Genomic DNA, 57,671 nt, shown 5'->3' on the forward strand with positions numbered 1-57,671 from the left:
CCTGGTTCTTTATTCCGAAGTTTACGAAGCGCCTCTTTTTTAAAGGCTTCAAAATCGAATTTTTCTGCTTTCATATTGGTCAATTTAAATCTTTTAATTTAATTGACACACTTTATTTTACACCCTCGTTGAAGAGTCAGTTTCCAGACCCGAAGAGTCGTCCCAACAATTATGGTAGAGAGCACAAATAAAAAGGTCTCAAAAAATTAATTTTCTGAGACCCTAAAATGAAATGATAAACGTGAAATTATAACTTCGGTTTTATTTCTACTTCTTCATAGCCTTCAATCATATCGCCTGCTTTAATATCATTAAAGTTGGCAATATTTAAACCGCATTCGTAACCGGTAGTAACTTCTTTCACATCGTCTTTGAGGCGTTTTAAAGAAGCCAATGTTCCGGCATGAACTACAATTCCATCGCGGATGATGCGTACTTTTGTTTGACGCGTAACTTTTCCGTCAAGCACCATACAACCTGCGATGGTACCCACTTTCGTGATTTTAAATACTTCGCGGATTTCGATATTACAAACAATTTTCTCTTCAAATTCCGGCGCCAACATTCCTTCCATCGCTGCTTTAATTTCGTTGATGGCATCGTAAATAATGGAATACAAGCGAATATCAATTTGCTCTTGTTCCGCCAATTTGCGAGCGTTTGCAGATGGGCGAACTTGAAATCCAATAATAATTGCATTGGATGCAGAAGCCAACAATACGTCTGATTCGGTGATTTGTCCAACCGATTTATGAATGATATTTACCTTAATTTTATCAGTAGATAATTTGAGCAAGGAATCAGCAAGCGCTTCAATAGAACCGTCCACGTCACCTTTCACAATCACGTTTAATTCTTTGAAATCACCAATTGCCAATCTGCGTCCAATCTCATCCAAGGTAATGTGTTTTTGTGTACGAATACCTTGTTCACGTTGCAATTGCAAGCGTTTTGTGGCAATTTCGCGCGCTTCGCGTTCGTCGTTCATTACGTGAAACTTATCTCCCGCTTGCGGCGCTCCGTTTAATCCGAGTAATAATACCGGCATAGACGGACCCGCTTCTTTCGTAGAAGTTCCTCTTTCGTTGTGTAAAGCTTTTACTTTTCCGCTGTAACATCCAGCAAGTACAATATCGCCAACGTTCATGGTTCCTGCTTCTACAAGGATAGTGGTAACGTATCCGCGTCCTTTATCGAGAGAAGATTCAATAACAGTTCCCAACGCATTTTTATTCGGATTTGCTTTTAGATCCAACATTTCCGCTTCGAGCAATACTTTTTCGAGTAGCGTATCAATGTTTTTTCCTTGTTTAGCAGATATTTCCTGACATTGGTATTTTCCTCCCCATTCTTCTACTAAAATATTCATATTCGCCAAAGCAGTTCTGATTTTATCCGGTTCTGCACCTGGTTTATCAATTTTATTAATGGCAAATACAAGTGGCACTCCAGCTGCTTGCGCGTGATTGATGGCTTCGATGGTTTGAGGCATCACGCTGTCGTCCGCTGCAATTACAATAATAGCGATGTCTGTTACTTGAGCACCTCTGGCACGCATCGCGGTAAACGCTTCGTGTCCGGGAGTATCCAAAAATGTTATCTTTTTACCGTTTTCGAGCGTTACATTGTAAGCACCGATGTGTTGGGTGATTCCACCCGCTTCTCCGGCAATTACGTTGGCTTTACGGATGTAATCGAGTAAAGATGTTTTTCCGTGATCGACGTGTCCCATAACGGTAACAATCGGCGAACGCGGCAATAAAGATTCGGCTGTATCTTCTTCTTCTTTGATGGCTTCTTGCACTTCCACACTCACAAACTCCACTTGATAACCAAATTCTTCTGCAACAATAGCAAGTGTTTCCGCATCTAAACGTTGATTGATGGAAACGAAAATACCCAAACTCATACAAGACGAGATAATCTCGTTGACTTGCACATTCATCATTTGCGCTAATTGATTGGCGGAAACGAATTCGGTCACTTTAATAATCTTTTTATCCGCTTCTTGTTGGTCTGCTACTTCTTGACTTTTTTCGCGTGCAGCATCGCGTTTTTCTCTATTGTATTTTGACTTAGTTGATTTCCCGTGTCCGCTGAGACGTGCAAGTGTTTCCTTAATTTGCGCTTGAATCTCGTCTGGCGTTAATTCTGCTTTTGGTTCACGTCCTTTTTTACCTTTGTAATTCGGATTAATACCGGGTCTAAATTCTCTTGGTTTGTCGCCTGGACTTCCCGCTGTTTGAGTTCCTGCTGTTACAGTTTTTGGATCAACTGAAGGCTTACGTATTCGCTTTCTTTTCTTTTTGTTTTTATCTTTTTCAGCGTCGTATGTTCCTGAAGAGGCAACTGGTTTTTTACGTTCTTCGCGTACCGGAAGCTCAATTCTGCCCACGATTGTAGGACCGCCTAATTTTTGAACTTTTGTTTCTAAGAAATCAATTTCTTTTTTAGGAGCAACAACAGGTTCTTCGGTAGTTTTTTCTTTTATTTCCGGTTTTTGTACTTCCGCAATTTTTTCTACTCCTTTTCCTTTTTCAATTGCTGTTGGCTCTTCCGCTTTTTCTACTTTCTCTTTTTTCGCAGCTTTGCTTGCTTTTACTTTTTCCTTTTCTTCTTCTTCTGCTTGTTTTTTAGTTTTCTTAGCTGGCTTTGTTTTTGAGTTCAAAGATGCTAAATCCACTTTGCCGACCACTTTTGGTCCGCTTTTTTTCTTCTCCGGTTTTTCTTCAACAATTTCTTCTTTTTCAGCAACAACAGCAGCAATTGGCTTTGCAACAGGTTCTTCTGGCTCAGTAACTTTTTTTAGTTCTGTTTTTACAACTTCTTTTTCTTGAAGAGCTGTTTCCTTTTTCGCTTTTTGGGCAGATGTAACACGTTTCGACTCTTCTTTTTCTTCCTTATCGGATTCAAATTCCTTCAATAAAAGCGCGCGCATATCCTCCGAAATTTTCTGGTTCGGATTGCTATCCATGACGAAGCCTTTTTCCGTAAGGAAACTAATCATCCTGTCTGGTGGGACATTCTGAAGTTCCTTACGAACATTACTTAATCGTATTGTTTTTTCTGTTTCTGACATACTTTAGTTTAATCAACAATCATTTATTCAAATTCTGATTTCAAAATGTTTTTCACATCTGTAATCGTTTCTTCTTCTAAATCGGTGCGTTTCACCAATTCTTCCGTCGTAATTTCTAATACACTTTTTGCCGTATCGCAGCCAATGCCTTTCAAAGCATCCAATACCCAACCGTCTATTTCGTCTGCAAATTCTTCCAAATCCACATCTTCTTGATCCACGTCTGTATCGCGATACACATCAATTTCGTATCCTGTAAGTTTACTTGCTAATTTGATATTATGCCCGCCTTTTCCAATTGCCATTGATACTTGATCAGGTTTCAAAAACACTTCGGCACGTTTGCTCACATCGTCAATTTTCACGGAAGTAATTTTTGCCGGACTCAATGAACGAGTGATGAACAAAGTTGGATTGCTTGTATAATTGATAACGTCAATATTCTCGTTCTTCAATTCGCGTACAATTCCGTGAATACGAGATCCTTTCATTCCCACGCAAGCACCTACCGGATCAATTCTATCGTCGTAAGATTCTACTGCCACTTTAGCTCTTTCTCCTGGTTCGCGAACAATTTTTTTAATGGTGATTAATCCGTCAAAAACTTCTGGAACTTCCAATTCAAATAAACGCTCTAAAAACAATCCTGAAGTTCTGGAAAGTACAATCACTGGATTGTTATTTTTCATTTCTACGCGCTCTACAACAGCACGAAGCGTATCTCCTTTTTTGAAAAAATCAGAAGGGATTTGTTCCGATTTAGGAAGAATTAATTCGTTTCCTTCGTCGTCCAAAATTAAAATTTCGCGTTTCCAAATTTGATACACTTCACCAGTAATAATATCTCCCACACGCTCTTTGTATTTTTTGAAAATGCCGTCTTTTTCCAATTCCATTACTTTCGCCACTAAATTTTGACGAATTGCAAGTACGGCTCTACGTCCGAAATCGTTTAATCGCAAAGGTTCCGAAACATCTTCTCCAATTTCAAAATCGGGTTCTATTTTGCGTGCTAAAGTTAAAGCGATGTGTTTATTTTCATCATAATCAAAACTATCTTCAGCAAATTCATCGTCCACAATTTGACGATTTCTCCACACTTCTAAATCACCTTTATCAGGATTTACGATGATGTCAAAATTTTCGTCTGAACCGTATTTTTTAATCAGTAAATTCCGGAACACATCTTCCAAAATGCTCATCAATGTTACCCTGTCGATGTTTTTTACGTCTTTGAATTCAGAGAATGACTCAATTAAATTTATGTTTTCCATTGTTCTGTTGATTTTGTTTTTATTTATTGAACGATATCATTCGTTTGGTTTCTTTTAAGGTTTCAAAAGGAATTTTTATGTTTTCTACGATTGTTTTTTTACCTTTTTTATTTTCGAGGCGTATTGTTTTTGTTTCTTCTATTTCAATACCAGCTTCGTCTGCAAAAATTAATTTTCCAGACACTGTAATTCCTTCTTTTGTAACTGATTGCACTTGTTTTCCAATACTTTTTGTGTATTGACGCATCACTTTTAAAGGAGAATCAATGCCGGGCGAAGAAACGGTCAATTCAAAATCTTCTTTTTCACGATCTAAATTTCCCTCAATCTGTCTGCTTACGCCCACGCAATCTTTTACTGTAAGTGCTTCGTCGCTATCAATCAAAACGGTAATTTTATTTGACGTCGAAACGCTTACATCTACAATAAAACAAGCCGTTCCGTTTATCTTTTCGGATATTAAAGAACGTATTTTTTTTTCTGAAATCATGGTTAAGTTTTGTAAATGCAAGAGGGGACTATTCTGTCCCCTCTGATGGCATTGTCGTAAAACTGAGGCGCAAATGTACAACCTATTTCCGAAATATCAAAATAGGACTTAAAATAGTTTTAGAGACATAACATTTTAATTTTTAAAACGTTTCATACAAGAGAGAGAGAAAAAATTGGCGGATTTTAGTTTAGATGCTTGAAAATTATTTTTTTAACCCCAAAACCATTTATTATGAACCCATTTTCTTTATTTTTTGAGTTTCAGCAAAGAAACTCATCTCTACAAAAAGCAGCACTTTTTATTTTGATGTTTTCTGTTATTTCTCTCAGCGCAGAAGCTGGCGCAACAAGCACGGCAGGTGATGATGGAAGTCAATCACAAGTACTTGTTTATGCTATTTCTGCAGTTGGGCTGATTGCGGTTATTGCTTTGGCTTGGTTTTTAACAACGCATGATTTTTCGGAAAAACCAGCAGAGCACAAACGACCAAAAATGCAGCATAAACCGCGTCGTTAAAAACGACGCTCGAAAAATTATTTTTTGAAATGTTTTTTTGGTTTGAAAAATTATTTTTTGAAACTGTTTTTTTTACTGAAAAAAATCTCAGGTAACATTTTGAACACTACCAATTCTCAACTTCTTTTTCCCAGCCCGCCCCGTACAATGACATCGTATTATTAAGCCATTCTCTGTATTCCTTATTGTTCGGTTGATTTGACACCAATATTCGTAATGCAACTATCTTTATCCAAAAAGGTGTTTCAAAAGATTTATTAAAATCCTTTTCTATTTCTCTTATTAATGCTTCTATTTCTTCTACACTACCAAATGCGAGTGCTTCCGCTAAGGCTGTTTGATTGTTTGCGAGTGCTTGCAATTGTTCCGCAGGGTCTTTTGATGGAATTCCTTCCATTAATTTATTTAATCGTTCTATTGAGTAATTCATATTTAAGTGTTTTACAATTTATATTATTAATTTCCCGTTGCCGGTGTTGTTGTATTAGTTGGTTCGGATGGTGGTGCTGGATAATAATCAGAAATGTGTATAATATTATCTGGAGTAATTATAGCTCTATATTGTATTTTCTGATTATTAATTTCAATGTTGCCTCTATAATTGCCCTCGTAGGCGCGAAGCTGAAGCAATGGCTTTGTGCGATTGCGCTTCGTGACCAATTAAGGTTGTAAGCTGGTATCAGCATCTTTAAAATACTTTTTCACCTTTTTTGTATTTTACTTTTAAAGTAACGTTGCCGTTTTTATCATAATAGATCCAGTCACCGTCTGGTTTACTGTTTTTCCGTCCGCTTTCTGTTACAATGGTATAATTAGAAATACTTTGTAGTTTAGAATCGGGATACCACATGGTACTTTTTCCGTCCAATTTTCCATCACTAAAGTGTTGTTCTAAAAATTTAACGCCAGTTTCGTAAAAATAGGTCCAAACGCCATTTGGCAATTCGTTTTTATAATCGCCTTCACTGTCTTCGTTTCCGGCTTTAAACCAATATTTCCAATGACCTTCTTTTTTTCCTTCTTTGTAATCACCTTCTTCGGTTGGTTTGCCATTTTCATAAAATGTTTTCCAATGTCCGTCCTTGATATTATCCAAGTAATCTCCGCTGTAACTCATGATTCCGCTATCGTACCAACTTTTCCACGCGCCATTCATCATTCCGTTTTTAAAAGATCCTTCGTCTTTTTCTTGTCCAGATTCATACCACGATTTCCAAAAACCTTGCTCTTGACCAGCAACGTAACTGCCTTGTTGCAATTGTTTTCCGTTTTCATACCAAACGTTCCATTCTCCTTCTTTTAAATCATTTTTATAATTGCCTTCGCGCCATTTAGCACCACCTTTGTACCAATACGTCCACACACTATCTTGTCTATCGTTTTTATAAAAACCTTCCGATTCTTTTTCTCCAGTTGCGTACCAATAATCCCATTTTCCTTCCCGATTATCATCTTTCAAAGTCCCTTCCATGTCTTTTTTTCCATCATCATTATACCAAATCCAATCTCCATCTTTTTTATCGTTTTGATACGGACCTTCGCTTTTAATTTGCCCATTTTCAAACCAAATCGTACACGCTCCATTTTTCTTTCCGTTTTGATACGTTATTTCGTAATCTTTTTTTCCGTTAGGATGCCAAAAAGTCCAAGTTCCGTTTTGTTTTCCATCTTGATAATTTCCTTCGCCCACTTTGTTTCCGTGCCCATCTACAATCGTAAATTTTCCGTTTCCGTTTTTAATAATTTGATTCCCAGTTTCATCAAAATAATTCATCAAATAAATTCCGTCTGCACGATAATCGAGTTCTTGTTTTAAATTTCCTGTCGCGTACCATTCTTTCCACGTTCCTGTTTCTGCGCCATTGTTGTAGGTTCCTTCTTTGTATTTTTTTCCGTCTCTAAACCAAGCTTTAAAACTTCCGTCGGTACTGTCTTTTTTGAAAAATCCTTCCGATTGAGGTTCGCCGTTATCGTACCAATATTGCCATTTTCCTTCTTTTTTTCCATTTTTAAAATGCTCGATGGCGCGTGTTTTTCCGTTTTCGAAACCTATTTTCCAGGTGCTATCTTCTTGATCGTTTTTGTAAAAAGATTTTTGCAGCGTATCTCCATTGATAAATAAATACGTCCATTGCCCTTCTTTTTTTCCGTTCGAATAATTTTCTTGTGATTTTAATTTTCCGTTATCGTAAAAACTTTTCCAAGCGCCGTTTTCTTTTCCCCTTTTGAAAAAAAATTCTTTCGCGAGTTGTCCGTTTTTATACCACAAGGCGAAGCGTCCGTCTTGCATTCCATTTTTATAATTGGATTCACTTTTTTTAGTGGAATCAGTATCTTCCCAGTATGTGATTTCGGATTGTGCGTACAAATAAACGCTCGAAAAAATCAAGAAAAAGAGGAAAATAAATTGTTTTTTTATCATACAAAAAGACGCTTTTGTTTTGCTTCGGCTCAAAGCTACTAAAAAAATAATTTTCGAGAAGGTGTTTTCATCGCATCGCAAAAATTATTAAAAATGACACGGAAACATCAAAATATGAAATTACGTATTAACTTTGCACGAAAATGAAAACAATCAATGGCTAAAAACTTTGTCTCCAATAAAGACGAATCGGTAAAAATGTTTGAGAATCGCTTTTTAGAAGCGTGTTCAAAAGTGCATCCGATTGTTCCGCTGTTTATTTTTGTACCCGTTATTTTGTGGTTCGGCTACACTTCGGTGGCAGCGTACCATTTCTCGATTATTACGATTGTTGAATTTATTATTTTCGGAATTATTATTTGGACGATTACCGAATATGTATTGCACCGTTTTGTGTTTCACTTTACGCCGAAAACACCATTTATGGAAAAGATACATTTTCTTTTTCATGGCGTTCACCACGATTATCCGAGCGATTCGAGACGTTTGGTTATGCCGCCATCCGTGAGCATTCCATTGGCAGCACTTTTTTATTTTTTATTTTATCTAATATTGGGACGTGCTTATGTAGCGCCTTTTTTTGTGGGTTTTATTGCAGGATATCTTTTTTACGACATCACACATTATGCCATTCATCATTTTAATATGCACAGTAAATTTTGGTTGGCGATAAAAAATCACCACATGAAACACCATTATCAACAAGCCGATAAAGGCTACGGTGTTAGTTCTGCCATTTGGGATTATGTTTTTAAAACAGATTTTCCGCCTGCCGAGAAAAAATAATTTTTCAAACGCTAAAATTTGAATGTATTTTTTGTGCTTCAAAAAAATAATTTTTCAACCCTCTTTTTCAGACTCTTTTTTATCCTTCGAAAAAATAATTTTTCGAAACGGAAACCTCGTACTTAAAAAAATAATTTTCAGAGAATAAAATTTGTATCTTCGCAGCGCGCAAGTAAATGCGGATGTGGCGTAATTGGCAGCCGCGCCAGACTTAGGATCTGGTGCCGCAAGGCGTGGGGGTTCGAGTCCCTTCATCCGCACAAAACTAAACCACCGATACTTTTTATAAGTATTGGTGGTTTTTTTGTGTCGCTGTGCGATTGTCTTTCAGGAAAATAGCCGAATACAAAATCGCTTCGAAAAAATAATTTTTGTTCGTCTTCTTATTTTTCCTTTTTTATGGACTCCTTTTTATTGCCAAAAGCATAGGAATATCCAAGCATCGTGATTGGTTCTAAAAACTCAAAATGTTGGCTTGCTTTTCCACCTTCAATTGTTGTATTTATATCAGGCAAATTGATATATCCTCCTTTTAAACGAGCTTGTAAAAAGAAATTTTTACAGAAACTAAAATCGAAGCAAAAAGTTGCGGAGCCGCTATATCCTGCCAAATGATATGCTTTTTTTCCGTTAGCATAATTATGTGTAGATGGATATCCTAAGATTTCTGCTTGCGTATCCACTATTTCCAATCCTCCTCCAAGCATACCCATAATCGCTATTGCGTACTTGCCATTGTTGGCAACCCAAAGATTCATTACCCGCCCAATTTCTGCCGTAACATCATTTAATCCATCGCAATTCTCAAAATTGGAAACAAAACCATCTTTCAAAAAATTGGAATTGGAGAAATCAAGTGAGGTATTCGTATTATCATTTTCGCCCACAATTACTTCTGTATTATTATAATTTCCTACATTTTTACTTCCATTATTATCTGTATTGATGTATCCTGTAAGAGAAGTAGTTTGCTTATATATTCTGTATTTCATGTGGTCTTGTCCAATAGAAATAAAGAGATTATCATTTAAAAAATATTCTAATCGATAATTATATTGGGGAACCGAAAATGAAGTTGGTTGAATGTATGTAGTTGAAAAAGGCGCTGGCTCATCGTGGGCTGCAAGATTCGTAATTTTAAAATTATATCCAGCACCAGTAATATGGATGTCGCTTTTGGAGTATATCGCACGATTATAACCCCAACAAAAGGAAAGTCGCCCTTTTCTTCCGAAATGATTTTTAACCGTATTTTGTGTAGGTGATGCTGCGTCTATTTGGACTTGTGCTATGCCATTTAGGAAACAGAAGGATATGATTAAAAAGAGTGTTGCCGTCTTTTTCATTATTGTGGAAGAAGAAAAGAATTAATTGGATATAAGCAATATGCTTGCAAATATACGCATTGCTGTTGTGTTGCCAAACCGATGTTTGCAGATACTACTAGTGAATTTTCTCTGCATTTAAGAACCTTGAGGGTAGAATTCGCAGCAGGCATGTCAATTTTATTCTATTTCAATTTATCCGTCAATAATTTTATCTCGAGTGCGGGTGAAATTTTTTCGTATAAAATATTGTAAACAGCATTGCTAATAGGCATTTCTACTTGATACGTTTTATTTATTTCGTAGATACATTTTGCGGCATAATAACCTTCCGCCACCATATTCATCTCAAATTGTGCATATTTAACGGAGTATCCTTTTCCCACCATGCTGCCAAACGTGCGGTTACGACTGAATTGCGAATACGCCGTTACCAATAAATCACCCAAATAAGCAGAAGAATTTATATCGCGCGAAATCGGATGAACAGTATCTACAAAACGTTTTATTTCTTGAATCGCATTCGAAATCAACACCGCCTGAAAATTGTCACCATAGCCTAAACCATGACAAATCCCGCTGGCAATCGCAAAAATATTTTTTAAAACAGAGGAATATTCCGTTCCGTGAATGTCGTCCGAAATAGATGTTTTTATATACCGACAATTTAATTTTGATGCGATAAACGTAGCGTTTTCAGTATTTTTAGATGCAACGGTGAGATACGATAATTTTTCCATCGCCACTTCTTCTGCATGACAAGGACCTGTAATTACGCCAATAGAATCAAGTGGAGCACCGTATTGTTGATGAAAAAATTCGCCAACAATTAAATTATTTTCTGGTACAATTCCTTTGATTGCCGAAAAAATTATTTTGCTTTTTAAATCTTCTGGCTGAATACTTTTAAGCGCTTCTTTCAAAAAAGCAGAAGGCACTGCCATGATTAAAATATCCGCGGCAGCAATGGCTTTCCGTAAATCACTTTCTAAAAATAATTTTTCTACCTCCAATTCTACCGAACTTAAATAATTCGGATTGTGTTTAAATTTTGCAATAAAATCAATGGTTTCTGTATTTCGAATCCACCAAATTATTTTTCCGGAAAGGTTACTTGATATTATTTTGACAATCGCTGTCGCCCAACTTCCTCCACCGATAACCGCTATTTTAGGTTCTTTACTCATTTATTTTATTTTTATAAAAGGGGAAATTACGCATTTTTTCACTGTTCATTTTTGTTCTGAAAATGTTATTCCTTCTGCCGCAACACGACGCCTAAAGGTTGTTGCGCTTCATTTTCATAAATAATGGGATTTTTAGTTTTAGGTAATATGTTTAACGACAAAGAAATATCAATGGCAGTAAGTGCTTCCAAAACAATTATTTTTTTCATACATTGATTATCTCCTTTACAAGGCGGCGTTACAAACTCGTGCACACATGGACTGCAATACACGTTTTTGTACAATGCAATGCAATTTTCTGAATTCCCATAATGTATCGGAGAGCAAGGACCAAAAAGCGCCACCGTCTTTTTTTTGAGCGCAAAAGCAAGGTGCATCGGACCTGTATCATTGGTAAAAAGCAAAGCAGATTTCTGTATCAAAACGATTAATTCTAAAAGTGTTAACCTGCCGGAAGTATCAATAAAATTATTATTTCCAGAAAAACTTTCTGAAATCGTTTTCACATATTCTTGCTCTTTTTTATTTCCAATAAGTACAATTTTAAATTCTTTTTTTTCTGATAAAAGATATTGGATTACGGCGATAAAATTTTCTTTTGCCCAACGTCTTTCCAAACGTAATTCCGATGCATTTGGGTTAATAACGATATATGAATTTTCTTTTAAATCAAATGCTGTCAGCGTTTTTTCAGCACTATCTTTTTCATCATCCGAAAGTAGAGGCGCCAATAAATCGTGCGTCAAATCGGAGCAACCAAGCAATCGCGCAAACTGTAAATACACTTCCGAAACGGGCGCTTGCAAATTAAAATACATCATGTGAGTGTACATTCCCATGCGGTAATTTTTATCGCTTTTAAAAAAACCAAAACGATTGGTAGCAAGGCTACAAGTAGTGATAATACTACTAAAGTTGGAATAAATTTCTAAATCAATGTATAATTCTACTTTTCGTTTCCACAGTTTTCGAAGCACTGAAAAGGTAGAAAAAATAAGTGAAGAGATTTTTTTTTCCGACAATACAATTACTTCGTCCACTACAGGAAAATGTTGCAATAAGAAAAGATTTTCCTCGCTCGTTACAAAAATCATTTTGCTGTTCGGGAAATTTTTTTTCAAGGTCTGCAAAAGTGGAGTGGCTTGTAAAATGCTTCCTAATCCTAAAAACTTTGCAACCGCAATCGTTTTGTAATCGCGTGCTACGCGATGATTTATGCGTAAAATAAATCCTAAAATGCGTGCCGAAAAATTTAAAAAATAAGCAATCGGCAAACCCAATAAACGATCAATTCGTATTTTTCGATTTACATTCATACCTATTAATCTCCTTTTAAAAGACTTATTCTTTCAATTTTAATTTGGCTCGAATCTAAATCCAAAGCTCCAATTTTTATCCAATTATTTTTTATTGAATACCAATTGTATTGTGTGCTCACTCGTATCGCAAATTTATTGTTTCTATTCGTTCCAGAAGGAATCTCAAATAAAAATGCGCCAGAGGTACTATTGTTTTTTCCATACGTTAACCGCATTGTAATTGTTTTTTTGAGATCCGAATTCATTTTGATAAAAATATAATTTCCTTCTGAACGATTTACCTTTTCAGGAAGATTACATTCTATCATGTTGTTTTTTACAATTATTTTTTCTTGTGAAAGCAAATCAATAATTTTATTTTTTGATTCGAGCGAAGGATCCGAATTTGCCCAAATAGATGGTAATTGCTGCAAATTATACGTTTGCATTTGTTGCGAATAAAAATCTGGAATGTTCGGTGCAGAAAGAACAGAAGCTGAAAAAATATTTTTTGCAGGAAAAAATAGTTTCGAGTAAGATACCGAATCTAATATGAAAAAGCGCGTTTTATTGAGCGAATCCACGTACACACATTTTATTCTTTCTTTGAAATTTTTATTTTCATTGGAATAAGAATAGCGCAAACAAGAATCTTCTGCAAAAAGAGTATCGTATTTTATTTTGAATAAATATTTAGTGTTTGAAAAATTATTTTTTTGAACAGTAAAATAGATACTATCCGATTTCATTAAAGATTCAATACCTCTAAAGAACAAAGTATCCGTCAGGTTTTTCAAATCAGTATCCGAAATTTTTTTCCAAACGCAATGATTTTGAATGATAATATATGGGGCGTAATGTTGGAAAAAATATTCTGCCATTCTGTAATGCCTCACCGCATTTGGTACGTCATCCACGTGATCCCAAAAGGATTCTGAAAAATTAGAATAAACTAAAAGAGGTGTATCATATTTTTTTAAATTGCTCAAAAAATTATTTTGCAAATAATCATTTTGAAGCGAAAGCGTGTTTTGATTAAAAACTCCGGGAGTTTCTTTTTCAGTATAGAAATACAACATCGGCGAATTAGAGAAATCAATAAATGTTTGATTTTTTTTCAAATTTTTATCGATGTAATTTTTGAAGTCTGCGAAAATTATTTTTTTGAAATCGTTGCTCATCGGACAACGATCAATGGTTTTCGCAACAGGTTTTAATTCCTGAATCGTGTCGTATTTTTGAATCATTTCCGAAAAGGGAGAATCGAAATTTTTCGCTGGCAGCGTAGGAAAATTGTAATTTAAAATAAGGAAACACGCAGTTCCCGTAAAAAGTAAAAATTTAAATATAGAAGATCTCTTTTGAAAAAAAAGAAACGTAGTTCCACTAAAAATATAAAATATAAAAGAAGAAAGTAGATAGTCTTTTCCTTCTATAAAGCTGTGCCGTACCAAGCCGCGTTGAAAATTTACGAAATATAAAATCGTTAAAAAAATCAATGCGTAAACAATAATTTTTGTATGTTTTTCGGAACAATAATGTTGGAACTTTAGGATTAAATATCCCAGCAAAATCAAACCTAAAAACGGGAATATAAAATACTGCATTTTATACGAAGAAAGCGATACATCTCCCATACTAATTGTTCCGTAAGACTGAGAAGAAGAAAAATAATTTAAAATAGTAGATATGCTTTCTCCTAAATTTATTTTCCGAAAAAGCAGTAAAAACACGATTAATAAAACTCCGCCGATAGCGATTAAAAAGCTCTTCCAAAAAATTATTTTTTCGAACGCTGATTTTTTTTCTACAAAAATGTGAAGCAAAAAAACACCTCCAATTGTCCACAAAGCAGCGTATCCTAAGTCTATTTGCCAAATTAAAAGAAACGCAATAATTGTAAGTAAGCCAAGATATTTTTGAATCGTAGCGGGAGTATCTATTGCCTTTATGAAAACGAAAAAGGCAAGCAAACACAATATAAAATGTCCAGGAAAAAGCTGCGAAGAAAGCGGAAAAAATAAGGCGAAAAAGAGCGCTACAAAAGCATTCCCTGTAAAATACAATACAAAATAATAGATAATTAAAATGCTTGCACTTAATAAAATAAAATCGTAAATAATAAATGCTTGTCCGCTATAACCGTTGATAAACGTATACAACAAGCCTGAAAAAATTTCGGAAAACATGTGTGAATTAAATTTTTGAATAACTGGAATAGTACCAAAACGCACCATTTCCATAATTGGAAGCGTACGATTGGCAAGCTCAAACATTTCCGAGGATGGCTTCGCAAAAGGCTGATAAACAAGGAACGTTGCCAAAGAAAGAATACTGAACGGAAAATAAATTTTCGAAAGTAATTGTTTAAAATCAAGCGTACTTAATTTTATTTTTCGTGGAAATAAATAGCTTCTAAAAAGGATCCAAATCGTTAAAAAAAAGAGTGCTAAAAAATAAATTTTCTTCGACGTGAAATAGAAAATATCTTTGTTATTGAGAATTAAATAAATTTCATTTTTCAAAACTGAAAAAAGCGGAATGATGGCTATTGGAGCGAATACCCAAAGCACTTTAAAAATTATTTTTTCGGAACGATTTCTAAATAAAAGACTCCAAAATAGTGTTGTAAAAAACCCACAAACACAAAATAATTGTAGGAAGTTTAATTTGATTCCAAGCGTTAATAAAAGATTTATCTCTTTGAAAAAAAAGATTTCCGAAATGGAAATACACATCAATGCCGCAAAAATAGATATCGAAAAAAGCTTGTCTGAAAAATTATTTTTCAGCACAATGAAAAATATCCAAAAGGCTTGGATAAAGATGATAATCGCGATTAAAGAATCGGTATTTTCTCCGTATAATTTAAAGAATAAAAAAAACAATCCAACCAAAGAAGTTGCGTTAAATACTTGCATTTCATTGTGCAAATACGCCATTCGTCTTCTGTATAAAACGTACAAAAACAAACTAATTCCCGCTGATATGGCAACAATTAAAAAAAGACTTTGGTAAAAAACGAGGATGCGTTGGTGAATGTCAAAGCCTTGCAGTGTGGCAATTCCAATCATTCTCCCGGAGAAGGATGTAAGTGAAAAATTTGTTTTTGTAATAAACTGAAAAATAAATTTCGTCGCGTAAAACAAGCAAACGAAAACGAAAGAACGATAATGAGCTGAAATAAATTGAAAATATTTTTTTATAGAAGCCATTTCATTTCCGAGTAAAAACAGGTGTCCGAAAAATTATTTTTTTAATCGATTATTTGATAAATCGGTCCTTCTCTTTTTACTAACTTTTTTTCTTCTAATGCATTCATCATTTTTTGTAATTGATTTTTGGAAATACCGGTACTTTCGCTCATACTGGCGAGCGTTGCCGAACTTTGTTTTTTTAATTCTTCCAAAATTTTCTCCTCTTCTGGCTTTAATTCTATTGTTACTTTTTTTATAGTTTCCGGACGCATTTGCGGAAAAAATAATACATCTTGAATGGATGGAGAATTAGTCATAATCATCGCCAAACGATCGATTCCCATTCCCATTCCAGATGTAGGTGGCATGCCGTATTCCAAGGCGCGTAAAAAATCTTGGTCGATAAACATTGCTTCGTCGTCGCCTTTTGCTGCGAGTTTCATTTGTTCTTCAAAACGCGCGCGCTGATCAATTGGATCGTTTAATTCGGAATACGCATTACACAATTCTTTTCCGTTTACCATTAACTCGAAACGCTCTACCAGTCCAGGTTTACTACGGTGTTTTTTAGTAAGCGGCGACATTTCTTCTGGATAATCTGTAATAAAAGTAGGCTGTATATAATGGTGTTCGCATTTTGCTCCAAAAATTTCATCAATTAATTTTCCTTTGCCCATCGATGGTTCCGTGTGGATGTCGAGTTTCGTACACGCTTCGCGCAATTGCGTTTCGTCCATCGCAGAAATATCAATTCCGGTATATTCTTTAATCGAATCGTACATGGTGATGCGTTTAAACGGACGCTGAAAATCAATTTCTTTTTCGCCCACTTTAACTTTTGTTTTTCCGTGTAAATCGAGCGCCACTTTCTCAATCATTTCTTCCGTAAAATCCATCATCCAGAAATAATCTTTGTAAGCCACGTAAATTTCCATCACCGTAAATTCGGGATTGTGCGTGCGATCCATTCCTTCGTTACGGAAATCTTTTGCAAATTCATACACGCCATCAAATCCGCCAACAATCAGTCTTTTGAGATACAATTCATTCGCGATACGCAAATACAGCGGCATATCTAAGGCATTGTGATGCGTTTTAAAAGGGCGAGCAGCTGCACCGCCCGGAATGGCTTGCAAAATGGGCGTTTCCACTTCTAAATATCCTTTTGCATTAAATGTGTCGCGCAACGATTGTGTGATTTTCGTACGCTTGATAAACGTTTCTTTTACATCTTGGTTCACGATTAGATCCACGTAACGCTGACGGTAGCGCATTTCCGGATCAGTAAACGCATCATGCACATTTCCTTCGCTGTCTGTTTTTACGATGGGAAGTGGGCGCAGCGATTTACTCAATACTTTAAGCGACGTAACATGAATGGAAATTTCGCCCACTTGCGTCGTAAATACATATCCCGAAACACCAATGATATCGCCAATATCCAAGAGTTTCTTAAATACAGTATTATACAAAGTCGTGTCTTCTCCGCTACAAATTTCGTCGCGTTTCACGTAAATCTGAATACGTCCTGTGGCATCTTGCAATTCTGCGAAAGCGGCGTTGCCCATAATACGGCGCGACATCAAGCGTCCTGCCAACGAAATATTTTTATAATTCAGTTTATCGCGTTCATAATTTTGATGAATATCTTGCGCGGAAGCATTGATTTCAAAGAGTTCTGCGGGATACGGATTGATTCCGAGTGTAATTAATTCTTGTAAAGATTGTCTTCTAAGGACTTCTTGTTCCGATAATTCCATAAATAAAATTTTAGCAAATATATAAAATCAAGCAGAACAACTGTTTCTGCTTCAGTTTCTGTTTTCTGTCTTGTCGCTTTTCTTGAAATCAATCAATTCTCCTCCTGCATCTTTTATCAAGCGCAGCGACCATCGCGTAATAATAAATGCGCTGATAATTCCACTCATTGCATCAAAAAAGAAAAGATGATATAGCAAACCCAATGTTAACGCAATGATGGCGCCTAAGCCAGAAACAGCATCTGCTAAAATATGGATGTATGCCGCGCGAATATTGTGATCGCTTTGCGATTTATCGTGATGTAAAAAAAACGTACAAATAACATTTACAATCAATCCAATACTCTCGACGAATAAAGCTTCGCTAAAATTAATTGGCAATGGATTTAGTAAACGACTTGCCGATTCAATTGCCATAATAATGGCAACCGCCAACAAAGCGATAGCACTGGTAAATCCAGAAAGTGCAAGCAGCTTTTCTTGTTTGAAAAAATATTTTTTTGAAGCTGTATTTCTTCTCGAAACGACATAAACTATCCACGTTAAGCCCATCGCAAAAACGTGCGAAGCCATGTGCCAGCCGTCTGCCAGCAAAGCCATCGAACGACTGTGATGCCCGTACCAAATTTCGGCAACCATCGTAATTGCTGTAATGACCACGACCACGCGCATTCTGCGCTCATTGGTGTAATGCGGAAAGTGCCACTGATTTTTAAAAGCCTTTTTTTGAAGCGATTCCGACATGATTGTAAATCCTTTTTTTAAATCTGAACACAAAATTAAATTCTTATTTGGAAATAGGCGGAATTAAAAATAAGTCTTCAAAAAACAGGTATAGCAATACTCTTTTTGATTTTCATTTTTGGTAAAACTTCTGCACACAAAACAAGTGCAGGAGAAAGTGCTGCTTATTAAATGTAATTGGCGCTCTCTACTCAATAACCGTATCTGCATTGAAATAATTGACTCTACAAGTCTATCGGACGACTCTTTGGGTCTGGAAATTGACTCTCACACTCCAGGGGACGACTCTTTGGGTCTGGAATTTAACTCTCACACTCCTGCGGAGGGTCTATTCATGGAACTGTGGGGTCTGTTCAGAGAACTGTGTCAAATTAGATTTTCTGAAATGATTCCGAAAGATGTTTGCTTTCCATTTCCGATTGGATTACATTTACCAAGCTAAATTCATACTCGTGAAAAAAATAATTTTTCAAGCCTCATTAATTGCTTTCCTTTTTCCGAGCATACATTCCATTCAAGCGCAAAACAAAACAGGTTCTAAAAATTGGACAAAAAATCCGTTTGAAGAAAAAGTTTTTGTTGAAAATAAAACTCAATTTGACGGACAAGATAAATTACCAAACAGTGCTATTTTATTTGGCGTTCGCAACGATGGCGTTCAAATTTATTTTATCCAGAAAGGTTTAACTTATCGCCACGATGAATTTGTGCCGATGAGCGAAGCTGAAAAGGATAAAGCCGAAAAGGAGGCTGCAAAATCAGGTAGAAAAATGGATGCGGATATGATGCGCAAAAGAAAAACAGATTGCATCAGTATGCAATGGGAAAACGCGAATCCGAATGTTCAAATTTTTAGCGAGGATGAAGTAAGCAATTATTTTACCTATCCCGACTTGCGCGATAAATCAGGCAAAACAACTATTAAAGCATTTGCTTACAAAAAAATAATTTACAAAAATTTATATCCGAATATTGATGTGGAATATTCCTTTCCCGAAAATAAAATAGGAATAAAATACACGATTATTTTGCATCCTGGAGCGGATGTTTCTCAAGTAAAAATGAAATATTCCGAAAACGGAAAAATAAATTTGGATGCAAGTGGAAACGCAGACATAAATTCAAACTTTGGAAATATAATTGACCACGCGCCTAAAACATACTACGAAAACGGAAATGTTATTTCTTCCAAATTTACTACCACACAAAATACCGTTTCATTTGCTTTGCAAAATTACGATCATGCACAAACTGTTATTATTGATCCTTGGGTAACAGTGCCAGGTTACACAACAGGAAGTCCTTATGATGTAGATGCTGATTTGGCGGGCAATGTATATATTTACGGAGATGGCTACCCTCATATAGAAGTAAAACTAAACAATCTCGGGACTATTTTATGGACTTATACCGCATTAGCTATTGATTCTTTTGGTTTTTATGGGGGTTTTGCAGTGGACGAACACAGCCAAAATTCTTATTTAGTTGAAGGTTTTGGCAGTTTTTATGGTGCAAAAATTATAAAAATAAATCCCTTTGGATTTCAATTGGCAATTTCTGTAGGAAATATTAATTTAGAAGAAATGTGGCGTATTGTTTTTAATAATACCACTCGAACTGGTGTTATTGGGACTGGATTTGGTTACGAAGCTTGTGTTTTAGATACAACGCTTTCTAATGTTACACCTATAAATGTTTTAGAAGGCACTAATACTGCTGATGATATTTGCCTATTAGCACAAGATAATAACAATAATTGCTACATGGCAGATGCGTATAATACAGTAGATTCGGCATCAAACAATTTCTTATTTAAAAGTAAAATTCCAACTATACTTCCAATTTCATACGAAGTTTCAGATGGATATAAATTTAAGGAAATTCAATCTATTTCCTATACAGAAAGAAATGGTTTAGGTATGTTTTTTAATGCCAACGGATTTAACGGTATGGCAGTAAACAACAATTATCTCTACACGTACGATGGAGCCATTTTAAAAAAATGGAATGCACCTACTGGAGTTTTACTGGGAAGTGTTGCTGTTGAGGATAGTTCTTTTAAATGGGGAGGTTTACAAGTAGATAGTTGTAACGATATTTTTGTAGGAGCAATGAACAGTGTTAAACAATACGATGTTAATTTGAATCTTATAAATACCATTGCTACTACCGATACTGTTTATGATTTAAAATTAGGAACAAATAATTTACTTTATGCTTGCGGAAAAGGTTTTGTGCAATCTATCCAATTAGATTCGTTATGCGGTTCTGAGCCGACTTCGCCTCCGATTGTGCCTACTCTGCAATCTTCTCTAATAATTCCCAATGTTTTTTCGCCAAACGGAGATGGAAAAAATGATGTGTTTAAAGTGCAATCGATCGGCATCAGTACCTTCGATGCAAAAATATTTGACCGTTGGGGAATTCAATTATTCGAATGGACAAACCCAAACATTGGCTGGAACGGTGAAACAAAAACAGGCAATGCTCCTGACGGAACGTATTATTACCTCATAAACGCCACCGGAATTGACGGAAAAAAATATCTGGAAAAAGGATTTGTAACATTAATAAGGTGATCTACAATCCTTAATTTGGATAGAAAAAAGTAAGAAGCGAAGCAAAATACAATGTCGAAAAATTATTTTTTTGAACGTGTTTTTTTCCTTCCTTTTAAAAATCGCGAAAAGCCTATCTTTACAGAAAAATAATGTGTTGAGAAAAAAAATAACAGACGGAATTAACTTTCTAAGCAAACTTACCTTTTCGAAATCGTTAAATGCAGTTCAGATTTTGGGAAGTTTTTATTTTTCTAAAATCACCAAACAAGTTCGTCATCGCGGAATGCCGATTAGTATTTCCATCGAACCTACAACTTCTTGCAATTTGCGTTGTCCAGAATGCCCGAGTGGAAAACGTGAATTTACGCGACCTACAGGAATGCTCGAAAAGAATTTTTTTAAAAAAGTGTTGGATGAATTGGAAAATAATTTATTGTATCTCATTTTTTATTTTCAAGGCGAACCGTATCTGAATCCACAATTTTTGGATATGGTAAAGTATGCTTCCGAAAAAAAGATTTACACGGCAACTTCTACCAACGCGCATTATTTGAATTCTGAAAATGCAAAAAAAACAATTGAATCTGGCTTAGATCGATTGATTATTTCCATTGATGGAACAACGCAGGAAACCTACGAGCAGTATCGTATCGGAGGTAATTTAGAAAAAGTAATTGAAGGCACAAAAAATATTGTTGCGTGGAAGAAAAAGTTGCATTCAAAAACACCCTTTATCATTTTTCAATTTTTAGTGGTAAAACCAAATGAACATCAAATAGAAGACGTAAAAAAATTAGCAAAAAATTTAGGTGTGGACGATGTGCGTTTTAAAACAGCGCAAATTTACAACTATGAAAACGGGCATGATTTAATTCCGGAAACAGAAAAATATTCGCGATACAAAAAGCAAAAAAACAATACGTATATTCTGAAAAATAAAATGCGTGATGAGTGCTGGAAGCTTTGGCATTCCAGCGTTATAACCTGGGACGGAAAAGTGGCGCCGTGTTGTTTCGACAAAGATGTAAAGCACGCGATGGGAACTGTTTCCGAAAAAACATTTTCGGAAGTATGGAAAAACGAAGCGTATCAAAATTTTCGCGAATCCGTTTTTCGTTCGCGCAGCGAAATTGATATTTGTAAAAATTGCACCGAAGGCACGAAAGTGTGGGCATAATTTTCGGCAAAGAAAAGGGGTTTGAAAAATTAATTTTTCAAACCCCTTTTCTGGAAAAAAATTTCACTCGGAAAATTTAATTTATACGGTCATAATTTCTTTTTCTTTTTGCTCTAAATGTTTGTCACATTTAATGGCAAAACCGTCGGTAAGCACTTGTATCTTGGCTTCTGCGTCTTTCATTTCGTCTTCCGGCAATCCATTTTTTTGTAATTTTTTGATGGATTCATTTGCATCTCTGCGAAGAGTGCGAAGTGTTACTTTGCAATTTTCTGCTTCTGCTTTCGCTGTTTTTACAAGTGCTTTTCGGCGCTCTTCCGTTAATGGCGGCACAAGGATGCGAATTAATATCCCGTCGTTTTGCGGATTAAATCCTAAGTTGGCAGCCTGAATCGCTTTCTCTATCGGCGTTAGCATTGTTTTTTCCCAAGGCTGCACAATTAAAGAACGCGCATCTTGCGTATTGATACTTGCCACCTGATTTAGCGGCGTACGTGTTCCATAATAATCTATGAAAATACCTTCCAACATCGCAGGATTTGCTTTGCCGGCGCGGACTTTTATAAGTTCTGCTTCCAAATGAATAACGGCTTTTTCCATTAATTCTTTGGCACTTTCTATGAAAAATTTAATTTCTTCGTTCATCTTTTTTTATCTATGGAAACAAATGTATACAAAATTTAAACCTCTACAAGTGTTCCGATACTTACGTCTTCCAACACTCTTTTAAGATTTCCAGATTTGTTCATATCAAAAACAATAATGGGTAATTTATTTTCTTTACACAGCGTGAAGGCTGTTAAATCCATCACTTGCAAGTTTTTTTCGTACACTTCGCTGAAAGAAATTTTGGTGTATTTTACCGCATTTTTGTCTTTTTCCGGATCGGCAGAATAAATTCCATCCACGCGAGTTCCTTTTAAAATAACATCTGCTTCAATTTCGATAGCTCGTAAAGTTGCGGCTGTATCTGTTGTAAAATAAGGGTTTCCAGTACCTCCTCCAAAAATTACTACGCGTCCTTTTTCTAAATGTCTGATGGCTCTGCGGCGAATATAGGGTTCGCAAATTTGTTCCATTTTAATGGCAGATAAAAGTCGCGTTTGTACTTCTATTTTTTCGAGCGCTGCTTGCAAAGCCATACTGTTTATAACGGTTGCAAGCATTCCCATATAATCTCCTTGCACACGATCCATACCGCCTTCTACGGCTTGTATTCCGCGAAAAATATTTCCTCCTCCAATTACAATCGCCACTTCAATTCCTGCGTCCACTGCCACTTTCACTTCCTTGGCATATTGCATCAACCGACTGTGATCAATACCAAATTGTTTTTCGCCCATAAGGGCTTCTCCACTCAGTTTCAGAAGGATACGTTTATAAGCCATTTGAAAATTTATTTTTTTGAAGGTGTAAAAATTGTTCTTGATTCAACAAATTTCAGGAACAAAAGTAAATAAATAAGCGCAAAAAAAATCCCGATTTTTAAAAATCGGGATTTTAAATTAACTCAATGCTATTCGCTTAAAGCCGGTAATTTTTAAATCTTTATCGGTTTCGCTTAAATATTGTCTGATGGTTTTTTTATTGTCTTTGATAAACTCTTGGTTAAGTAACGTAAATTCTTTGTAGAATTTATTCAATTTTCCGAGTGCAATTTTTTCCAACATCTCTTCTGCTTTTCCTTCTTGACGCGCTTGTTCTTTACCAATTTCAATTTCGCGTTCCAAAGTTTTGCTGTCTACATCTTCTTTATCTAATGCAACTGGAGCCATTGCTGCAGCTTGCATTGCAATGTCTTTTGCAATTGTTTCAGAAACTTCTTTATTGAAACCTACAATCGTTGCCAATCTATTTCCTGGATGATTGTAAGCAATCACTTTCGGAGCTTCGATGGCTTCGTAATTTGCCAATTCCAATTTCTCACCAATTTTTCCAACTTGTTCAATTATTTTATCAGCAATAGTTACAGAACCGTCAAAAGGCAATTGCACTAATGCTTCTAAAGAAGCTGGTTTTTTATCCAATGCAATTTTTGCGATAGTAGTAGCGAAGTTTACGAAATCATCATTTTTTGCTACGAAATCTGTTTCGCAACTCAATCGAATAATAATCGCTCTTTTGTGATCCGCACTTAATTGTGCAATAACCAATCCTTCTTTCGCATCTCTGTCACCACGATTAGCAGCCACTTTCTGACCTTTTTTTCTTAAATAATCAACCGCTTGTTCAAAATCTCCGTTGGCTTCTGTAAGCGCTTTTTTGCAGTCCATCATTCCTGCACCTGTTTGTTGGCGCAGTTTGTTAACATCACTTGCTGAAATTGTCATCGTACTCATTTCAAAAAATATTTTTTAATGTGATTTTTTTGTGTGATTTGAATGTCCACCTGCAGAATGGCCGCCACCTGAGTGTCCGTGTCCTCCGCCAGAATGACCACTACCAGTGTGTCCTCCACCTTGGCTATTTTTTGCTCCCACTGTTTTACGTGGACCAGCAGCTGTTCTTCTTGCTCTTCTTTCTGTAGAACCATCGCCATCAGCGTCGTCCGACATTCTCGGTCTTGTTTCTTTTGTTATTTTTCCTTCTTTTTCTTCTAAAGCTGCTGCTTCTTTATCTACTTTACGTTCAGAAAGTCCTTCTTCAATCGCTTTTGTAATCGTGCTGATAATTAATGAAATCGAAGTCGTAGCGTCATCATTAGCAGGAATTGCGTAATCCACTAAATTCGGATCTGAGTTCGTATCTACAATTCCGAAAGTTGGAATGTTTAATCTTTTTGCTTCCGCAACAGCGATGTGTTCTTTTGAAATATCAACGATGAACAATGCAGCTGGAAGTCTTGTTAAATCTGTAATACTTCCTAATTGAATCTCCATTTTAGCACGTTGGCGAGAAATCTGTAATTTTTCTTTTTTAGAAATATTTTCAAATGTTCCGTCAGTAGCCATTTTATCAATGGTTGCCATTTTTCTTACCGCTTTACGGATAGTTGCAAAGTTAGTAAGCATTCCGCCTGGCCATCTTTCCGTTACATAAGGCATGTTGATGTTTTTCACTTTTTCCGCCACCACATCTTTTGCTTGTTTTTTTGTTGCCACAAACAATATTTTTTTGCCCGAACGCGCAATTTGTTTCAATGCTGCCGATGCCTCATCAATTTTCACAACAGTTTTGTTGAGATCAATGATGTGGATGCCATTTTTTTCGGTAAAAATATATGGAGCCATTGCTGGATTCCATTTTCTTTTCAAATGTCCGAAGTGTGCTCCGGCTTCTAATAATTCGTTGAAATTTGTTTTTGACATTTTTGGTTTTTAATGTTATTGTAAATAAATCGTTTCAAAAAAATAATTTTTCGGACACCCAAAAAAATAATTTTTGAAAGTGTTTTTTAACGTTTACTAAATTGAAATCTTTTACGCGCTTTTTTCTGACCTGGTTTTTTACGCTCCACCATTCTTGGATCTCTTGTCATCAAACTTGCTGCTTTTAAAACAGGTTTATTTTCTGGATTGATTTCCACCAATGCTCTTGCAATTCCAAGTCTTACAGCTTCCGCTTGTCCTGAAATTCCGCCGCCATTAACTGTTGCTTTCACGTCGTATTCGCCAAGTGTTTTGGTTAACATCAAAGCCTGATTAACGATGTATTGCAAAGTTCCTGTTGGGAAATACGCTGCATAATCTTTATCGTTAACAACAATTTTTCCTTTTCCTTTTTGGAGATAAACGCGTGCAACCGCATTTTTTCTTCTTCCAAGTGTGTTTGTAATTTCCATATTATTCTTACTTATTTAAGATCTTTTAAATTCATTTTTTTAGGGCTTTGCGCTTCATGGGGATGTTGTTCTCCAGCATAAATGAAAACATTTTTTTGCAACGCAGCTCCTAATTTTGTTTTAGGCAACATTCCTTTAACTGCTTTTTCGATAATCGCAGCAGGGCGTTTTTCCAAAAACTCACGAGGCGTTGTAAAACGCTGTCCACCAGGGTATCCAGTATGGCGAACGTATTCTTTCTCGTCCATTTTTTTGCCGGTCAATTTTACTTTTTCGGCATTTATAATGATTACATTATCACCACAATCTACATGAGGCGTGTAATTTGTTTTGTTTTTTCCGCGTACTACCATGGCAACTTTTGAAGCCAAGCGACCTAAAATTTCGTTTTCGGCATCCACCAAAAACCATTCTTTCGTAACGGTTGCTTTGTTGGCAGATACTGTTTTGTAACTCAATGCGTCCACTGTTATATCTTTAAAAAATGAATACTAAAATCCTTTTTGGTTTCTTCAAAATGGGCTGCGAAGATAAATACTATTTTTCTCACACACAAATTTATTGACAAATTATTGTTAATAAGCCCATTTTAATCTCTATGAGATGAAGAATTCTTCATCTGTTTGCAAATATCGTAAAAAAGTGGGTTGAAAAATTATTTTTTTGAAGACGAAATTTTGGTGCATAAAAAAGCCCCGAAATCGGGGCTTTTTATTTTAAATCGGCAGTAATTATTTGTTTACTTTACCTGCTAATTCTGCACCAGCTTTAAATTTAGCTACTTTTTTAGCAGCAATTTTAATTTCTTTTCCAGTTTGTGGATTTCTTCCAATTCTGGCTGCTCTTTTAGCAACAGAGAAAGATCCAAAACCTACTAATGCTACTCTGTCACCTTTTTTAAGTGCTTTTGTAGTTGCACTAACAAATGCGTCAAGTGCTCTTTGTGAATCTGCTTTTGTAAGTTTTGATTCAGATGCGATTGCATCAACTAATTCTGATTTGTTCATGTTGTTTTTGTTTTAATTTAGTTAAACATTTATTTATTTGAGTTGTAAATGTACAATATATTCCTTTTAAAACGCAAGTCTTGAAGCAAAAAAACGCTAAAATTGTTGATAAGTAAGCTTTTTGTTAATAAATAAGCGCTGATTCGTCCTAAAATAAGGCTTATTGGAGATAATAAAACGCCGAGCTATACTTTTCATTTGCATTTTTTTATTTTCAATACCTTCTCCTTTTCAACACCTTTATCTACAAGGCATTCAGAAAAAGTTATTTTTTTTCGTTCAAAAAAATAATTTTTTAACATTTTTTCACTTGACGGCGCATACTAAATGAAGTAATTTAGTGTTCGCATAGTAAGTAAATGTTTTTTATTTTGTTGTGTTATTTATCCTTGACCCCCTATGTACGAATTAAGTAAACAAATTTTGCAGAAAGTAAGTTTTGATAAAAAACTTTTCGGCAAAGAATTGGGAAAAGCCATCAGATGGCTTAAACCCAATGAGAAAATGATGCTTCGGATGTGGTGTCTTTCCACTTTTGGACACACGTATAAAGATGTAATTATCGAAACTTTTAAGAAGGTAACGAAGATTCAATAAATTGGATATTCCTTTTAATGCCTTTGTATTTAGGTCGTTTGAGCGGAGAATTTTTGAATACTTTTGCGAAGACATCTTCTGTTATTTCTTGCCAATCAGCTTTTGTCATTTTTAATAAATCAGGATTGGCTGTAAACAGTGGCTCTTGGTGCGGTTCTGAAAAACGATTCCAAGGACATACATCTTGACAAATATCGCAACCGAACATCCAATCGGCTGTTTTTCCTTTCATTTCAGCCGGAATATTTTCTTTCAATTCAATTGTAAAATACGAAATACATTTACTGCCGTCCACCACGTAAGGCTCTAAAATCGCATCCGTTGGGCAAGCGTCTATACAACGCGTGCACGATCCGCAAAAATCTTTTATTGCACCATCGTATTCCAATTCCAAATCGCAAATTATTTCGGCAATGAAAAAAAAGGAACCATTTTTTTTTGTGATGAGATTACTGTTTTTTCCAATCCAACCTAAACCGCTTTTTTTTGCCCACGCTTTATCTAAAACTGGCGCAGAATCAGTAAAAGCGCGACAATTTACTTCGCCAATATTTTCCTGAATAAACTGAATCAGGTTTTTTAATTTATCTTTTATGACGGAATGATAATCGTTTCCGTACGCATATTTAGAAATTTTTGGCGCGTCCGAATTTTGTTTTTCCGAAGGATAATAATTCAGCAAAAGTGAAATCACAGATTTCGCTCCGTCCACCAGCAAGCGCGGATCCAAGCGTTTGTCGAAATAATTTTCCATGTACGTCATTTTTCCATGACGATTATTTTGCAACCAATTTTCGAGGCGAGGCGCCTCTTCTTCCAGAAAATCAGCTTTTGAAATGCCGCAAAAATCAAAACCCAAACGTTTGCTTTCAGATTTTATAAGTGCCGTATTTTTAGTTTGAAGATTTAGCACGTTGAAAAATTATTTTTTTGAAGCAGAGTTTAATATTTACTGAAATTGCCAAACTATTTTATCTCTTGAAGTCTGATAGTATTCTTCTTTTCTCCTTTGAATGACAACTCTAAGAAAAGTCCGCATTCATCAGGGTGGTCGTCTTCACACATTTCCACATCGTCAACGATATACGTCCAATCTCCATTCTTAAATGTCGAAGTCCATCCCCACTCTCCTCCGTCCTCAACTCCATTATTTAGAATAATATCTGGTGCGTCTTTCATTGTTTTTGCTTTACTCCAACAAACATATCTTACTCCTTTGTCTGTTTGGTCTATTCTAATTAATAATTTTTCTGATTTTGCAACTAGAACATTTTCATTCCATTTATTGACTGTCGGGTACATCTCTTTTTTTATTTTCTCAATCAAAAGTTGTTTTGCTTTTTGCTCTGCTTTTGAACTGTAGTTAATTGTTACAATATTTCCGTCTTCATCAAGCCAAATTGCGCCTGAAAATTTTCCTTCAATAAATCCATAATAACCATTGTGTTCGAAAATATCACTGTCATTGTATTGATTTAGTAATTTTTTGAATAAACTGTCAATTAATATAGGATAATCCGAAATAAAATCGGCTGCGTTTTTAATGTCAGGTAAAGGATTTTCTCGTTTCAAAGGATAGTCAACAAACTTTGATAATTCTTGCACATTATTAGATTCAATTAATTTAGTTATTTGCCTAAAATGTGTAATCATAACTGAATCAACAGCAGCATGACAAGGATTGCTCCAAAAAAGAAGCGTCATCAGAGATAGTGTAATAATTTTCATTAAAATTTATTTTTCAGAAGAAATTATTCTTCGCTAAAAAGCGTGTTTTTACTTGCCGGCGGAATTTTCCCCAAATGTTTGTAAGCGCGTTCTGTTGCTTCTCTACCGCGTGGAGTGCGCACCAAATAGCCTTCTTGAATTAAAAAAGGTTCGTACACTTCTTCAATTGTTCCGGCTTCTTCGGCAACAGCCGTTGAAATAGTTGTAATTCCAACCGGTCCGCCTTTAAATTTTTCAATTAATGTGGAAAGTATGCGAATGTCCATTTCGTCCAATCCGTTTTTATCCACGTTCAGTGCATTGAGTGCGTAATCTGTAATTTTTAAATCGATGGTTCCGTCGCCTTTTATTTGCGCGAAATCACGAATACGTCTCAACAAAGCATTTGCAATACGTGGTGTTCCGCGACTTCTACGCGCAATTTCTTGCGCAGCTTCGGAATTGATTTGTGTATTTAAAATTTCCGCAGAGCGAATAATAATTTTTTTCAGTAAAACAGCATCGTAATAATTTAAGCGCGAATTAATTCCGAAACGTGCTCTGAGTGGCGATGTCAATAATCCCGAACGAGTTGTTGCGCCAACTAAAGTAAACGGATTTAATTTTATTTGTACGCTGCGTGCGTTTGGTCCAGTGTCAATCATTATATCAATGCGATAATCTTCCATCGCGGAATACAAATATTCTTCTACAATCGGACTGAGGCGATGAATTTCATCAATAAATAAAACATCAAATTCGCCCAAATTGGTGAGCAATCCCGCTAAATCTCCGGGTTTATCTAAAACAGGACCAGAAGTAATTTTAATTCCCACACCCAATTCAGTTGCGATAATATTGGCAAGTGTTGTTTTTCCTAAACCTGGAGGACCGTGTAATAGCACGTGATCCAAAGCTTCGCCGCGTTGCTTCGCTGCTTGAACAAATATTTTCAAATTCTCGACAACCTCGTGTTGCCCAGTAAAATCAGTAAACTCGCGCGGACGCAATACTTTTTCTACTTCCTTTTCGGCAGCATTTAAATTATCGGGATCAGGATTTATATTCGGATTCATTTTGGATTCGCGCTAAAACGCGTTTTACAAAAATAGAAAAACTAATCGGAATTACTGTTGAGCTTTTTGGTAATCTTACAATGTGGAAAAATGGATTTAAAAATTTCGATATAATAAATTTGAATACCAAAATCATACGTGGGAGAATTAAAATTTTGTTTGATAGCAGCGTTGTTTACCAGCATAAAACGATAGCCGATATTCGTGCCAAAGCCCAGCCATTTATTAAATTGATAGGTAATGGAAAAAACGGGTTCTATCGGAATAATCATATTTTGGTTATCGGTATACGTTACACCGCGATACACGTATTGATAATCAGAATTGCCAATGCCGATTTGAAAAGGAATACTGAACTGCCAATGTTTGGTGCTGTAAAAAATATATTCTACATAATAAGACCAATAAAAAAACGACAGCGTTTCTTTCACCGTCGAATCGTTTCCAACCATTGTTCGAAGTTGTTTGTTCTTAAAAAAAGTCGTATTTAAGGTATTGAAGCCGCCGCCAATATTTATTTTATCATTAAAGTTTACGCCCAACACAAATCCCCAAATATCGGCTTCGTTATTGGTGATAAAAGAACTGCGACTATTAAATGAAAAAAAGAATTTCGGACGTTTATGAATGCTGCTGCGTAAGCTATCCATAAATTGTGCTTGCGCAGAAAAATGAATTCCTATCAACACAAAAAAAAGAAAAAACGTACGCGAAATTTTCATGTCGAAAAATTATTTTTTGGAAAGCTTTTTTTCTGATACAAAAGAACGAAAAAATAAAGTAAAAAAGATGTCGAAAAATTGGCACAAAAAAAGGGCTTCGAAAAATTATTTTTTCAACCGTGTTTTTTTGAGAATAAAAAAAGCCGAAAAAAATTCGGCTTCTAAAAATTATTTTTTGGAATTGTTTTTATACTGCTGTTAAAATCATTTTAAACGGCACGTTGATAATGGCTTGGTAATCTTCGCCAGCTTCCAACATATCTTCATCGTCTTCTTCGTAATACCAATTAATGATAATTTCATTTCCAGATTTGTGTATGCCTTCTAATTTTTTAAAGACATCCAAAATACATTTGGATGAACTGGTATTAAAATATTCCAATTGAATATTGACGCTAGTTTTCGACTTTGGTTTGGCGGCGTACTTTTCCAAATTATCTACCAAAGGTTTGTAAAATTCAATAGAATTTTCTGGAATAGATCTTCCTTTTATTTCTAAAAATCCTTTATCAATATCAAAATGAATAGCAGGAGTTTTTGGCGTTCCTTCGATTGTAATTGTTTCCATAATGTGCCTTTTTAATTAGAAATTTTAATATTTAAACTGAAAAATGAATACTTCTGATCGACTTCCATGAAATTATAATTTAATTTTTGTCCGGTTTTGCGGGCGATGTCAATCATTCCCAAGCCGCCGCCGCCTTTTTGCGACATTTCTCCGTTGCTCAACACTTCTTTGTAATAATCTTTCAATTGTTCCTTTGATAAAAGATTAATCTCGTCCAACCGTTTTTTAAGCGATTCTACATTTCCCGAACGAATGTAATTTCCGGTAATGATATTGTATGAATTTTCCAATTTCCCAATCATAAAAATGGCGGAACGAACGGGTTCTTGCGGTTCAAAATCCACCAATTCCAAATCATCCATGTGATGGTATAAGTTTTGCAAACATTCCACCAATACGTTATATACTTTTTTCTTGATTTTCGGTTCTTCCTGCATGTTGTCCAATTTGGATTCCATGATTTGTAAAATGGAAGTTAATAAATCCGCAGTAATATCGCCTTTAAACGAAAGCATAACATTGTTACGCTCCATTTTATCGTAAAAATCATATATATCTAACATCCTAAAATATCAAAATTTGCGGTTTTATTCCGTGTTCTTTTTTCAAAGGAAGAACAAATATAACCATTTGTTAAACATATAAGAGTTACCGAAAATTTATTTTTCAAATGCTTGTTTTCTTTGTCTTATTTCATTGTGAAAGGAAATACTGTTCCATTAATCGAAACAGAAGCTTGATCGGAGCAATTTCCAGTTCCATCACCAAAAGTAAGTATCCGAGTAGCTAAGCCTGTTGGAGTTAAATCCAATTTCCCAGAGCTAATCCATGGACAATTTGCTTTTTTAACAAGTGGATAATTTTGTTCAATCGAAACTGTATAAGCTTGTCCGTTGCGGTTCACCCCATTTTCGCTTCCTGTAATTTGATATACGCGGTGAGCTGCTGTAGTGTCTGTAATCGTTACTTGCCGATTCATTGCCCAAGTAATTACCCAATTACTTGCAGTACATTTTCCGTTTGAGATATTAGAACTATAAGACGTTCCGCTGTTATGCGTAAGCGTAAGTGTGCCCTGAAAATTAGTACCGTTTACGTAATAATTACTTAAAGAAACGGTAACCACCGCGCCGTTATGATGCCAACGATCTGAAAAAACAATTGTGATTAACCCAGAACGTGTTCTTCCATCTGTGGTGTCAAGAACTCCTGGCAAAGGACCATAATCAATAGTAACTGTTCTTGGAAAACCGTGAGTGGTGTCGGCAGGTGTAATGTGTGGATAAGCAGATTCCGTTTGTAGGTTGCCTCCATGTCCTCCATATTTTATAATCTGAACTCCATTTCCTCCAGCATGATCTACCGCGATACTATTAACTGTTGGTAACATGCGCGAGTATTCCGCCTCACACATACTATTGTCAATAGGCGATTGAATATCGGTATCTGCTACTGCTTTTTTGCAGGAATTAAACATTAAAGCAGCCGCTCCAGCTACTAAAAGTAAGATGGGAAAAATTATTTTTTTCATAGGTATCCGTTTTTATGTCAAGCAAATATACAAAAATAAATGATCTTGCAAATTATTTTTGATGCAACAAATCGGGGCTTGTTTTTTTAGCAGTTTTTGATTTGGTTGCGCGTTGATAATCTTTGAAAATGGCGACACAAATTTTTGGATAACAAAGTGCTTCTATTTTTTTCGGATTGTTTACGCTTACTGGAAAACGTATGGACGAAACGCCCGCTGTAATTGTTTTTCCAGCTTTATCCAAAATAGAATATTGAACGGTCATTTCGCGTTCATAAATATTATCGCTTGTACTCATATCTGCATCGCTTTTCAACACGTGTTTAATGTCTAATTCATTGATAAAAATAAATACATCTGCTCCATATTTTTTATTCAGTTTCGGCAATAATAACTGATTGGTTACTTTCGTATTCATAAAACCTTGCTGCGCATTTACGTCCGTATTTACTTGTCCGTTTATCATTTGATGCGTGTCTTCCTGATTTTTTTTTGAAGATGCTTTCGCGCTTGTATCGGGCACCGCATCGTATTCGTACGTAATATTTTCATAAATATATTGCAATTCGTTGGTGTCCGAAAGCAAAGAAATCGGTGCGTAATTTCCTTTAAATTGAAGTGCCAGTGAAGTGTTTAAATTGTTCCGAAAATTTGCCCACATTTGTGGATAGGTCATTTTTGTTTCTTGCGAAATGTACAAGTCAATTTCCGACATATACATTTTTGGTTCAAAAGGAATGATTAACATTTTTTCCTTTACTGTTGTGGACGAAGTAGTTTGCGAAAATAATTTTTCGGAGCGTAAAAGCAGATTCGAAAAAATCAGAAAAAAGAAAATTATTTTTTTCATGTTCAAAAAATTATTTTCCGAAGAGGCGTAAAACATCGTTTCCATTGGCGTATAAAACCAAAGCCAATAAAATTAACATCCCAATATATTGTGCGTATTCCAATACTTTTTCAGGAACTTTACGTCCCGTAATTACTTCTATCAATAAAAATAAAACGTGTCCGCCATCCAAAGCTGGTATCGGTAAAATATTTAAAAATGCCAACATAATGGATAAAAATGCGGTAAACGACCAAAAGCGTTGCCAATCCCAAACGGGGCTGTATGCCTTGCCGATAGAGATAAATCCGCCGATGGATTTGTGCGCATCTTTCACAGTAAATAAAACATCTACCTGTTTCAAATAACCTTTAAACGTTTCGTACGCCGTTTTTATTCCTGCTGGAAAACAGGTAATGAGATTATAATTTTGTATTTTGAAATCTAAAAATTTATCCATCGGAACAGGTCCAAAACCAAGCATTCCGTCGTTTCCAATCGTCGCAGAAAGATTTTTTTGAACGCCATTTCTTTCCACAGTTATAGCCAATATTTTACCTTTATTCGTTTGTAATTTTTTTACAATGTCTTGAAAAAATGGAGTCGGAAAACTGTCAATCGCCATAATTTTATCACCTTTTTGCAAACCTGCTTTTATGCCCGGCATATTTGGTACAACCGTGTCAACAACGCAAGGATAGCGCGGTTCAAAAAGAACGCCTTTCCCTTTTTTTATTAAATTGCTGATTAAACTTTCCGGAATCGGAATGTTGAGTGTTGTACCATTTCTGTCTACTTGTACTGTTTTCGCTTTGTTGAGAATAATGTCCAACGTAATTTTATTGAAATTATCTTCTTTTACGCCGCCAACAGAAATAATCTTATCTCCATCCTGAAATCCTAATTTCGCAGCAATAGAATCGCAAGTAACGCCGTATTTTACATTTTGTGTTGGCAAATAATCTTGTCCCCAAGTCAAAGCAATCATCGAATAAATAAACATCGCGAGCAGCACATTCACAGTAACGCCGCCAATCATAATAATTAAACGTTGCCAGGCTGGTTTTGCCCTAAATTCCCACGGTTGCGGAGCTTGGTTCAATTGTTCTTTGTCCATGGATTCGTCAATCATTCCAGAAATTTTCACGTATCCGCCTAAAGGCAGCCAACCGATTCCATATTCCGTTTCTCCTTTTTTAAATTTGAAAAGCGAAAACCAAGGATCAAAAAACAAATAAAATTTTTCGATGCGAGTTTTAAAAAGTTTGGCAGGTATAAAATGCCCCAGTTCGTGTAATATTACAAGTATGGATAAACTTAAAACTAATTGTTCGGCTTGTGTTGCTGCTCCCATTTCTTAAATTTTTACGCTTTGTGCGTTGTTCAATTGCTGAATTAATTCTGTTGCTTTTATTCTTGTTTCTTTATCTGTTTCCAGATAATCGGCGTAGCTTGGTTGTGCTGAAAAAAATATTTTTTCGAGGCACTTTTCAATCAACACGGACATTTGCGTGAACGATATTTTATCTTGTAAAAAGGATTCCACTGCAATTTCGTTTGCTGCATTTAAAATACAAGGCATATTTCCGCCTTTTTCCATCGCAAAATAAGCGAGGGCAAGATTACGAAAAGTTTTTATATCCGGCTTTTCAAACGTGAGCGAAGGATAATCCATAAAATTTAATCTCGGAAAATTCGATGAAATTCGTTGTGGATAAGCCAACGCATATTGAATCGGCAATTTCATGTCCGGCAATCCCATTTGCGCTTTGATGGAACCATCAGTGAACTGAACCATGGAATGAATAATGGATTGTGGATGCACCAACACTTCTATCTGTTCTGGTTTTAAATGGAATAACCATTTAGCTTCGATTACTTCCAAGCCTTTGTTCATAAGGCTTGCCGAATCAATCGTAACTTTTGCTCCCATCACCCAATTGGGATGTTTCAGCGCGGCTTCCTTTTTTACTGTTTCCAGAAACGCAATATCTTTTCCACGAAACGGTCCGCCAGAAGCGGTCAAAAATATTTTTTCAATTGGATTGTGAAATTCTCCAGCAAGGCATTGAAAAATAGCGGAATGTTCCGAATCCACGGGATAAATATTTACTGCATTTTCTCGCGCCAGCGAAGTAATTAATTCTCCGGCAACTACCAAAGTTTCTTTGTTGGCAAGGGCAATCGGCTTTTTGGCTTTGATGGCATTTATGGTAGAAGGCAATCCTGCAAAGCCGACAATGGCTGTCAAAACAATGTCAACGCTGTCCATTTCCACAATTTGGGCAATCGCATCTTCGCCAGCAAAAACTTTTATTTCCTTTGATTGTAACGCTTCTGCAACTATTTTGTATTTTGATTTGTCCGCAATTACCACTGCATTTGGATGAAAGCGAAGTGCTTGTTGAATGAGTAAATCTGCATTATTTCCAGCTGTTAACACTTCCACCGAAAAATGTTCGGGATGTGCAGCAATCACTTCTAATGCTTGCGTACCAATGGATCCAGTAGAACCAAGGATGGCAATTTTTTTCGGAATTTGTTTTTCAGTGTTCAAAAAAATATTTTTTCGAGGACGAATTTACGGTTTAAAATTAATCAATAATAGCACTGCATTGGGAGCATCAGAAAAATAATTTTTCAAAGAAAGATATTCGTTATTGTTTATTAAAAAAGCATGTATTGTTGAGGATCTATAGGCGTTCCGTTGTACCAAAGTTCAAAATGCAAATGTGAGCCAGTGGTTAATTCACCCGAATTTCCAATAATCGCAATGGCTTCTCCAGCTTTCACATAATCTCCCATTTTTTTTAACAAAACGGAATTGTGCTTGTAAATAGAAATCAAATTATTGCTGTGCTGCAATTCAATCACATAGCCCGTTTGAGACGTCCAGCCAGCAAAAACAACTGTTCCATCAAGTGTTGCTTTAATGGCATCGTTTTCATTCGCAACAATATCAATTCCATAATGCCCAGTCGAAATATTAAAAGCGTTCGTTACCATTCCCTTTACCGGTGTAAAGAAGAAAAAATTACTAATGCCGCCCGTTTTGCTTTTGTTGTTAAATACCAAGGAATATTTATCTTGAGTCTCAATAGAATCACGCAAAGCGGAGTCTTGTGGAGAAGGCTTTACATTTATTTTCGCAGCTACATTTGTAGTATCTGGGCGTTGTTCGTTGCCTTTCCCTTCGAGGTTTCCAGAAACAATATTATTGATATTTTGGATGTACATATTTTTCGCGGAAAGCACTTGCTCCAGCGAATCGGCTTTTGCAGTAAGAACAATTAATTGTCTGCGGAAGTTTAAATCGGTATATCCAGGAATATACTCGCGCAAGGGTGTAAACGCGATTAAACTGGTTACAACCACAATCAAAAAAATGGTGATGGATCCGATAAAAATAAAGAGCGATAAAGGAGATAACTTCAACGAAGCTTTTTCTTCAAAAGTGGCGTCGTTCATAACCACAAGCCGGTATTTGCCTTTCAGCCACTTTACAGAAAATAATTTATTTTTTTTCTCTTCCATTCGGGATACTTTTTCAAAAGCGTACAAATATCGTAAAATCTAAGTGAATATTGTTGTACCATTTATTCGTTGCAACATTGACTGCTGAGGAGTAAAAACACCATTCTAAAATGATACTGTATATTTGCCCAAGTATCTGCAACAGCAAACACATTTGAAAACAACCATGCTTACAAGTCCGAAACCGAAAATTTATATTCTACTGTTGTTATTGCCCCTGTGTTATTTCCTGTACAGCCTTTTGCAAGTCTATCAATATTATCCGGATTTTACCACAATGATAGATCCATACTATGCTTACTTGATGAATGGGACTAATTTGGCGGGCGGGCATTTGGAAATTGGACATTTAGATCATCCCGGAACTCCCGTACAATGTTTTGCAGCACTGGTTATTTTCATCAAACATTTATTTTCCGGAAGCGGTATTCCTGTTTACCAGGATGTGTTATTGCATCCAGAAAGTTATTTATTAGCCTGCAATTTTGCTGTATTAGCGCTATTTATTGTTACTAATTATTTAACCGGAATTTATGTTTATCGTCATACATCATCAAGGTTTAAGGCGCTACTTTTTCAGGCCACACCGCTGCTTTTACAAGGCGTATTAGTTCGAACCACAAAATTGGCTCCAGAAGCTTTCCTTATTATTTTTGGGACTTTTTTTATGGCTTATTTCTATGTTCATTTTATACAAGAGAATCTCCCAGAAAAAAAATCCAATAACCCATTAATTATCAGTGGGGTATTTATCGGCTTGCTGATAGCGTGTAAGTTTACAGCAGCTGTCGTAATAATATTGCCATTGTTCGTTCTAAAAGGAATAAAGCAAAAAATATTTTTTACACTAACAGTGTTTGTTGCTTTTCTATTTTTCATTATTCCAGCTCTTCCTAAAATAAATTATATTTTTCATTGGCTATCCAGTTTATTGACTCATGAAGGAAAATACGGACAAGGAAGTGAAGGCTTTGCCAATGCTTCAAAATTTAGTACCAATCTGTATCATCTATTCACTACCGATTTTGCTTTTACAAGTATTTTCATTTTTATCTCTGTCGCATTTATTTCCATATTATTTGGAAAAAATTTCAAAAAGAAAATAAATCGAATAAACACTCGCGCTATACAAGGTGCTTGGATTTATGTAACAGTATTAATCATTTTTGTAGCAAAGCACTATAATTTTTACTATTTAATTCCATCCGTTTTAGTATTTCCATTGGCACTTATTATTATCTATGAACAATTTTTTTCTGCGGATAAAACTATTTTTTTCATCCATAAGAAAACAGTTGTTGTCGCTTTTTTAGGTATTTTGTGTTTCGTCCAAATTAAATGGTATAAAGAAAATACCAATCTAAATCGCCCGAATTTACAGGCAATGGAAAGTATTCGGAGTTTTATGAAAACAAAAAAAAATATTCCGGTAATCGTTAATAATGCCTATTATTCAAGTTTTATAGAACCAGCTTTGTATTTCGGAGTTGTTTATTCTGGCAGTATGCAAAACGAATATTTTACTTTTTTAAAAAAAATATATCCTAATTCGTATTTGTATAACAGCGATGTTGGTGGCATTGTTAATTGGGAATGGGGTTCAAAAAAGGCAGTTATATTGCCAACGTGTTTTTTTGCCAAGTATCCAAAAACGCTTGTTTATTTCATAGATTACGACTCTGCTGCTTGTTACCAATTGATGAATAGTTTTGTAATTTGGAATGGAATAACTTTAGGCAAATACAAAAGAGTATATGACAATCCGCTCGTGAATGAAAAAATGTTTCAGATTGATGCAGATACTGCGCTATCGAAAAAATGTATTATGCAATCACTCCTATTGTAAAATACGAAAGGTTCGATAATATGATCCGACATATAAAATCTCACCTGTTTGAAATTCACCTATTTTTCACAATCTTTGCCGCCTTAAATAAAAAATCTCCATGAAAAAAATCTCCTTTATTGTCCTTGCTGCATTGGCTTTTGCTGCTTGTAAAACTTCCAAACACACCACTACATCTACGATGCCAACCGTAAAATTAGATACTGTTTATAAAGTAGCTGATGCTCCACATCCTCCTATTTATAGAGGTTCTGCCAAAATGGCAAGTAAGTTAATGCACACCAAACTCGAAGTAAAATTTGATTATGCAAAAGCATTTCTTTACGGAAAAGCAACTATTACCGCGCAACCTTATTTTTATGCAGACAGCACGTTTATCCTTGATGCTAAAGGTTTTGACATCCACGAAGTAGATTTGGTAAAAGGAAATACGAAATCGAAATTAAATTATACTTACGATGATACTACTTTATCTATTCAATTAGATAGAATCTATACACGCAACGATTCTTTTACCGTTTTTGTGGATTATACCGCAAAACCAAACATGTTAAAAGCGGGAGGTAGCGCTGCTATTACGGATGACAAAGGACTTTATTTTATCAATCCTGATGGAAAAGAAAAAAATAAACCGCAACAAATCTGGACACAAGGTGAAACACAATCTAATTGCTGCTGGTTTCCAACAATCGACCGTCCAAATCAGCGTCAAACTTGCGAAATTTACATGACCGTTGATAAAAAATACGTAACACTTTCAAACGGAGCAATGGTTTCTCAAAAAGAAAACGGAGACGGAACACGCACCGATCATTGGGAAATGAATTTGCCTTTTGCGCCTTATTTAACAATGATGGCTGTGGGCGATTTTGTGATTACGAAAGATCATTGGAAAGATCGCCCAGTGGATTATTATTTAGAACCTAAATATGCGCCGTATGCACGCGATATTTTTGGAGATACGCCAGCGATGATTGATTACTTTTCAAATACTTTAAAATTTCCGTATGCCTGGAATAAATACGATCAAATTGTGGTGCGCGATTATGTTTCGGGAGCGATGGAAAACGTAACAGCAACGCTTCACGGAGATTTTGTACAACGCACCAAACGCGAATTGCTCGATAATAAAATGGGCAACGAAGACATTATTTCACACGAACTTTTTCACCATTGGTTTGGCGATTTAGTAACCTGCGAATCGTGGTCGAATATTCCGCTTAACGAATCTTTTGCTACGTATGGCGAATACATGTGGCGCGAACATCGCTTTGGCAGAGATGCTGCGGATGAATTGATGCAAGAAAATTTGAGGAATTATTTAGCAGGCGCAGCCGATCAACACGTAGATTTAATTCGTTTTCATTACAACAGTCGCGAAGATATGTTTGATTTGAATTCGTATCAAAAAGGCGGTTGCGTATTGCACATGCTTCGCAATGTGGTGGGCGACGATGCCTTTTTCAGTGCACTTCATTTGTATCTCGAAAAAAATAAATTTTCATCTGTCGAAATTCATAACCTCCGTTTAGCTTTCGAAAAAGTAACTGGAACAGATATGAATTGGTTTTTCAATGAATGGTTTTTGGCAACTGGAAACATGGAATTGAAAATACAATCCACTTACAATGACACTACAAAAAAGGAAATGGTGAGTATTTCGCAAACGCAAGACTTTAAATATGCACCGCTTTATACGATGCCGATTGATGTAGATATTTATTTCAACGGGAAAAAAGAGCGTCATAAAATTACTATCAGCAAAGTAGATCAAACATTTAGTTTTGATGTACCCGTAAAACCAGATTTAGTAAATGTGGACGCACAAAAAATGTTGCTGTGCACCAAATCGGAAAACAAATCTATGGATGAATGGGCGTTTCAATACAAACACGCACCGCTTTATTTAGATCGTTACGAGTCATTGGATAAATTAAGCGAATCCATAAATATGGATCCAACCGCAAAATCTACAATGCTGAGTGCTTTAAACGATCCTTATTTCTCATTACGCGTATTCGCCATCGAAAAATTACACAACGATACAGACATTACCTTCGAACAAAAATTAATTGAAATGGCTAAAAATGATGCAGAATCCACAGTTAGAAGTCATGCCTTGAAATCACTTTCTGCTAATTTTAAAGGTGCTGATTTAATGGCTTTGTACCAAAATGCATTAAACGATAGTTCTTATATGGTAGAATCTACAGCACTGTTAGCAATTGCTAAAACGGATCCGAAACAAGCTGTTGCATTGGCAAAAAAATATGAAAATAATCCTTTCGGAGACATGGATGCTGCCATCGAACATCTTTATGGAACTGACGGAACAGAGGCAGATAACGCCTTTTTCTTGGAAGCTGCCAATCGCAGTTCAGGTTTCACAAACATCGGCTTAGCAATAAACTACACGGATTTTCTGAAAAATTGTTCCGACACAACGATTGACAAAGGCTTGCCTGTATTGGAAACAATTGCGAAAGATCCGATGAGTAAATGGATTCGTTATTACGGAAAAAAAGGCTTGAACAGTTTGATGGATATGTACAGCGACCGCGAAGACAAAGCAACTGAACAACTCAAAACAAATCCTTCCGATACAAAATCGCAAAGTGATTTATCCGAAATAAAAAACCAAAAAGAGAAAATCAAAACTATTTTGAGTGGTTTGGGAGCGGATGAATAATTTGTTCTTTCAGTATTTTTAGCTTCAATTTACCTGAGAAAATCCACTTCGAAAAATTAATTTTTTCGTGGCAATAAAATTTTAATTTTGCAGACCAATTTAAAATCCTGAAAGTGGAAAACATTCGTAATTTTTGCATCATTGCTCACATTGATCACGGGAAAAGTACGCTCGCCGATCGTTTGTTGGAATACACGAATACTATTTCCAAACGCGATTCTCAGGCGCAAGTGTTGGACGATATGGATTTGGAACGCGAACGTGGCATCACGATTAAAAGTCATGCCATACAAATGAATTTTGAGCGCAACGGACAAAAATACATTCTCAATTTAATTGATACGCCCGGCCACGTTGATTTTTCGTACGAAGTTTCACGTTCCATTGCCGCTTGCGAAGGTGCTTTGCTGATTGTGGACGCCGCTCAAGGCATACAAGCGCAAACGATTTCGAATTTATATTTGGCGTTGGAACACGATTTGGAAATTATTCCGATTCTCAATAAAATTGATTTGCCAAGCGCGAATCCAGAAGAGGTGAAAGATCAAATTGTGGATTTGTTGGGCTGTAAACGCGAGGAAATTCTTTCTGCCAGTGGAAAAACAGGCGTAGGCGTTTTCGAAATTTTAGATGCTATTATTGATCGTATTCCGGCTCCGAAAGGCGATCCTGAAAAACCGTTGCAAGCACTTATTTTTGATTCGGTGTTTAATTCTTTTCGTGGTATTATCGCCTATTTTCGTGTGATGAATGGGACTTTGAAAAAAGGTGATCGCGTAAAATTTGTGGCTACCGGAAAAGAATATTTTGCGGAAGAAATCGGAATTTTAAAATTAAAACAAGAATCGAGAAACGAAATTTCTGCCGGAAATGTCGGCTATATTATTTCAGGAATTAAAGAAGCGCGCGAAGTAAAAGTGGGCGATACCATTACACGAATGGATAATCCGTGTACGGAAATTATCAAAGGATTTGAAGAAGTGAAGCCGATGGTTTTTGCTGGAATTTATCCCGTGGATACGGATCAATTTGAAGAGTTGCGCGCCTCGATGGAAAAATTACAATTGAACGATGCGTCATTGACGTTTGCTCCAGAATCCTCTGCTGCATTGGGTTTCGGCTTTCGTTGCGGATTTTTGGGAATGCTTCACATGGAAATTGTTCAAGAGCGTTTGGAACGCGAATTTGACATGACTGTAATTACCACCGTACCCAACGTATCGTACATCGCGTACACCACAAATGGCGACGAAATGGTAGTAAACAATCCTTCTGATTTGCCCGATCCAAGTAAAATGGAACGCGTGGAAGAGCCTTATATCATTGCAAATATTATTACGAAATCCGAATATGTCGGTTCGATTATGTCGCTGTGTATTGAAAAACGAGGTATCATAAAAAACCAAGTTTATTTAACCACGGATCGTGTTGAACTTATTTTTGAAATGCCTTTGGGCGAAATTGTTTTTGATTTTTACGATCGCTTAAAAACAGTTTCAAAAGGCTACGCATCGTTTGATTATCATCCGATAGAATATCGAACTTCGGATTTAGTAAAGTTAGATTTACTTTTAAACGGCGATCAAGTAGATGCATTGTCTGCTTTGATTCATCGCAACAATGCGCAAAATTTCGGAAAGAAAATTTGTGAAAAATTGAAAGAATTAATTCCGCGCCAACAATTTGAAATTGCGATACAAGCTGCTATTGGTGCTAAAATTATTTCTCGCGAAACGGTGAAAGCCATTCGTAAAGATGTTACTGCAAAATGTTACGGCGGCGATATTTCTCGTAAACGTAAATTACTCGAAAAACAAAAAGAAGGAAAAAAACGGATGCGTCAAGTAGGCAATGTGGAAATTCCGCAATCCGCATTTATGGCGGTGTTGAAGCTAAGTGAGTAATTTTTGAAGGCATTAATCGAACTTGAAATACACTAATTTAAGGGCTTCCAAAAAATATTTTTTCATTCGGAAATGGATTTTCAGAAAGTAGAACAAGTTCCCTTTTTTTTTATCCTCGGTAAATCGAGATCCGGAACTACTTTGCTACAAACGATACTGGACGCGCATCCGAACGCCATGGTTCCAGTCGAATCTATTTTTTTAGTATATCTGAAAAAAAAATATTTTCGAATTAAAAACTGGAACGAAAATCGAGTAAATCAATTTATTAATGATTTATATAAGGAGCGAAAATTTCGATATTTCTGGAATGAGGATCGAGAAAAACTACGCGCCGATTTGCAAGCTATTCCCAAAAATAAAATTTCATTCGCGCTGCTTTGTAAATATATTTATTTGAATTATTCTTCTGTTTTTACGAAAGAAAATATTCAACTGATTGGAGATAAAAATCCGGTGTACCCTTTTTTTATATCCGATATTTTGGAAGTTTTTCCAGATGCGAAATTTATACATTTGATTCGTGATTATCGTGATGTCATTGTATCGAGTCGTGAAGCACTTACCAATAGAAGTGCCGCGTATTTTGCGTACGAATGGAGAGATGTAAACGAACGTATTGAAAAAGAAAAAGCAAAACATTCTTCTGCCTTTTACACGCTCAAGTACGAAGATTTAATTACAGATCCCGAATTTTTCTTGAAAGAAGTTTGCGCTTTTTTAATGCTGTCGTATTCTCCTAAAATACTTGATTTTTACAATCGCCCAGAAAACTATTTTTACAATAAAGCGCACGACAATACGCGCCAGCCGATTAATAAAAAAAGCATGGATAAATGGAAATCAAAGCTGAGCGAAAAAGAAATTTTAATAGCTGATTTTATTGCTGGAACTTTCGCAAAAAAATATAACTATGAATCGGAGGACATTCGAAAAAATATTTTTTTGAACGTTCTTTTTTGGACTGCAATGTTGCGTCAAAAAATGGAGGTTTTTATTTTCAGATGGTATCAAAAAATGCCAATTAGATTCAAAAATACGAAAGCGATTCTCGCTAAAAAATTTCATGTTTTTTCGCATCACAGTCGAGCGGAAGATCGCTTTTTGAAAGGAAAATAAAATATAGAAGGTGCTTCTCTATTTCCTAAATTTATTTTTCAAAACAAAAATAAATACTATTTTGCTCTTCGAAAAATTATTTTTTCAATCTTATTTTTCTTAGTTTCTTTTTTCTTGAAAAAATAATTTCATTTCTATTTTTTCTTTCTTTTATCTTGAAACAAATGAAAGAAACAAAGAATAATTCAAGGCTGTGATTTCTCATTTCATTTTCGCTTCCTGAAGCCTATTCGTCGGGTGATTTCCTCGCATTCGCTCGGAGCTTCCTGAACTCATCACGTCTTCATTTTGCTAAAATTTTATTCGAAATCAGATACCGTTTTATGGCGTTCAAAAAAATAATTTTTCAAATCAAAATTACTTCAACAAATTTCCGAGGGCGTTGTCGTACATGTCTTTTGCTTCTTTAATGTTGCCATAAGATTCGTCATCAATCAGCATTTCGGTATCATATACTTCTCCAATAAAATTAAATTCCACGTCTTCGTTCATCAACAAATTAATGAAATTGTCTTCGTCTTCTTTTTTCACGGAAACGACTACACGACTTTGCGCTTCGCCAAACAGAAAAGCATCTTTCCGAAATTCGTTATCGCTGCTCACATCAAAACCTAAACCACGTGGCATCGCTGATTCCGCCAACGTAATAAACAAACCCCCGTCGGAAACATCGTGTGCCGATTGTATCAAACCCGCATTTATCATTGCTTTGATAGCTTGTTGTACTTTGTATTCTTCGTCCAAATTAAAATGAGGCGCGGGAGAATTTTTTATTTTATGAAAAGAATAAAGGTATTCCGAAGAAGAAATATCGTTTTGTGATGCGCCAATTAAATAAATTAAATCGCCTTCGTTTTTAAAATCAAGTGTCATTTGCGAAGATTTATTTTTCAGAATTCCCAACATACCAATTGTAGGCGTTGGAAACACTGGACCTTCAAACGAAGACTGATTGTAAAAACTCACATTTCCGCCAGTTACTGGCGTTTGAAATTTCAAACAAGCAGTGCTCATTCCTTTGATGGCACTTACAAATTGCCAATATACTTCGGGATTATACGGGTTTCCGAAATTCAAACAATTGGTAATAGCAGAAGGTTCACCTCCGCTACAAACTATATTTCGTGCAGCTTCTGAAACGGCAATGGCACAGCCCGTTTCCGGATCGGCATTTACGTAACGTGCGTTGCAATCTACCGTTAATGCAATAGCTTTTTCAGTTTCTTTGATGTTTACAATAGCAGCGTCAGAAGGTTTGTTGGTGCTCATATTCACAGTTCCCACCATCGAATCATATTGATTATAAACCCATTTTTTAGATGCAATATTTGGATGCGACATCAAAAATTTCGCAACACTTTTTAAATCACTTGGCAATTGAACGGAATCCATTTTAAATTTTTTCGACTCCGCAAAAGATGCAGGCTCTTTGTATTCGCGCTCATAAACGGGCGCTCCGCCGCCCAACACCAAATCATCTGCCGGAACATCCGCCACTAATTCATCGCCCATAAAATAATGCAAACGCTGTGTGTCCGTTACTTCGCCGATGATGGCGCAATTCAAATCCCATTTCTCGAAAACAGCTTCTACTTCTTTTTCCATTCCTTTTTTCACGATGATCAACATCCGCTCTTGACTTTCGGAAAGCAGGATTTCAAAGGCTTGCATATTGGCTTGACGTGTCGGAACTTTGTCTAACCAAATGTTCATTCCGTGTTTTCCTTTCGCGCTCATTTCAGAAGTAGAACAAGTAATTCCTGCTGCGCCCATATCTTGCATGCCAATAACAGCGCCTGTTTTAATCACTTCTAAACTTGCTTCCAACAATAATTTTTCTTGAAAAGGATCGCCTACTTGAACAGCAGGTAAATCTTTTGCGGAATCTTCGGTAATATCTGCGGAAGCAAAAGTAGCTCCGTGAATACCGTCTTTTCCGGTGGCTGAACCAACAATGTAAACTGGATTTCCAGCTCCGTATGAAGTAGCCGAAACCATTTCGCCAGCTTTGATAATTCCTGCGCTCATGGCGTTTACCAACGGATTGGTGTTATAACATTCGTCAAAAAATACTTCTCCGCCAACAGTTGGTATCCCGAAAGCATTGCCATAATCGCCAATACCCTTTACCACACCCTTCACCAACCATTTTGTTTTTTCTAATTTCAAATCACCGAAACGCAAAGAATTTAATTGCGCAATCGGTCGCGCGCCCATCGTAAAAATATCGCGATTAATTCCGCCAACTCCCGTTGCTGCACCTTGATAAGGCTCCAATGCAGAAGGATGATTGTGCGATTCTATTTTAAAAGCGCAACCCAAACCATCGCCAATATCTACCAAACCAGCGTTTTCTTCACCAGCTTTTGCCAACATGTGCGGACCATCTTTCGGAAGTTTTTTTAACCACGTAATGGAATTTTTATACGAACAATGTTCGCTCCACATCACCGAGAAAATACTCAACTCCGTGAAGTTTGGCGTGCGTCCGAGTATGGATTTTATCTTTTCAAATTCTTCGGGTAAAAGCCCGAGTTTTTTTGCTGTATCTATGTTGGTAAGTTGTTCTGTTGCCGTTGCTGCCATAAATTTATTTTCTAAGGAAGCGTAAAGGTAAGAAACTGTTTAACGTCCTTCAAAAATTATTTTTTTGAAGTGATAAAAGAATAGACATAATAAAACGGCATAGGATTCCTTACTTTTTATTTTGTTTGACTTAAAATAACGTATTGGAGAAGTACTTTTTGAGAAATGAGATTCTTGTATTCCTTGTGAGATAAATGAAATTACTCTATCCCAATGTGGATAAGCGCGTCGCCTTGATTGATAACTGGCATATTATTGATACCAACGATGTAGCCATCGGCAGGAGCCAACATTTTTTGAGTAATTTCTCCGTAAGGATCACCAATCATACCAATGGTTTCACCTTTACGAACATGCGCGCCGTTTATTTTTGATGTGTGAAACAAACCAGAAATTTTGGCACGCACCCAAATGGATTTACTGATAACAACAACTGGATTTGGAGGCACTCCAGAAGCAATCATTTTATAATGACGCAACACGCGCAAACAACCATTCAAGCCTTCGTTGATAGAGGTATAATCGAAACGCGAAGATTCGCCACCTTCAAAAACCAATACTGTTTTTCGCTTGCGCGATGCTTCTTTACGAAGCGAATTATCGCGGTATGTTGAATTGACTATAAGCGGCGGAGAAAAAATCTTCGCCAAGTCCATGTTCGCTTTTTTGCTTTGAACACAGCGTATTTGCGGATGATTATTCAGCTTCAAACCTCCCGTATGGAAATCAATTCCGAAATCAATTTGCGGAATAATCTCATTCATTAAATCATAGGCAATCCGACTTCCAAGCGAGCCGTTTTTAGTTCCGGGGAAACAACGATTCAAATCGCGGCCATCGGGTAAATCTCTTTTTCCGTTGATAAACGAAACAATGTTAATCACCGGAATCACAATCACAGAGCCACACAGCGGATTTTGAATATCTTCTCTGCCCAACAATCTGCGAATAATTTCGATGCCATTAATTTCGTCTCCGTGCATTCCGGCTAAAAATAAAATCACAGGACCAGGTTTCAAGGAACGAAACACATACACCGGAATATCAATAATAGTACGGGTTGGGAGGCGGTATACATTTAAATTGACTTGCGCAGAATTTCCGGGGAGAACGCTGGTGCCATTTATAATAATATTTTTTTGCATCTTTTTCAACCTTCGAAATTAGCTTTCGCTGTGAAATTCATTTCGCTCAATGTATTCAATTATTTTTCCAGCAATGTCCACACCCGTAGCACCTTCAATACCTTCCAAGCCAGGCGAAGAATTTACTTCCATCACCAAAGGTCCGCGTGCCGATTGCAACATATCCACGCCCGCAATGGCAAGACCTAATTTTTTAACGGATTTAATCGCCGTTGCTTTTTCTTCCGCGGTCAAATCAATTAATTGGGCTGTACCGCCGCGGTGCAAGTTGGAACGAAAATCGCCCGCCACACCTTGTCTTTTCATTGCTCCCACAATTTGTCCATCCACCACAAATGCGCGAACATCCGCACCTTTCGCTTCTTTGATAAACTCTTGCACCAAAATATTTACTTTTACATCTAAAAAGGCTTCTATCACTGATTTTGCAGAGTTATGCGTTTCTGCCAAAATAACGCCGATGCCTTGCGTTCCTTCCAACAATTTAATCACAACGGGCGCTCCGCCTACTTGTTCAATCAAGCTATCAATGTTTTTTGGGGTAGATGCAAAAGCAGATTTTGGCATACCAACACCTGCACGCGCCAACAATTGCAAGGAACGCAGCTTATCGCGCGCGCGAACCAAAGCTTGCGATTCCACAACGGAAAATATTTTCATCATTTCGAATTGCCTTACTACGGCTGCTCCGTAAAACGTAACCGACGCACCAATACGCGGAATAACAGCATCCACGCCTCGCACTTCTTCCCCTTTGTAAAAAATATGCGGGCGACTTTTTTCAATCACCAACACACATTTTAAATGATCGAGCACCGCAATCTCGTGTCCGCGCTTTTCCCCAGCTTCAATAATTCTTTTGGTGGAATACAAATTTGGATTCCTTGATAGAATAGCAATTTTCATAGCTTAAAATTTTATTTTTCAGGTATTTTGTGAATTGATTTTTGGGACGACCACGTATTTTCTAAGGCAACATCCACGATAAATTTATTGCGAATTAATTTCCGCCCGATTAAAACTGGATAACGCATATTGCCTCTATCGCTCAGCGAAATGATGGAATTTATTTTTTTACCCGCTATTTTAATAACTGTTTTCACGACAAATCGTTTTTCAAAATCGCCAAACGAATTTTTAATTTTCTTTTCGCTGAATTCCGTGAAACGAAGCTCCTGCTTATTCGATTCAGGATGCGAAGGATCCAACAATTTGAAATACAAAATATCGTTCCCGTTTTCGTTTTTCAAATAAATATCGTGGCAATGCAAAGCCGTGGTATACGCGCCAGTATCTATTTTCGCGATAATATCAAACAAGCCCAGCATCGGAAAATCAATTTTTTCCGTGCGACCGATTACGCGTTTTTGTTTTTCTGTCGGATTGCCGCTGTTCATTAGAAGCGCAATTTAATTATTTTTTGAGGAGCAAAATTGGTGCTTCGAAAAATTATTTTTTTGAACGGACTTTTACCTTGCAATATAATGTTTGGAAATCTCGTTACCATTAGGTTTTCAATTAGAAGATATATTGAAAAACAGAAAAACCGATAATCAAGGAAATCCAAGAGATACAATGATTTGGACACTATTTAAATCCGACTATGAAAATAGTTCGATACGGAAAACGAATCTGAAAGCATTTGATATTATCGGACGTGAAATTAATTTTTAACAAACAAGCAAAAATAAATTTTCCCAATACGGGAACTTTTTGTATTTTTGTACAAATCGTTTAGCTTGAGAGTAATTGCTAAAAAAAACCTTCGTAATTTTTGGACTAAGCACAACGACTGTGAATCACAATTAATGGCTTGGTATCATGAGGCTAATAAAGCAAAATGGAAAAATCCAACTCAAATAAAACGAGAGTTTCCAACAGCAAGTTTTCTTAAAGATAACCGAGTTGTGTTTAATATAAAAGGAAACAATTATCGCTTAATTGTTCGGTTAAATTATGATTACGGAATAATTTGGGTTCGCTTTATTGGAACACATAAAGAATATGACAAAATAAACGCAAATACAATTTAAAATGGAACACAAAGTAATTAAAAACGAAAAAGAATATCAAAATGCGTTAAGCAGACTTGATAAAATTTTTGATGCAAAAAAAGGTACAAAACAAGGCGATGAATTAGAGTTGCTTGCTTTGCTTATTGATAAATATGAACAAGAAAAATATCCTATCGAATTGCCCGATCCAATTGAAGCGATTAAATTCAGAATGGAACAATTAGGCTACAAACAAAAAGATCTTGCAATAGCTATTGGACTAAAAAGTCGCGCCAGCGAAATCTTAAATAAAAAACGAAAATTAACTCTTGAAATGATTCGCAAATTAAGCGAAACACTCAACATCTCGACAGACATTTTAGTGAAAGATTATTGATTCGGAAAAAATATTTTACTCCTACGGATTTGAAATGGGTTTGAAAAATTATTTTTTTGAAAACGCTTTTTTGTTTCAAAAAATATGTTTGAAAAATTTATTTTTTACCGTACGTTATTACAAACTCTGTTTGTGAATACGCAGCATAAGCATTTAGCTGTTCTGCAATGTATTTACTCCATTTGTTTTGCATAGTAGTATCTATAGAATGATTTGTTTCTTTATCATATTTATCTTCTTCCGAATTTGCAGCTCCATCTACACTCCGATACATTTTATAAAATTCTATTTTAAACTGATTATAATTAATATAGGAACTATCCTGCAATTGCTTTCTTAACATTCTTGCATAAAGTTCATTTATATCAAAATGCCCTTGTTCATGCTCCAATATTTCGTTAATTAAATGGCTTTTATCCAAGGACTTGCTAGATAATGATTTAAAGAAAATATCGTAAATACCTACTTTTATAGATAGATTATCAATAGGTTTTAGACTATAATCAATTCCTGAATTTGTTCCAGCTGCCTCAGGCGCATATTTAGAAAGCGGTTTTTCAAAATCTTTCCAAGTCAGTTTTCTGTCGGGAGACCAAATTATCTCATCGTTTTTTGAGTTTGGCTTAAAAGCCATACAAAGCGCTAATAGAGCTATAAGTGCAAGCGATTTTTTCATAAAAATAATGAGTTTTAAAATTTAATTTTTCAACCTTTCAACTTCCCAACCTTTAAACCTTCTAACTTAAAATTAATAATTAATCTCTTGTTCTTCCATATCCGCGGGCAGTTCACGAAATTCATATTGTTGATTTCGTAATTGCGGTTCGAAACCAGCTTCACGAATAGCTTCCTGAATGCCTTTAGCAGTAAAGCGATGCGGAGCTCCGGCTGCGGAAACTACGTTTTCTTCAATCATGATAGAACCAAAATCGTTGGCGCCTGCATGCAAACAAAGTTGTGCCGTTTGTTTACCAACCGTTAACCACGAAGCTTGTATATTTTTAATATTCGGCAACATAATTCGGCTCATCGCAATGGTACGAATATACATTTCGGACGATACATTATTCGTGATGCCTTTGTGGCGTTTCAACAATGTGCCGTCATCCTGAAAGGGCCAAGGAATAAAGGCTAAAAATCCTTTCGCGTCTTTCGGTTTTTCTGCTTGTACTTCGCGAATTAAAACCAAGTGTTCAAAGCGCTCTTCTAATGTTTCGATGTGTCCGAACATCATTGTGGCGGAAGTAGTAATGTGCAATTGATGTGCAGCGCGCATGACATCCAACCATTCTTTTCCAGTACATTTTCCTTTTGAAATTAATCTGCGAACGCGGTCGTTTAAAATTTCGGCTCCTGCTCCTGGCAAACTATCTAATCCCGCTTCTTTTAATGCTTTTAAAACGGCAGTGTGCGTTGATTTTTCGAGTTTCGTAATGTGCGCAATTTCGGGCGGACCGAGTGCGTGTAATTTTAATTTTGGATAAAGTTTTTTGATTTCTTGAAAAGTATTTACATAAAATTGCAAACCCAATTCAGGATGATGTCCGCCTTGTAGAAGCAGTTGATCTCCGCCATAACGAAAGGTTTCTTCAATCTTTTTTTTGTAAGTTTCAATATCGGTGATGTACGCTTCTTTGTGTCCGGGAATGCGATAAAAATTACAAAATTTACAATTTGCAATACAGACATTTGTCGTGTTTACATTGCGATCTATTTGCCAAGTTACTTTTCCGTCCGGCTTTTGTTTTTTGCGCAACTCGTCTGCTACAAACATTAAATCGGGCGTTGGCGCATTTTCAAACAAATACATTCCTTCCGAAATAGAAAGAAAATCGAAACGCGAAGCACGTTCCAACAATTCATTTATTTTCAAATTATCTTTTTGGAAATTCATCAATACAGGGAATAGAAATTGGAATTATATCAAACAAATTAATCGTACTTTTACGCTTCAAAATTACAAATAATCCCATGACGAACATCACAAAAAAAACAAGTATTTCGGGCAACGATAACATTTTATTGCTTTGCAGCGCGAAAACAAATTTGGTAAATTTCGGTTTAACAAAAGCTGAAGCTGATTTTGTAAAAAATGAAATCAGTAAAAACGAAAAAAAATTTCTTACCATCAACCAATTAAAACGTTATGTTTTTATTCAGTTGATTGACGAAAAAAAAGATGCCTATTTAACGTTAGAAGCACAACGCAGAGCGGGAAGCAACTTAACTAAAATACTGAATAAATTTAAAATTTCAGATATTTGTTTGCTGGATACCGAAAATAAATTTTCGGAAATGCTCGCTTTCGCGGAAGGACTTGTACTTGCGAATTATCAGTTTTTGAAGTATAAAAAAGATGTAAAAAAAGAAACAAACGCTTTGAAAAATGTTTTTCTGAAAGGCGAAAAAATTTCTGCAAAAGATATTGAAGAATTACAAATTATAATTGATGCCACTTGTAAAGCGCGTACGCTGATTAACGAACCTGTTATTTATTTAACAGCCGTTCAAATGGCGAAAGAGTTTGAAAAAATGGGCAAAGAAGCTGGTTTTAAAGTAGAGGTTTTTAACAAAGCAAAAATAGAAGCCTTGAAAATGGGCGGTTTGCTTGCCGTTAATTACGGAAGTGTTGATCCGCCAACTTTTTCGATAATGGAATGGAAACCGAAAAATGCGAAAAATAAAAAGCCGTATGTGTTGGTTGGAAAAGGTGTTGTTTACGATACTGGAGGTTTGAGTTTAAAACCTACCGCCAATTCTATGGACATGATGAAATGTGATATGTCGGGCGCAGCAGCCGTTGCGGGAACTATTTATGCAGCAGCAAAAGCAAAACTTCCAGTGCATATAATCGGTTTGGTTCCTTCAACAGATAATCGCCCAGGTGTGAATGCTTACACGCCTGGAGATGTAATTACAATGCACAGCGGCTTAACCGTTGAAGTTTTAAATACAGATGCGGAAGGTAGAATGATTTTAGCGGATGCTTTGAGTTACGCACAAAAATACAAACCCGAATTAGTGATTGACTTAGCCACCTTAACTGGCGCAGCAGCAGCAGCCATCGGCAAATACGGAATGGTTGCAATGGGAACAGCAGACGAAAAAAAGTTTTCCGCGTTGAAGAAAAGTGGAAACAAAGTACACGAACGTTTGGTTGAATTTCCGTTTTGGGAAGAGTACGATGAATTGATAAAATCAAGTATTGCTGAAATAAAAAACATTGGTGGACCGCACGCAGGTGCTATTACTGCCGGAAAATTTTTAGCACGTTTTATTGATTATCCTTGGATACATTTGGACATTGCCGGACCAGCGTTTTTAACAGCAGATGATAGCTACAAACCACAAGGCGGAACAGGTGTAGGCGTTCGTTTATTATTCGATTTTTTCAAGAATTTGTAAAATTACGTTTCGAAAAATTATTTTTTCAAAGAGAAAACTATGTCAGAAAATAAAATACGAGTAGGCATTTCACAAGGCGATATCAACGGAATCGGCTTGGAAGTAATTTTAAAAACAGTGATGAATCCAACCTTGTTGGAATTGTGTACTCCCATTTTATTCGGTTCGCAAAAAACGGTTTCGTACCATCGCAAAGCTTTGGGAATTGAAGATTTCAGCTTTAATCCCGTTAGAGATTTAGAAGCCATCAATCACAAACGTGCTAATATTTTTAATTGTTACGAAGAGGAAGTTTCCATCGAGCTTGGAAAAGCAACGGAAGTTGCCGGAAGATACGCGCTTAAATCATTGGAAGCTGCTTGCGATGCCTTGGAAAAAAAGAAAATTGACGTGCTGGTAACGGCACCAATTAATAAACATACTATTCAATCCGATAATTTTAAATTTGTAGGACACACCGAATACCTCGAACAAAAATTTGGAAAAAATGGAAGTTTGATGTTGATGGTTGCCGACACATTGAAAGTAGCGTTGGTAACAGGACACCTTCCAATTGAAAAAGTAGCAGCAGCCATTACTACCGAAAAAATTATTCAAAAAGCTACTTTATTACATCGTTCTTTATTGGAAGATTTTGGAATCAGAAAACCAAAAATTGCAGTTCTTGGATTAAATCCGCACGCTGGAGATAATGGAACGATAGGCAATGCAGAGGAAACGATTATCAAACCTGCTATTCAGAAATTAAGAGAAAAAGATGTTTTTGCTTTTGGTCCGTATGCCGCAGATGGATTTTTTGGCTCTGGCGCGTACACCGGATTTGATGGCGTTTTGGTAATGTATCACGATCAAGGATTGATTCCGTTTAAAACAATTTCTTTTAACGATGGCGTAAATTTTACTGCTGGATTGCCCGTTATTCGGACTTCTCCCGATCACGGAACGGCGTATGATATTGCCGGAAAAAATAAAGCAGACGAGAGTTCATTTCGCAAAGCAATTTATTTGGCGTGTGATATTTTCAGAACGCGCAATCAATATGCAGAAATAAGTGCGAACCCTTTGAAAATTAATCCTATCAAAAGAGAGCGTTAGAAAATTATTTTTTTGAACGTTGATTTTTACCCTTCATGAAAAATTTTTTCAGAAAAATAATTCGTATTTGTTGGAAAATACTACTCGCTTTTTTTGTGTTGAGTATTTTTTCTGTTCTTGTATTTCGCTTTGTTCCTGTGCCTTTTACGCCTTTGATGCTAATCAGATGTGTGCAACAAAAAATATCTGGAAAGGAATTAAAATTAGATAAATCCTGGGAATCTTTAGATGCGATTTCTCCGAATTTGCAGTTGGCTGTGGTGTGTTCCGAAGATCAAACTTTTTTGACAAATCACGGATTCGATTTTCAGGCAATGGAAAATGCGTATGATCACAACGAGAAAAATCGGCACATCCGTGGCGGAAGTACGATTAGTCAGGAAACGGCAAAAAATGTTTTTTTGTGGACAGGTAGAAATTATTTTCGCAAAGGAGTGGAAGCGTATTTTACTGTTTTAATAGAATTTATTTGGGGCAAGAAACGCATTATGCAAACCTATTTGAATGTGATTGAAATGGGCGATGGCATTTACGGAGCCGAAGCCGCTTCGGAAAAATATTTTCACAAACACGCCAAATACCTCACCAAAAGCGAAGCTGCTTTAATTGCTGCCGTTTTGCCCAATCCCAGAAAATGGAATCCTGCTCATCCTGATGCTTTTATAATTGACCGCCAACAATGGATTTTAGCGCAAATGAATAATTTAGGCGGAGAATTGAAATATTAATTTTTGCATTTGAAAAAATATTTTTTTGAACCCATTTTTAAAGTAAATTTAATATTGGATTATTTAATTTTTGTGTTTCGAAAAATATTTGCGATGAATAAGTATTGTAAAAACTAATCTTAATACCTCCAACCCAATCAATATCCAAAATATAGTTATGTAAGCCTGATTTTGTTTTTCAAATAATCGACTTAGTTCAAATAAAAATCCAAATGAAAGAATCACAAAAGCTATACGAAGAGGAAATTGTCCATAGGTTATTAAAAGTCCTAATTTATTTTGCTTCAATAAAAAAAATGCTGAAAAAACAAGTGATACATAAATCAAAATATAACAAACGGAAATTAAAGAAAAAGCTGTCCAGTTTAATACCTGAGGGATAAAAAATTTATAACTCCTGATTAAGGTGATAATGTCGAGCAATCCAAATAATATTAATAGTCTTTTCAATATTCCTTTTCAATTGCCTATTACACATAAACTTACGCACCTTTTTAGGACTGAAAAAAGCGTTAGAAAAATTATTTTTTTGAACGCCTCAAAAAGCAAAAATTATTTTCTCGAAACCTTCTCCGATACATCCATTTCATTATCATCCGGATGACGATCAATTAATTTATTGTAAGGATCTATTCCAGCTTTTACAGGAAGTTCATCCACCGAAATGTCAAAGCTTTCGTTAGCAGCAGTAATTTTATGTTTCTTCAAATAAATCGGAACATCTGTCCACGTTCCATTAATTTTTTTCTGCGTAAAAATTCCAATATCTATCCAATCGTGCAAAGGCTCAGCAGTTTCATTTCCTAAACTATCGGCGGTAAATTTTTCGCTGTTTGTTTCGATGTGAACCAAGTATTTTTTGTCGGTAGTTTTGGTGTAAGTTGCCGAGACGGTTTTGTTTTCATACAACGTAATTTTCATGAACATATCGTTCACAATATATTTCAAAGAATCCGGTACCGCTTTGTTTAAAAACGTTAAAAATTGCAATGAATTAGTATAAGGCGGATATTGAAATGCTACTTTATGAATGTATTTTCTCAACGCACTATTCAATGTATCTTCTCCGATGTAATCCTGCAAAGCGTACATCACAACACTACCTTTGCGATAATGAATGTATCCTTGATTTTCGACCAAATAAAGCGGCAATTCTTTTTCTCTTTCTGTGGAACGACCGATGAGATAACTATTCATTTCGTACTTCAAATATTTTTTCATTTTGTCTGCACCGAAACGTTGTTTCATTATCATCATAGAAGAATATTGCGCCATTGTTTCAGATAAAAGTGTGGAACCTTGCACATTTCCGCCAATAACTTGATGCGCCCACCATTGATGCGCTAATTCGTGTGCTGTTACGAAATACGGATAATCTATATCCTCCGGATTACTGTCGTCCACATCGGCAATAAATCCAATACCTTCAGAGAAAGCGATGGTGTTTGGAAACGATTGCGCGAAAGGAAAATAATCAGGAGTTTCAACAATGCGCATTTGATCAAATTGGTACGGACTAAAATTTTTGGAGTAATAAGTGAGTCCATCTTTTAATGCTCGGAACATCCTATCCACATTGTATTCATGCCCTT

52 protein-coding genes and 1 tRNA gene (1 of these 53 running past the window's edge) are annotated in these 57,671 nt (G+C 36.0%); 16 read left to right on the forward strand and 37 right to left on the reverse strand.

Going from position 1 to position 57,671, the window contains the following annotated elements:
* Nucleotides 1–247 precede the first annotated feature (247 nt).
* Genes infB through rimP form a run of 3 tightly spaced genes read right to left on the reverse strand, consistent with a single transcriptional unit; the run spans nt 248 to nt 4,843 of the window.
* Nucleotides 248–3,079 (reverse strand): translation initiation factor IF-2, encoded by a 2,832-nt coding sequence (gene infB, locus ABIZ51_09570; protein MEO7089028.1) that lies wholly within the window; start codon nt 3,077–3,079, stop codon nt 248–250.
* Between the two features lie 23 nt (nt 3,080–3,102).
* On the reverse strand, nt 3,103–4,353 hold the full coding sequence (gene nusA / locus ABIZ51_09575; protein MEO7089029.1) for a transcription termination factor NusA: 1,251 nt from the start codon (nt 4,351–4,353) through the stop codon (nt 3,103–3,105).
* 19 nt (nt 4,354–4,372) lie between these two features.
* A complete protein-coding gene (rimP, locus tag ABIZ51_09580; GenBank protein ID MEO7089030.1) occupies nt 4,373–4,843 on the reverse strand; it encodes a ribosome assembly cofactor RimP in 471 nt (156 codons plus the stop codon).
* Between the two features lie 234 nt (nt 4,844–5,077).
* On the opposite strand from rimP, the gene ABIZ51_09585 reads away from it, so the two are divergent.
* Nucleotides 5,078–5,362, forward strand: a complete 285-nt coding sequence (locus tag ABIZ51_09585; protein ID MEO7089031.1) for a hypothetical protein — start codon at nt 5,078–5,080, stop codon at nt 5,360–5,362.
* Nucleotides 5,363–5,468: 106 nt separating this feature from the next.
* Here ABIZ51_09585 and ABIZ51_09590 read toward each other — a convergent pair whose 3' ends face one another.
* Genes ABIZ51_09590 through ABIZ51_09600 form a run of 3 tightly spaced genes read right to left on the reverse strand, consistent with a single transcriptional unit; the run spans nt 5,469 to nt 7,784 of the window.
* Complete coding sequence (locus ABIZ51_09590) at nt 5,469–5,792, reverse strand: hypothetical protein (protein ID MEO7089032.1); 324 nt, start codon at nt 5,790–5,792, stop codon at nt 5,469–5,471.
* A gap of 26 nt (nt 5,793–5,818) precedes the next feature.
* Nucleotides 5,819–5,992, reverse strand: a complete 174-nt coding sequence (locus tag ABIZ51_09595; GenBank protein ID MEO7089033.1) for a hypothetical protein — start codon at nt 5,990–5,992, stop codon at nt 5,819–5,821.
* Nucleotides 5,993–6,050: 58 nt separating this feature from the next.
* Complete coding sequence (locus tag ABIZ51_09600) at nt 6,051–7,784, reverse strand: toxin-antitoxin system YwqK family antitoxin (GenBank protein MEO7089034.1); 1,734 nt, start codon at nt 7,782–7,784, stop codon at nt 6,051–6,053.
* 156 nt (nt 7,785–7,940) lie between these two features.
* Between ABIZ51_09600 and ABIZ51_09605 the strand changes: the two genes are divergently transcribed.
* Nucleotides 7,941–8,570 (forward strand): sterol desaturase family protein, encoded by a 630-nt coding sequence (locus ABIZ51_09605; protein MEO7089035.1) that lies wholly within the window; start codon nt 7,941–7,943, stop codon nt 8,568–8,570.
* Between the two features lie 178 nt (nt 8,571–8,748).
* Nucleotides 8,749–8,830: transfer RNA gene (locus ABIZ51_09610), tRNA-Leu, on the forward strand.
* A gap of 123 nt (nt 8,831–8,953) precedes the next feature.
* On the opposite strand, the gene ABIZ51_09615 is transcribed toward ABIZ51_09610, so the two are convergent.
* The 6 genes from ABIZ51_09615 to ABIZ51_09640 form a co-directional block, all read right to left on the reverse strand.
* Entirely contained in the window at nt 8,954–9,916 is a 963-nt protein-coding gene (locus ABIZ51_09615; protein ID MEO7089036.1) for a hypothetical protein, read from the reverse strand.
* 164 nt (nt 9,917–10,080) lie between these two features.
* Nucleotides 10,081–11,082 (reverse strand): NAD(P)H-dependent glycerol-3-phosphate dehydrogenase, encoded by a 1,002-nt coding sequence (locus ABIZ51_09620; protein ID MEO7089037.1) that lies wholly within the window; start codon nt 11,080–11,082, stop codon nt 10,081–10,083.
* A gap of 65 nt (nt 11,083–11,147) precedes the next feature.
* The gene (locus ABIZ51_09625; protein MEO7089038.1) at nt 11,148–12,398 is read right to left on the reverse strand and encodes a glycosyltransferase family 9 protein; all 1,251 of its coding nucleotides are present in this window, start codon (nt 12,396–12,398) and stop codon (nt 11,148–11,150) included.
* Nucleotides 12,399–12,403: 5 nt separating this feature from the next.
* Nucleotides 12,404–15,454 (reverse strand): hypothetical protein, encoded by a 3,051-nt coding sequence (locus ABIZ51_09630; protein ID MEO7089039.1) that lies wholly within the window; start codon nt 15,452–15,454, stop codon nt 12,404–12,406.
* A 182-nt stretch (nt 15,455–15,636) separates the two neighbouring features.
* Complete coding sequence (gene lysS, locus ABIZ51_09635; protein ID MEO7089040.1) at nt 15,637–17,337, reverse strand: lysine--tRNA ligase; 1,701 nt, start codon at nt 17,335–17,337, stop codon at nt 15,637–15,639.
* A 51-nt stretch (nt 17,338–17,388) separates the two neighbouring features.
* Complete coding sequence (locus tag ABIZ51_09640; GenBank protein MEO7089041.1) at nt 17,389–18,081, reverse strand: cation diffusion facilitator family transporter; 693 nt, start codon at nt 18,079–18,081, stop codon at nt 17,389–17,391.
* 452 nt (nt 18,082–18,533) lie between these two features.
* On the opposite strand from ABIZ51_09640, the gene ABIZ51_09645 reads away from it, so the two are divergent.
* The gene (locus ABIZ51_09645; GenBank protein ID MEO7089042.1) at nt 18,534–20,660 is read left to right on the forward strand and encodes a gliding motility-associated C-terminal domain-containing protein; all 2,127 of its coding nucleotides are present in this window, start codon (nt 18,534–18,536) and stop codon (nt 20,658–20,660) included.
* A 136-nt stretch (nt 20,661–20,796) separates the two neighbouring features.
* On the forward strand, nt 20,797–21,819 hold the full coding sequence (locus ABIZ51_09650) for a radical SAM/SPASM domain-containing protein (protein ID MEO7089043.1): 1,023 nt from the start codon (nt 20,797–20,799) through the stop codon (nt 21,817–21,819).
* Nucleotides 21,820–21,900: 81 nt separating this feature from the next.
* On the opposite strand, the gene frr is transcribed toward ABIZ51_09650, so the two are convergent.
* The 7 genes from frr to ABIZ51_09685 all read right to left on the reverse strand — a co-directional run bounded on the left by frr (nt 21,901) and on the right by ABIZ51_09685 (nt 26,607).
* Nucleotides 21,901–22,464 (reverse strand): ribosome recycling factor, encoded by a 564-nt coding sequence (frr, locus tag ABIZ51_09655; GenBank protein MEO7089044.1) that lies wholly within the window; start codon nt 22,462–22,464, stop codon nt 21,901–21,903.
* A 35-nt stretch (nt 22,465–22,499) separates the two neighbouring features.
* Complete coding sequence (gene pyrH / locus ABIZ51_09660; protein ID MEO7089045.1) at nt 22,500–23,207, reverse strand: UMP kinase; 708 nt, start codon at nt 23,205–23,207, stop codon at nt 22,500–22,502.
* 117 nt (nt 23,208–23,324) lie between these two features.
* Nucleotides 23,325–24,158, reverse strand: a complete 834-nt coding sequence (gene tsf / locus ABIZ51_09665) for a translation elongation factor Ts (protein ID MEO7089046.1) — start codon at nt 24,156–24,158, stop codon at nt 23,325–23,327.
* Between the two features lie 15 nt (nt 24,159–24,173).
* Nucleotides 24,174–25,127, reverse strand: coding sequence for a 30S ribosomal protein S2 (gene rpsB, locus ABIZ51_09670; protein ID MEO7089047.1), 954 nt, complete (start codon nt 25,125–25,127; stop codon nt 24,174–24,176).
* A gap of 86 nt (nt 25,128–25,213) precedes the next feature.
* Nucleotides 25,214–25,600: a 30S ribosomal protein S9 gene (rpsI, locus tag ABIZ51_09675; GenBank protein ID MEO7089048.1), complete on the reverse strand. Its 387-nt coding sequence runs from the start codon at nt 25,598–25,600 to the stop codon at nt 25,214–25,216.
* An 11-nt stretch (nt 25,601–25,611) separates the two neighbouring features.
* Entirely contained in the window at nt 25,612–26,067 is a 456-nt protein-coding gene (gene rplM / locus ABIZ51_09680; protein MEO7089049.1) for a 50S ribosomal protein L13, read from the reverse strand.
* A gap of 264 nt (nt 26,068–26,331) precedes the next feature.
* Nucleotides 26,332–26,607, reverse strand: a complete 276-nt coding sequence (locus tag ABIZ51_09685) for an HU family DNA-binding protein (protein MEO7089050.1) — start codon at nt 26,605–26,607, stop codon at nt 26,332–26,334.
* 399 nt (nt 26,608–27,006) lie between these two features.
* Between ABIZ51_09685 and ABIZ51_09690 the strand changes: the two genes are divergently transcribed.
* Nucleotides 27,007–27,204 carry a hypothetical protein gene (locus ABIZ51_09690; GenBank protein ID MEO7089051.1) on the forward strand — a complete coding sequence of 66 codons (198 nt, stop codon included), beginning with the start codon at nt 27,007–27,009 and terminating at the stop codon, nt 27,202–27,204.
* Here ABIZ51_09690 and queG read toward each other — a convergent pair.
* From queG to ABIZ51_09745, 11 genes are all read right to left on the reverse strand, one after another.
* Nucleotides 27,179–28,117, reverse strand: a complete 939-nt coding sequence (gene queG, locus ABIZ51_09695; GenBank protein MEO7089052.1) for a tRNA epoxyqueuosine(34) reductase QueG — start codon at nt 28,115–28,117, stop codon at nt 27,179–27,181. The genes ABIZ51_09690 and queG overlap by 26 nt on opposite strands.
* A 53-nt stretch (nt 28,118–28,170) precedes the next feature.
* Nucleotides 28,171–28,932 (reverse strand): hypothetical protein, encoded by a 762-nt coding sequence (locus ABIZ51_09700; protein MEO7089053.1) that lies wholly within the window; start codon nt 28,930–28,932, stop codon nt 28,171–28,173.
* A 23-nt stretch (nt 28,933–28,955) separates the two neighbouring features.
* Nucleotides 28,956–29,987, reverse strand: coding sequence for a Holliday junction branch migration DNA helicase RuvB (gene ruvB, locus ABIZ51_09705; protein MEO7089054.1), 1,032 nt, complete (start codon nt 29,985–29,987; stop codon nt 28,956–28,958).
* A gap of 41 nt (nt 29,988–30,028) precedes the next feature.
* Complete coding sequence (locus ABIZ51_09710) at nt 30,029–30,709, reverse strand: hypothetical protein (protein MEO7089055.1); 681 nt, start codon at nt 30,707–30,709, stop codon at nt 30,029–30,031.
* A 187-nt stretch (nt 30,710–30,896) separates the two neighbouring features.
* Entirely contained in the window at nt 30,897–31,277 is a 381-nt protein-coding gene (locus tag ABIZ51_09715) for a DUF1987 domain-containing protein (protein ID MEO7089056.1), read from the reverse strand.
* A gap of 11 nt (nt 31,278–31,288) precedes the next feature.
* Entirely contained in the window at nt 31,289–31,840 is a 552-nt protein-coding gene (locus tag ABIZ51_09720; protein ID MEO7089057.1) for a SiaB family protein kinase, read from the reverse strand.
* A 125-nt stretch (nt 31,841–31,965) separates the two neighbouring features.
* Nucleotides 31,966–32,808, reverse strand: coding sequence for a hypothetical protein (locus ABIZ51_09725; protein MEO7089058.1), 843 nt, complete (start codon nt 32,806–32,808; stop codon nt 31,966–31,968).
* Between the two features lie 52 nt (nt 32,809–32,860).
* Nucleotides 32,861–33,658: a hypothetical protein gene (locus ABIZ51_09730; GenBank protein ID MEO7089059.1), complete on the reverse strand. Its 798-nt coding sequence runs from the start codon at nt 33,656–33,658 to the stop codon at nt 32,861–32,863.
* 10 nt (nt 33,659–33,668) lie between these two features.
* The gene (gene rseP, locus ABIZ51_09735; GenBank protein MEO7089060.1) at nt 33,669–34,991 is read right to left on the reverse strand and encodes an RIP metalloprotease RseP; all 1,323 of its coding nucleotides are present in this window, start codon (nt 34,989–34,991) and stop codon (nt 33,669–33,671) included.
* A 3-nt stretch (nt 34,992–34,994) separates the two neighbouring features.
* On the reverse strand, nt 34,995–36,194 hold the full coding sequence (locus tag ABIZ51_09740) for a 1-deoxy-D-xylulose-5-phosphate reductoisomerase (GenBank protein MEO7089061.1): 1,200 nt from the start codon (nt 36,192–36,194) through the stop codon (nt 34,995–34,997).
* A 110-nt stretch (nt 36,195–36,304) separates the two neighbouring features.
* Nucleotides 36,305–37,171 carry a M23 family metallopeptidase gene (locus tag ABIZ51_09745; protein MEO7089062.1) on the reverse strand — a complete coding sequence of 289 codons (867 nt, stop codon included), beginning with the start codon at nt 37,169–37,171 and terminating at the stop codon, nt 36,305–36,307.
* A 277-nt stretch (nt 37,172–37,448) separates the two neighbouring features.
* Here ABIZ51_09745 and ABIZ51_09750 point away from each other — a divergent pair, with 277 nt between their 5' ends.
* From ABIZ51_09750 to ABIZ51_09765, 4 genes are all read left to right on the forward strand, one after another.
* Complete coding sequence (locus tag ABIZ51_09750; GenBank protein MEO7089063.1) at nt 37,449–39,017, forward strand: hypothetical protein; 1,569 nt, start codon at nt 37,449–37,451, stop codon at nt 39,015–39,017.
* 100 nt (nt 39,018–39,117) lie between these two features.
* Entirely contained in the window at nt 39,118–41,706 is a 2,589-nt protein-coding gene (locus ABIZ51_09755; GenBank protein MEO7089064.1) for a M1 family aminopeptidase, read from the forward strand.
* 113 nt (nt 41,707–41,819) lie between these two features.
* Nucleotides 41,820–43,610 (forward strand): translation elongation factor 4, encoded by a 1,791-nt coding sequence (gene lepA, locus ABIZ51_09760; protein MEO7089065.1) that lies wholly within the window; start codon nt 41,820–41,822, stop codon nt 43,608–43,610.
* A 72-nt stretch (nt 43,611–43,682) separates the two neighbouring features.
* Nucleotides 43,683–44,729, forward strand: a complete 1,047-nt coding sequence (locus ABIZ51_09765) for a sulfotransferase (GenBank protein MEO7089066.1) — start codon at nt 43,683–43,685, stop codon at nt 44,727–44,729.
* Nucleotides 44,730–45,086: 357 nt separating this feature from the next.
* Here the strand turns inward: ABIZ51_09765 and purL are convergent, their stop codons facing one another.
* The 4 genes from purL to ABIZ51_09785 form a co-directional block, all read right to left on the reverse strand.
* Nucleotides 45,087–47,315 carry a phosphoribosylformylglycinamidine synthase subunit PurL gene (gene purL, locus ABIZ51_09770; GenBank protein MEO7089067.1) on the reverse strand — a complete coding sequence of 743 codons (2,229 nt, stop codon included), beginning with the start codon at nt 47,313–47,315 and terminating at the stop codon, nt 45,087–45,089.
* 200 nt (nt 47,316–47,515) lie between these two features.
* Nucleotides 47,516–48,460, reverse strand: coding sequence for a succinylglutamate desuccinylase/aspartoacylase family protein (locus ABIZ51_09775; GenBank protein MEO7089068.1), 945 nt, complete (start codon nt 48,458–48,460; stop codon nt 47,516–47,518).
* An 18-nt stretch (nt 48,461–48,478) separates the two neighbouring features.
* The gene (gene rimK, locus ABIZ51_09780) at nt 48,479–49,366 is read right to left on the reverse strand and encodes a 30S ribosomal protein S6--L-glutamate ligase (GenBank protein ID MEO7089069.1); all 888 of its coding nucleotides are present in this window, start codon (nt 49,364–49,366) and stop codon (nt 48,479–48,481) included.
* 11 nt (nt 49,367–49,377) lie between these two features.
* On the reverse strand, nt 49,378–49,857 hold the full coding sequence (locus ABIZ51_09785; GenBank protein ID MEO7089070.1) for a RimK/LysX family protein: 480 nt from the start codon (nt 49,855–49,857) through the stop codon (nt 49,378–49,380).
* Between the two features lie 133 nt (nt 49,858–49,990).
* On the opposite strand from ABIZ51_09785, the gene ABIZ51_09790 reads away from it, so the two are divergent.
* From ABIZ51_09790 to ABIZ51_09800, 3 genes are all read left to right on the forward strand, one after another.
* The gene (locus ABIZ51_09790) at nt 49,991–50,134 is read left to right on the forward strand and encodes a hypothetical protein (protein ID MEO7089071.1); all 144 of its coding nucleotides are present in this window, start codon (nt 49,991–49,993) and stop codon (nt 50,132–50,134) included.
* 65 nt (nt 50,135–50,199) lie between these two features.
* On the forward strand, nt 50,200–50,493 hold the full coding sequence (locus ABIZ51_09795; GenBank protein ID MEO7089072.1) for a type II toxin-antitoxin system HigB family toxin: 294 nt from the start codon (nt 50,200–50,202) through the stop codon (nt 50,491–50,493).
* Between the two features lies 1 nt (nt 50,494).
* Entirely contained in the window at nt 50,495–50,851 is a 357-nt protein-coding gene (locus ABIZ51_09800; GenBank protein MEO7089073.1) for a helix-turn-helix domain-containing protein, read from the forward strand.
* Between the two features lie 97 nt (nt 50,852–50,948).
* Here the strand turns inward: ABIZ51_09800 and ABIZ51_09805 are convergent, their stop codons facing one another.
* Together ABIZ51_09805 and mqnC are read right to left on the reverse strand one after the other, a co-directional pair.
* Nucleotides 50,949–51,527, reverse strand: a complete 579-nt coding sequence (locus tag ABIZ51_09805; GenBank protein MEO7089074.1) for a hypothetical protein — start codon at nt 51,525–51,527, stop codon at nt 50,949–50,951.
* Between the two features lie 72 nt (nt 51,528–51,599).
* On the reverse strand, nt 51,600–52,724 hold the full coding sequence (gene mqnC, locus ABIZ51_09810; protein MEO7089075.1) for a cyclic dehypoxanthinyl futalosine synthase: 1,125 nt from the start codon (nt 52,722–52,724) through the stop codon (nt 51,600–51,602).
* A 98-nt stretch (nt 52,725–52,822) separates the two neighbouring features.
* Here mqnC and ABIZ51_09815 point away from each other — a divergent pair, with 98 nt between their 5' ends.
* The 3 genes from ABIZ51_09815 to mtgA are packed head-to-tail and all read left to right on the forward strand — an operon-like array spanning nt 52,823 to nt 56,079.
* On the forward strand, nt 52,823–54,256 hold the full coding sequence (locus ABIZ51_09815) for a leucyl aminopeptidase (protein ID MEO7089076.1): 1,434 nt from the start codon (nt 52,823–52,825) through the stop codon (nt 54,254–54,256).
* Between the two features lie 39 nt (nt 54,257–54,295).
* A complete protein-coding gene (gene pdxA / locus ABIZ51_09820; GenBank protein ID MEO7089077.1) occupies nt 54,296–55,351 on the forward strand; it encodes a 4-hydroxythreonine-4-phosphate dehydrogenase PdxA in 1,056 nt (351 codons plus the stop codon).
* 35 nt (nt 55,352–55,386) lie between these two features.
* Nucleotides 55,387–56,079, forward strand: coding sequence for a monofunctional biosynthetic peptidoglycan transglycosylase (gene mtgA / locus ABIZ51_09825; GenBank protein MEO7089078.1), 693 nt, complete (start codon nt 55,387–55,389; stop codon nt 56,077–56,079).
* 552 nt (nt 56,080–56,631) lie between these two features.
* Here mtgA and ABIZ51_09830 read toward each other — a convergent pair.
* Nucleotides 56,632–57,671, reverse strand: part of the annotated coding region (locus ABIZ51_09830) for a M1 family aminopeptidase (protein MEO7089079.1) (this coding region is incomplete at its 5' end). 1,441 nt of the annotated region lie beyond the right edge of the window; 1,040 of its 2,481 annotated nt are in view.

It is taken from the genome of Bacteroidia bacterium (assembly GCA_039924845.1).
Classification (GTDB): domain Bacteria; phylum Bacteroidota; class Bacteroidia; order DATLTG01; family DATLTG01; genus DATLTG01.

What these genes read in the sequence shown, in the direction of transcription:
- ABIZ51_09805 (MEO7089074.1), bottom strand. Translation starts at nt 51,527, where the DNA reads ATGAAAAAATCGCTTGCACTTATAGCTCTATTAGCGCTTTGTATGGCT.
- rpsI (MEO7089048.1), bottom strand. Translation starts at nt 25,600, where the DNA reads ATGGAAATTACAAACACACTTGGAAGAAGAAAAAATGCGGTTGCACGC.
- ABIZ51_09605 (MEO7089035.1), top strand. Translation starts at nt 7,941, where the DNA reads ATGGCTAAAAACTTTGTCTCCAATAAAGACGAATCGGTAAAAATGTTT.
- purL (MEO7089067.1), bottom strand. Translation starts at nt 47,315, where the DNA reads ATGGCAGCAACGGCAACAGAACAACTTACCAACATAGATACAGCAAAA.
- ABIZ51_09800 (MEO7089073.1), top strand. Translation starts at nt 50,495, where the DNA reads ATGGAACACAAAGTAATTAAAAACGAAAAAGAATATCAAAATGCGTTA.
- ABIZ51_09720 (MEO7089057.1), bottom strand. Translation starts at nt 31,840, where the DNA reads ATGTTAGATATATATGATTTTTACGATAAAATGGAGCGTAACAATGTT.
- ABIZ51_09750 (MEO7089063.1), top strand. Translation starts at nt 37,449, where the DNA reads ATGATAGATCCATACTATGCTTACTTGATGAATGGGACTAATTTGGCG.
- ABIZ51_09755 (MEO7089064.1), top strand. Translation starts at nt 39,118, where the DNA reads ATGAAAAAAATCTCCTTTATTGTCCTTGCTGCATTGGCTTTTGCTGCT.
- ABIZ51_09630 (MEO7089039.1), bottom strand. Translation starts at nt 15,454, where the DNA reads ATGATTGGAATTGCCACACTGCAAGGCTTTGACATTCACCAACGCATC.
- ABIZ51_09730 (MEO7089059.1), bottom strand. Translation starts at nt 33,658, where the DNA reads ATGAAAAAAATAATTTTCTTTTTTCTGATTTTTTCGAATCTGCTTTTA.
- pyrH (MEO7089045.1), bottom strand. Translation starts at nt 23,207, where the DNA reads ATGGCTTATAAACGTATCCTTCTGAAACTGAGTGGAGAAGCCCTTATG.
- ABIZ51_09715 (MEO7089056.1), bottom strand. Translation starts at nt 31,277, where the DNA reads ATGGAAACAATTACAATCGAAGGAACGCCAAAAACTCCTGCTATTCAT.
- tsf (MEO7089046.1), bottom strand. Translation starts at nt 24,158, where the DNA reads ATGAGTACGATGACAATTTCAGCAAGTGATGTTAACAAACTGCGCCAA.
- ABIZ51_09765 (MEO7089066.1), top strand. Translation starts at nt 43,683, where the DNA reads ATGGATTTTCAGAAAGTAGAACAAGTTCCCTTTTTTTTTATCCTCGGT.
- ABIZ51_09785 (MEO7089070.1), bottom strand. Translation starts at nt 49,857, where the DNA reads ATGAACAGCGGCAATCCGACAGAAAAACAAAAACGCGTAATCGGTCGC.
- ABIZ51_09815 (MEO7089076.1), top strand. Translation starts at nt 52,823, where the DNA reads ATGACGAACATCACAAAAAAAACAAGTATTTCGGGCAACGATAACATT.
- frr (MEO7089044.1), bottom strand. Translation starts at nt 22,464, where the DNA reads ATGAACGAAGAAATTAAATTTTTCATAGAAAGTGCCAAAGAATTAATG.
- ABIZ51_09710 (MEO7089055.1), bottom strand. Translation starts at nt 30,709, where the DNA reads ATGAAAATTTCGCGTACGTTTTTTCTTTTTTTTGTGTTGATAGGAATT.
- ABIZ51_09625 (MEO7089038.1), bottom strand. Translation starts at nt 12,398, where the DNA reads ATGAATGTAAATCGAAAAATACGAATTGATCGTTTATTGGGTTTGCCG.
- ABIZ51_09590 (MEO7089032.1), bottom strand. Translation starts at nt 5,792, where the DNA reads ATGAATTACTCAATAGAACGATTAAATAAATTAATGGAAGGAATTCCA.
- ABIZ51_09700 (MEO7089053.1), bottom strand. Translation starts at nt 28,932, where the DNA reads ATGAAAATTATTACACTATCTCTGATGACGCTTCTTTTTTGGAGCAAT.
- ABIZ51_09685 (MEO7089050.1), bottom strand. Translation starts at nt 26,607, where the DNA reads ATGAACAAATCAGAATTAGTTGATGCAATCGCATCTGAATCAAAACTT.
- rpsB (MEO7089047.1), bottom strand. Translation starts at nt 25,127, where the DNA reads ATGTCAAAAACAAATTTCAACGAATTATTAGAAGCCGGAGCACACTTC.
- ruvB (MEO7089054.1), bottom strand. Translation starts at nt 29,987, where the DNA reads ATGAATCCGAATATAAATCCTGATCCCGATAATTTAAATGCTGCCGAA.
- pdxA (MEO7089077.1), top strand. Translation starts at nt 54,296, where the DNA reads ATGTCAGAAAATAAAATACGAGTAGGCATTTCACAAGGCGATATCAAC.
- ABIZ51_09690 (MEO7089051.1), top strand. Translation starts at nt 27,007, where the DNA reads ATGTACGAATTAAGTAAACAAATTTTGCAGAAAGTAAGTTTTGATAAA.
- ABIZ51_09745 (MEO7089062.1), bottom strand. Translation starts at nt 37,171, where the DNA reads ATGGAAGAGAAAAAAAATAAATTATTTTCTGTAAAGTGGCTGAAAGGC.
- ABIZ51_09600 (MEO7089034.1), bottom strand. Translation starts at nt 7,784, where the DNA reads ATGATAAAAAAACAATTTATTTTCCTCTTTTTCTTGATTTTTTCGAGC.
- rimK (MEO7089069.1), bottom strand. Translation starts at nt 49,366, where the DNA reads ATGAAAATTGCTATTCTATCAAGGAATCCAAATTTGTATTCCACCAAA.
- ABIZ51_09725 (MEO7089058.1), bottom strand. Translation starts at nt 32,808, where the DNA reads ATGAAAAAAATAATTTTTCCCATCTTACTTTTAGTAGCTGGAGCGGCT.
- ABIZ51_09620 (MEO7089037.1), bottom strand. Translation starts at nt 11,082, where the DNA reads ATGAGTAAAGAACCTAAAATAGCGGTTATCGGTGGAGGAAGTTGGGCG.
- infB (MEO7089028.1), bottom strand. Translation starts at nt 3,079, where the DNA reads ATGTCAGAAACAGAAAAAACAATACGATTAAGTAATGTTCGTAAGGAA.
- ABIZ51_09585 (MEO7089031.1), top strand. Translation starts at nt 5,078, where the DNA reads ATGAACCCATTTTCTTTATTTTTTGAGTTTCAGCAAAGAAACTCATCT.
- mtgA (MEO7089078.1), top strand. Translation starts at nt 55,387, where the DNA reads ATGAAAAATTTTTTCAGAAAAATAATTCGTATTTGTTGGAAAATACTA.
- ABIZ51_09640 (MEO7089041.1), bottom strand. Translation starts at nt 18,081, where the DNA reads ATGTCGGAATCGCTTCAAAAAAAGGCTTTTAAAAATCAGTGGCACTTT.
- ABIZ51_09615 (MEO7089036.1), bottom strand. Translation starts at nt 9,916, where the DNA reads ATGAAAAAGACGGCAACACTCTTTTTAATCATATCCTTCTGTTTCCTA.
- nusA (MEO7089029.1), bottom strand. Translation starts at nt 4,353, where the DNA reads ATGGAAAACATAAATTTAATTGAGTCATTCTCTGAATTCAAAGACGTA.
- rimP (MEO7089030.1), bottom strand. Translation starts at nt 4,843, where the DNA reads ATGATTTCAGAAAAAAAAATACGTTCTTTAATATCCGAAAAGATAAAC.
- rseP (MEO7089060.1), bottom strand. Translation starts at nt 34,991, where the DNA reads ATGGGAGCAGCAACACAAGCCGAACAATTAGTTTTAAGTTTATCCATA.
- lysS (MEO7089040.1), bottom strand. Translation starts at nt 17,337, where the DNA reads ATGGAATTATCGGAACAAGAAGTCCTTAGAAGACAATCTTTACAAGAA.
- ABIZ51_09775 (MEO7089068.1), bottom strand. Translation starts at nt 48,460, where the DNA reads ATGCAAAAAAATATTATTATAAATGGCACCAGCGTTCTCCCCGGAAAT.